Genomic DNA, 56,875 nt, shown 5'->3' on the forward strand with positions numbered 1-56,875 from the left:
ATGCTAGGGTGGTCGCCATCGTGCAGCGGCAGACCGAAGGCATGATTGCTCCGCAGCGGGTGGCATCTGGCAGCGTGGCCACATCATCGCCCGCCACAGCGCCCAGCCCAAGGCCACGCCGCGTGAGCGGGCTGTTGATGGCGGCGCAGATCATCGACATCTCCGGCTTCGATCCTGCCAAGGCACCAAAACCGATTTTTGAGCGTGCCAAGACCGCCACGCCGCTCCTGAAACTGCGCAGCGGGCGCAGCAGTCAGATCCTGAGCAAAGCAAAGCTCATCTCGCCAACCCCCGAGAACTGCGCCGCAGTTGAACGTATCGCCGATATTCTGGGGGGTGACGCCGGGAGTGCCGCTGCGTGAGAAGCCTTCTGAGCGGCCCACCACAACGCGTCTGCGGTGCGGTGGGCCGCGAAGCGGGCATCTGATCTACACGACATTCAGTCTATATTTCGCACGCAGTCATCCGTTGCAATTTGTCGGGATGGGGCGGCTTTTTCTGAATTGCTGTTCGGGGGGATCACGGTGGCCACATCAAGACGTCTATCGTCAGTGTTCAGGTGTCGTCATCCGGGTCGCGCACGATCACTACCGGCTCATCATGTATTTGGGATTCGTCCATGAATGTGACGCGCATCCCCCATCCTGCGAACGGCCGGATCAATTGCAGGAACGCCTCTGCATCCAGCTCCTTGTCGTCGATAAAAATGACAAGATTGCCGTCTTCGGTATTTGACACCTCACATTTAAGGACGTGGCCACGTGCTGACCATTGTTGAAAATCCTCCAGCCATTCAATTTGCGGCCGTCCTTTCGGGATTTCAATTGGACGATTCGCCGGGTCGGCAATGCTCGCCTCTTGTGCGGCAACGATATCATTGTACACGTCAAGGATTTCGTGATCCGTTAGAGTATTGATCTCGGGGCCCAGCGTCAGATTCACTGTACCATAGGCAGGATCTGCGAACTCGATGATCGCAACCTCCCCGTCTCGCGAAATGTGCACCTGATCGATCGAGGACTGTGGTGGACGTCGAAAGCGCAAGATGGGTCTCCAATCGAATGAGAGGTTATGTGGTCACGACTTTGGCGCAATCGTGTTCCATGTTCGCGCAGGTGGCTCCGACATCCGCATTCATAAGGTCAGCCTTGCACGAACATCCTCAAAATCAGGGTCTTCGGCATATAGACGCTCGAATTCGCGCCGTGCCTGCGCCTTGCGGCCAACCTGATCATAAAGCACCGCCCGGTCATAGCGAATCTGATGCAACAAGCCCTCAGGCCGGTCCTTCCGGCGACGGTTGGCAAGTGTGAACACGTCGATCGCAGCATCGGGCATTCCCAGCGCCGCAAGTGCGCGGCCGCGATAAAGCAGGATCGCTGTATCGACGGGTGTTTCGTTTTCGACATGCACAGTGGCACGCACCACGCGGTCCATCAGCGCGCGGTCATCCGGGCTGTCGAGCGCCAGCTCTGCGAAAGAGAGCAGTACCACCGGATCAGTCGCATCAATTTCCATCAGCCGCTCAATATGCGCCATCGCGTCGGCATGGCGGCCCTCAAGCTGCGCGATTTCCACCAGCGCCAGCCGAGTGCCGCGTTCACGCGGGAAGACATGGGCGAAGATGTCGGATGTGATCGGAAGGCTGGCCTGTGCGGCAATCTCATATTTGGCAAACAGCGTGCCGAGATCACCGAGACGGGCCAACGCGCGCTCGAAATGTGCTCTGGCAAGGTCCAATTCTTCTCGCCGCAGGCGGATCATCCCAGCCATCCAGGCGGCATCTGGCAGATCGCCTGCCTCTTCGAGTGCAGCCAGCGCGGCATCCTGATCACCGTCATTCAGCGCGCGGACGCCGTCGATAAAGCGCTTTTCCTCCGCCGGGGTCATCAGGCGCTGGAAGAACCCCAGCTTCAGCCGATCGCGCTGCGGCACCGATGGCGCAGGGGCCGCCCCACCGCGCCCGGCGCGCTTACGGTCATGGACGGTGTAGAACAGCCCCGTCCCCGGCAGACCCGCTGTCGCCCGATTGCCGCGCGGGCTGATCGTGTATTTCGCGCCACGTGGCCCGAAGGACAGCGACGCGTTCGATTTCGACAGGTTGAGTGTGACACCGGGGGCCAGACGAACGCGCCGCCAGAAACGAAAAGCCAATTACACCCCCCCTGATCGCTGGACGAGTTTCGCCTGAGTGGGGTCGTAGACGAAACCGGCAATGGTACCGTCCTTGATTTTCTCGACAGCATCGTTGATCGCGAAGAGCGGCACCAAAAACCATTCCGTTGGGGCCACAGGCCGCCCGAAACGGTCCATGATCTCGATATCGAGCCGTGCTGGTTCAAAGATGCGATGGATCAGGTTTTCCAGGCGGGTGCGGTTGATGTTGTAGAGCTCATAGGTCGCAACAATCTCGACATTGGCCATTAGATATGTCGCGTGCGTCGCGGCTCCGGATATACGCTTTTCTACGTTCATACCGGTAACACCAATCTTGTGAACGAGGTCTCGATTTGCCGAAACAAGGGGATGGTCTGACTTGCTTCGAAGCACATAGATTGTTCCACTCGCCTCATCACCATCAATGGTTTCATCCGAGAAAAGAGGGCCGGCATCAGGCTCGGTTATTCGACGTCCGGTCTCGTCCTTGGTCAAGGCCCGCTGAAGCGATCGCATCAGCATGTTGCTCTCGGTACCATTGTCAAAAATCACCCGCAGGCGCGCATCTCGATCCCCGTATTCCTGCGTGAACACTTCACCCACCGAAGCGATATATGCCTTCTGACCCCCAAGAATGAAGAATTTGCCTTTTTCGATTTCAGACTTGCGTTCAAAAGGTCGGGTCTCACGCAACCGGCTATTCAGCTCTTTCTGCACCTGTTCAAACAGGGGTTTGAATGTTGCGAAATCTTCACACCGATCGCGGCTCGCGATTTCATCAGCCGCCTTCTTTTCTGCCGTCGATCGGACATGCTTCAATTCTGTGATTGCAGGCGCTTCAACCTCGATCCCGAGCGCGTCCAGAAGCGCTTCGTCATCCATCTCCTCGGCATCACTGGCTTGCGTCATTGGCGTTCCAGTCAGCAGTCCCTGATGATCCATTGGCTCAATCAGGTCGCGGCATTCCTGTAACTCGCTGATCCGGTCAAGGCGGACTGCATACAGGCGCTCGAAGATGTCGCGATCCTCGCCATGCTGCGGACGGCGGCCGTGCTCATCGACAAAACGCTGAATTTCTTCAAAGCCTGCTATTATCCGCTCTTCGCGCGGGGTGCGGGAGACTTGCTTCTTCGTCTCGACCTCGACGCCCAGCTCGGCCAGTAATGCGTCATCTTCATCCGTGAAGCCGTTAGCCATTGGCGGCCTCCTGTTTCATGCGCACAAGATAGGCCACCCCTTCGGCCATTTTCTTCTCCCATGGGTCCGCCGATGTGATCGACGGCAATCGCCCGCGTTCCTGCTTGAATGCCGCCGCACGTTTGGCCAGCGCGCGCGCCTCCTCAGGTGTCAGCTGCACTTTCTTCGCAGTAATCACCGCAGCAACTTGCCTCAGGCTTTCCTCGCTCATCGTCTTCGCGAGGATCGCATAGGCTTCCCCGAATGGGTTGATCCGGTCGATCAGATCGATATCCAGCTCGCGCACATCCATGGCGAATTTGCGCACCCCGTCGATCAGCGCTGTGTTGGCCGATACTTCGCCATCCTCACCGCCTGTCAGCGCGATTTCCTTGGCCTTCTGGGTCAGGTTCAGCGCAGCCACGGCATGTTGGCGCACCGCCTCCTGATCCTCGGTATCCAGTTCGGGAAACCGCGCGGCGACGATCTTTCCCATGCGCACCTGCGTCAGCTCTTCAGGGACCAGTTCTTCATCAAACAGTCCCCGCTCGATCGTGGTCTTGTCCTGAACAAAAGCCGTGATCACCTCGTTCAGATCTTCCTGGCAGATGCGCTTGGCCTCTTTGCTCTTGGGTTCGACCAGCCCCTTGATCTCGATCTGGAACTGCCCGCTGGCCTCGTTGAAGCCGACGTTCTCCTTGCCCGGATCATAGCCGCCCTCGCCGTAATCGAACCCTTCGACAGGGCCGCTTTTCACAGTCTTGGGTGTAAAGTTGAAACGCGGGGCCAGCACCTGTTCCATCAGCAGGCTCGCTGCGATCGCTTTCAGCGTATCGTTCACAGCCTCGGTCACTGCTTCAGCTGCGGCGTCAGGCTCGGCGATCAGGTTGGTGAAGCGCGCGCGCGTCTTGCCCTCGGCATCGCGGGTGGCGCGGCCGATGATCTGCACGATCTCGGTCAGGCTGGCGCGGTAGCCGACCGTCAGGGCGTGTTCGCACCAGATCCAGTCGAACCCTTCCTTCGCCATGCCCAGAGCGATGATGATGTCGACATGATCGCGGTTGTTCTTCTGCGCGGGGTCCTTCAGCGCGGCGGAAACCTTGTCGCGCTTGGCCGGTTCATCATCCACCAGATCGGCGATGCGCAGCACACGCCCCTCGGGCGTCTTGACCAGCTGAAACCCGGTGGCGGGGTCGGTGCCCTGCCAGTCGCCGAGAGCATCAATGATGTGCTCGACCTCGCGGTGCTTGTCCTTCGTGCTCTCGCGCGAGTTGACGTTCGGGATGTGCAGGATCGTCTTCTCGGTCGGGTCCAGCACCTTGAGGATGTCATCCGCATAGGACCCGGAATAGAAGAAATAGCCGATATCGAGCGACTTGAGGTATCTGTAGCCGTTCAGCTGCTCGTAATAGGTGTAGGTGACCGTGTCGAACCGCGCCTCGTCCTCGGGCGACAGAACGGCTTCGGCATCGCCGCGGAAATAGGATCCGGTCATCGCCACCAGATGCACCTTGTCGCGTGCAACCAGCGCGCCCAGATGCGTTCCCAGCTTGTTGTCGGGGTTGGCCGAGACGTGGTGGAATTCGTCCACCGCGATCAGCCGGTCGTCAAAGGCCTCGATCCCGAACTTGTCGACGGCAAAGCGGAAAGTCGCGTGGGTGCAGACCAGGACCTTGTCGTCGCTCCCCAGGAACTTGCCAACAGCGCCGACCTTGCCATCATCCCCGCCCGGCGCGTTGCACAGGTTCCATTGCGGCTTCACCTCCCAATCTGCCCAGAAACCAAATTTGCTCAGCGGCTCGTCGTTGAAGCTGGACCCGATGGATTTCTCCGGCACCACGACGATGGCCTGACGCAGGCCCTGATTGTGCAGCTTGTCGAGCGCGATGAACATAAGCGCACGGCTCTTACCCGAGGCCGGGGGCGACTTGATCAGCAGGTATTGCTCGCCGCGCTTCTCATAAGCGCGCTCCTGCATCGCCCGCATGCCCAACTCGTTCGACTTGGTCGAGCTGCCATTGGCGGCGTATTTGACGGAGACGGAGGGAACACCTTTGGTCATATTGCGTTCTTTCTTTTGAGTGCGGAATCCTTCGCTTTGGGGCAGGAAATCAAAACCCGATCAAGTAGCGATACCACAACCTGTCTGTCGCAACAGTATGATTTATATGCATTTTCCAATTTATGCCCTCCAGCCCACATACGCACAATCAAAACCCGATCAAATGTTGTCCCTATCACGCCCACGACGGAACATAGCCAGCACGAGGGCGTTCAGCATCCGCAGGACGGATCAGACCAGAATCCAGCGTTGCGCGAATAACCCGTGACGCCTGTGCAGCGTTCTGGTCGTCGATGCCAAGCCGCTCCCGAAGTGTCGCGTTCGTCATCTTCTGACCGCCTACGTATTTGAGCGCGGCATGTTGGTAACACGCTCGCATGGCTTCTTCCGGTGTCATGTCCGCAAATCGGCGTGGTGCAAACAGAACCACGCGCACGGCGTCTCCCTCCATGCGGAAATCCGGTGGTGGCAACTGGTGTAGCTCAACTGCCGAGATCACCTTGTCGATGCCGGTGCCTTGTTCTTCGCAAAGCTTCATCCGCCGCATCAACGACGCAAGGGCTTCATTTCGGGAACGCGGGGGCGAGTCCAAAAACCGATCTGGACTGACAAGGGGGGCGCCTGGATTCGTGATCTCCATTCTGTCACTGAATAACTCGATTAGTGGCCCGGCGCCGGTAATTGTCATGTCCTGATGTATCAGCGCATTAGCAATCAACTCGCGGATCGCTATCGACGGGTAAAGTGGTCGCTCCTCGCGGAATGCTTTTCCGATCAGTTCGTTGCGAGGCAGAAGGCCGTCGATGTAATCCACCAGCCCTTGAAATCCCGCTGCATAGCCGCGCTGGCCATCTTGGCGGTGGTTCACAGCATCAGCTCGTCCGGTGCCAGCATAAGCTACGAACCGGACGCCTTTGCGTTCTACTGATGGACCGAAGTCCGCAAGCTTTTTTGCAAACAGGATCGCGCCTAGATTGGTGATGTTCCACCGGTCGCCGACATCCTTCTGAATCAGGCGGTCCGCGAACAACTTATCGAAGATTCCTTTCCGGTTATCTGGCAAAGGCTGTGCGGTAAGATCGAAGTAGTTGGCATAGTTCAAACACGCCAGAACGTCGTCGCCAGTCAGAAACTGCGCCGCCACCCCTGTCTCCCAGGCATAGGGTTGCAGCTTGGCCCAGAGGGCGCGCAGCCGTTCGGGATGGTCGGACAGGCGCGGCGTGGCGCTGCCGATGCGCAAATAGGCTGTGCGGTCGAACTCTACCGGGGCAGTCGCGGCGGCAGGGATGGTCAGCAGGATCAGGCGCCCCCCATCGTGATCGACCTCTTCGAAACGAAACTCGATGCTCGGCGACAGGTGGTTCGCAATCCACAATTCCAGCGGCTGCCCCTTTTCCTTCTTTACTGTCGGCTCAAAAATCGTGCCGACAGCCGCATGATCGCCGTCTCGCACCCCCCAGACCACATAGGCGAAATGCTGATCGGCGAGCCGTGCAGCGTTGGACAAGGCCGAGATCAACTTGCCGATCAATGGTCCGTCGGCATTGTTTTCCTTGAACTCGATCCAGGTGGTTTCCGCTGGTTTGGCGCGCAGATCGTCCACCAGTTTGCGGGTGCGTTCCGCGCTCATGACAGGGTCAAGGGTCATCGTATGTTCACTTTCTGACCCATCACACCCGACTGGCGCTTCGCGTACGCGCGTTCCTGCATCGCCCGCATGCCCAGCTCGTTCGCCCTGGTCGAGCTGCCATTGGCGGCGTATTTGACGGAGACGGAGGGGACTGGATCGGTAATGCTTTTGGTCATATTTTCCCTCTGACTTTCTCATTTTCTTTCGACAAAACAGCCTGCACATCAGATAGTGAGTTCGCTAGAACTTCAGACCCCGACATTACGCGGCGAGCCTCCTTTAGAAACTCTGCATCCAATAAAGAGAGTAGAAGCGGGATCGCTCCCACTTTTCTAGATTTCGCCAATTCTATATGTTCTGGGGAAATCACCCCCTCAACAAGGGATATTATGTGATCTGTGCGCCAGTCACGATAGCGGTGGTCATTGAGTGATTTGTTATTAATATAAACGAGTCGCGCATATACCCCGCCAACTACCGAAAAAATTTGGTACAGCTTATCCCCCGAATATAGTGCATATTTGTAATCTCTTAGTACATTTATACGATCAAACTTCGAGGACGTCACGCCCTCTTCAGAATATGCCTTAATCGGATCAAGAAATTTATTTCCTCTGTTTCCGCCTTCTATTGCATCTTTCATTTCTTGATCAGTAATTATTGAGTAGAATAGAATGATTTCTGAAAATTCAGATTTCATCTCGAGTATTGCATCCCACATTTTTTCAATCGACGAAATCGTCTTTGACCTCAACTCAGACTGACTGTGCGAAATATACTCAACTGAGCTCTTCAACGAAGAGTATTCAGCATTGAGAGATGCTTTGGTTTTCTCAAGATCTTTATTTATAAGGAATCTGATCCAGTTCTCCCCAAAAAACTTGAATAGAGCAAAGGCAACAACTGCTCCACCGCCACCTGCGGCGAGAAATTGAACAATCCACTCAGGTAGTTCCATCAGTACGCCTCCTTATTGGTGGACACCTTCGTCGTCATCTTCGTGTACATCTCGAACAGTTTTTCCAGCCGTTCGGTGTCGTTGCGGAAGCGGCGGCCGATGTAGATGCGTTCCAGCACCTCGTCGTTGTGGTCATGCGCGGCGCGTAGGTTGGCAGGCATTTTTTCGGGGTCGTAGAGGTCGGCGATGGTGGCGGGGAAATGCGCCTCGCGGGCCAGAAGGATGCCTTCGGCCGCCGCTGTCAGGTCGGCGCGGTTCTTTTCGGTCAGTTTGGGGACGGGGAATGTGTTCCAGCCCATGGTGTTGGAATAGCGGAAATCGGTTTTCATCTTGCCGCAGACCGTGGCGATCCAGACCAGATGCAGGCGCGAGGCGATCAGCGCCATGTTCCAGAGCGGGGCGTCGTAAAGCGCGAATGTTTCACTGGTCACTGTTGACCGCGCATCAATGATGCCGTTCGGCAAGTATGGGCGGTTTTCTGAAGATGTTCGAGGAACAGTAAGCGTCCAATAATTTCCGATGCGCATTTCGCGCATCTGATGGGCGCGACTTGCCATCTCATTCGCGCTTTTGTCGCGGCTGTTCAGTCGCATCTCGCGCACGCCTTCTATGCGTCGGCGAATTGTGTCGATGTTCATCGCTTCTTGCAGATGATCGTTCTCAATCCACAAGCAATAACGCTCCAGACCACGGATGAACTCCGCAGAACCATAAATCCGGCGGATGAATTTATCATGCTGTTCAGCGTTCAAACCAAGTGCCTGCACTTCGTCAGCGCTCAATAGCAAATGACCGCCGTCAACAGGCTTGTTCCCAAAGCTCATATTGGCGGTACCGTTCAACGGCCTGCTGGCTTTGTCTACGATCACATTCGGCGCAGCCACGAGATAGGCGTTGACGTTGTCCGCTTCTTTCAGAACTGAGCCACCATCATCACCCAATGAGAACAGCTTACGGTTAGGCCCCGCATGGTTTGAAATGGCTACAATCGCCACGGTCACGCCCGCGTTATGGCTGGCAAGGTTCGCCCATTTGAAACTGGTATGGGCAAAGGCAATCTCGTGCCCTGTCTTGAAGATCAGCGGCCAGAGGATCGGCACCTGCTGCCCCTGACAGATAGAGTTGGTGGACACGAAGGCCGACACGGTGGGCGTGTGCAGCCCATAATCGGCTGCCTTCATGAACCAGCCCGCGACATAGTCGAGCGACTTCCAGCTTTTCGTGCGCCCGTCGAAAATGCGCTGCAAATCCTCTTTCTGTTCCGTGCTTTGCCACGTTGATCCCAGATAAGGCGGGTTCCCGCAGATATAGGTCTCACCCCCCTCATTCGCGAAATCGATCTGCGCCTGATCCAGCGGCGACATAAACAGGTCATCGGCCTGAAACTTCACTCCCGTGCCCGTGGGCGGGCAGATGGACAGCCAGTCCAGCCGCAATGCGTTGCCGCAGGTGATCCAGTTCTGCGCGTCCAGCGGCAGGAACTCGGCCAGGGCCTCTTTCTGGCCGCGATAGGTCACGTCGCACTGGTATTCCGCGATGATCAGCGCCAGCCGCGCGATCTCGGCCGAGAAATCCCGCAGCTCGATCCCGCGATAGTTGGTCAGGGGAATCTCGGTGCGGCGTTGTGGTTCGCCCCGGCGCTTGTTGATCTCATATTCCAGCGCGCGCATTTCCTTGTAGGCGATGACAAGGAAGTTGCCCGACCCGCAGGCGGGATCGAAGACGCGGATCTTGGCCATGCGCGCGCGCAGATTGGCCAGCTTGCGCGCGTTATCGCCCGCCGCCTCCAGCTCTCCGCGCAGGTCATCGAGGAAGAGCGGGTTCAGCACCTTCAGGATGTTCGGCACCGAAGTGTAGTGCATGCCGAGGACCGAGCGTTCCTCTTCATCCGCGACGGCCTGGATCATCGAGCCGAAGATGTCTGGATTGATCTGCGTCCAGTCGAGGCTGCCGATATGGGACAGGTAGCGCTGCGCGATCTTGGAAAAGCGCGGCACCTCGGTACTGCCCGAGAATAGGCCGCCGTTGACATAGGGAAAGGCATCGGCCCAGCGGGGCAGCCTGGCCTCTGCCCGTTTCGGGATGGCCGTGTTCATGGCCCCGAAGATTTCGCCAATGACTTCGTGCGTGTTCGACCCGTCGCGGTTGGCCATCTGGTCGATGGTGGCGGTGAACAGGTTGTCGCTGACGAAGATGTCGGTGTCTTCGGCAAAGAAGCAGAAGATCAGCCTTGCCATGAAGTGGTTCATGTCATGGCGTTTTTCCGCGCTGCCCCAGTCGGGGTTGTCCTTGATCAGCTCGACATAGAGCCGGTTGAGACGGCTGGTCGCGCGGATGTCGAACGCGCTTTCGCGGATCTGTTTGACGGTGGAGATACCCGCGAGCGGCAGGAAGAACCCGAAATGGTCGGGGAAATCGGTGTAGCGGCAGGCGATGGTTTCGCCGGTGGTGATGTCCTCGGCCTCGAGATCGATGCCGTCGGTTGCCAGGATGAACTTCGCCTTGGTGCGTGTGGTGGTAGGGCTGTTGCGCAGTGCGCTGAGGGTTGCCGCGACGTCGCCCTGCGCGCAGGTTTTGAGGTGAATGTTGTTGGTCTGCAGAATACCGCCGATGTCGGATTTGTTCGACGCGCCGCTGCGCAGACGCTTGATCGTGGTGTCCTTATTGCCGAAGGCGATCAGGAAGGCATAGGGAAACTCGGCGGCGTCAAAAGGCTGCTCGGCAAGTTCGGAAACGGCTTGTTCGATTTCGACTGCGTTCAAGGTTCTACCCCGTTGTGTTTTTTTCTTGGGCCATCGGGGCGGCGCGCGGCCACATAAGCGCGCATGAACTCTCGTAGCACTTGCGCGGCAGGCTTATCTTCCGCTTGGCATGCCTTGAGAAACTGCTCTCGCAGGTCTCGGTCAATGCGTATGCGCAGGCCAGCGTCCTTCATTGTCGCTCAGTGTAGCCAACGGATACACATTTGTGTAGCATAATCTTGGCTTGTAAACATATCGACAAAGGGCATGCGTGCAGTATTTAAGTCTTTTGATCTGAATTAGAGTTCAAACGATTAAGCACATAGGACACTCCCGAGCGCGATCATCCCAAAGCTCACCGGCGTCAATTCCATACTCATCTCCCTGCCAACCGCGCTGATCGCGCCATGCGCGCATTGGCCCCAGCCGCGGCACTGCCACTGCTTGCAGGCGCCGGCCCCCGCGTTGCCCCACCCGCGCCGGGGCCCCCGGGCTGTACTGGCCCGGGCCGACCCATAAGTCCAGCCATGCGGGCGGCGGAGAGGGTGCCGAGGGCGGCCATCGGCCCGCTCATCGCAGAGGTCAGCTGAATATTGCCGGTGATCTGGCGCATGATCACGGGGATCAGGAATATCGCGAAGAATGCCATGATGATCATGGCAAAGAAGGGGATGGCCTGACCGAGGGTCGCGAGATCGCCGGAGTTCACATTGGTGGCCATCTGGTCGCTCATCGAGATGATGACCGAGAAGACGGCGGCGATCACGATGGGATAGAAGGCATAGCTGATGATCCCGGTCAGCCAGTTCTGGAAATAGTCCTTGGTGGCATTCAGGAGCGACATCGTGATCATGATCGGCGCGATGCTGACATAGAAGGTGATCATCAGCTTGGCGAAGACGATCATCAGACCGGCGGCAGCGCCCATGGCGGCAAGGATGATGAAGGCGATTGTCGCAAAAAACGCCCCGCCGACCCAGTTCATCGCGCTGCCGATATTGTTTGCTGTGTCGATCAGATTTGCGATGATACGGTCAAACTGCTCTGCAAAGTTGCTTGCGCTCCCGTCACCAGCACCACCCGCTGCCCCGACAATCACACCTGCAAGGTGTTCCGAGCCACCAACAATTGCGTTGGTTACCGAATTGAACTCTGCCCAGTTGCGGGCAAAAATTCCGACAAGTGCCAGCTTGACCCCCAGCATGACAGCTGTCCGCAGATCGATGGATTTGACCTGCAGCATTGCATTGAGTGCGACGAACACGACGGCCAGGGTTGCCATCGCCATGCCAATCGTGCCGACAGAGCCAAGCAAGGCCCCGAAGGCCGTCTCACCTGCAGTGGCGAGATAACCCTCAACAGAACCGACGATCCAGGAGACGATACCCATGCTCAGCGGTTGTGTTCGCGGCAGATAGCACGCGCTTTTGACACCTGTTGATGATGCTCTGCATGATAGGGTCGCACGGCTTCAAACAATTCTTGTCGGCCCAGCCCCGCATATCGCGCTTCAAAATCCGCGATGACATCGTCCCAATCGGGATAACGCAGCGCGCAGGCGCAATCTTCCTCAGTCACCACCGCCGTGGACCAACGGTGCTGATACATGGCGTTGACGAGGGCTCGCTCATTCGTCGTCGCGGGGTTCATCTCGACCAGCCAGTCGGGCCGACCGGGGACGATGCAGCCATTGACCTCGCGGTCGGGCTCGGCAGAGGTGTAGAACTCTGGCAGGGTCAAGTCTTGTGCCGCGCTGTCCGCAGGCGCGGGCGGCAGTTTATTCGGGTCGAGATCACGAAGATCCGGCACGGTCTGCGCGAGGGCGGGCATGGCAAAGGTCAGCGCAAGGCCGAGGAGGGCGTGTTTCATATCCGGGGGTCCTGTTCATCGGGAAGGGCGGGGAAATAGAATTGGGTGATGCCGCGCGCGCCGCTGGACCGGCCGGCCTGCACGATCACATCGATCGAATTGGCGATATAGGCGCACATATTGTCATAGGTGAGCGGCAGGTTGGATTTGAGCGCGGCGATGGCGAGGCGCGAGATGGCAAGCTGCGGGGTTTCGGCATGCAGCGTGGTAATCGAGCCGCCATGGCCGGTGTTGATGGCTTCCAGAAACGTCATGGCCTCGGCCCCGCGCACCTCGCCCACGATCAGCCGATCCGGGCGCATGCGCAGCGCGGATGTGAGCAGCGCATCGGTTGAGCGCAGGGGGTTTTCTCGTTCGGAGAGGAGGGTGACAGTGTTGGGCTGGGTGGGCAAAAGTTCTGCGGCTTCCTCGATGGTGATGATCCGCTCATGCGCGGGCACAAAGGAAATCAGCTTGCGCGCAAGCACGGTCTTGCCCGTCGAGGTGCCGCCCGCGACGATGAGGTTCAGCTTATGGGCAATGCAAAAGCGCGCGGCCGCATCGAGATCGCCTGTCGCGACCAGCGTCTTTAGCTCCCGCCCCAAAGCCGCGCGCTGCGCGCCGAGTGAGATTTCCTTGCCATGGAGGAATTTCAGCGCAATTGCCTCGAGCGGAATGCTGGAGAAAAACCGCATCGAGATCGAATGGCCGTGATCGACGACGGGCGGGGCCACGACCTGATAGCGCACCGCGCGCCCCTCATAGAGGACGGAGCCCGAAATAACGGGGCGGCTGCGCCCCAGCGTGCTGTTGCCGGTGGAGGCGATATTGCTCGCCAGATCCCCCATCTCAGTCTGTGTCAGGGTTTGCGCGCTCAGGCGCATGGCGCTGTCGCCTTGCAACTCGACCCAGACGCGGCCATCGGGGTTTACGCACAACTCCACGAGGCTCGGGTCCTTCACGATGGACCCCAGCCGTTCCATTTCCTGCGCGAAATAACTGTTATGCCCGTGGCCCGCCTGGGCCCCCATCAGCCCGTCCATCAGAATATCTCCAGATCGCGGTCGACCATCACTGTGACGCGCGCGCCCTGATCTATGGTGATGATGGGTGGCAGGCTGAGATACTCGCTGACCACAGAGCCAGTCGCATCGCGCAGATCGCCCGAGACGCGGGTGGCCCCATCGCGGGCCATGTCACTCTCCATCTCGCGTGCAGCCAGCGCCGGACCCGAGGAGAGAAGCGAGATCAGCGCGGCCGCGCCAAAACGCTCACCAAAGCGCCGGTTGACGCGGCCCGAGACGCCAGAGCGGCCGATCGCATCGCCGCCATAGGCCGAGATTGTGACAGTTTGATTGTCAGGCAGGATGATGCGCTCCCAGGCGACCATGGCGCGGTATTGCCCGATGCTGACATTGGCCGAATAGCGCCCGATCAAGCGGCTGCCGCGCGGAATCAGGATGCGCGTGCCGTCATAGGAATGCACATCCTGCGTCACCACTGCGCGAATGGGTCCCGGCAGGCTGGAATCTATCGCGGTCTCCAGCGAGGCCTGGATCACGCTGCCTTGGGTCACGGTATTGGCCGGATTGACGATGACGCTGGCGCGCTCGACGGGGGCAGGACGCCCGACGCTGCGCACGAACTCTTCATTGTCATCAAGACGGCTTGCGTCTTGCGCGCTCTCCGCTCCGCCTGATCCCCCGCGCCCGCCAATGGCGAGCATCGGCGAGTTGAGGCGCGCAAGGCGGGCTTCCTCGGCGGCCGCGCGGCGACGCTCCAGCTCTTCGCGCTCCAGATCGCGGGTATCGCCTGCGATCTGGGCGGGCGGTTGCGAGAGCCGTGCCATCTGCAACTCGCTTTCCAGCCGGGTGATTTCCCGGTTGCGTTCCAAGAGCTCGCGGTCGAGCCTGCGCGCGGCCTCTTGCGCCTCGCGCCCGGCCTGATCAGCAGCGGCCTGCATGTCGTGGATCTGGCGCTGCAGATCGGACAGCTCACTGGCGCGCCCGTCATCTGCTGGCGCGGGTGCGTCGCGCAGGGCGGCCAGTTCCGCCTGCATGGTCGCAAGTTGCTCCAGAAGCGCGGTCATCTCGCTTGGGGTCTCGGGCTCTGGCGCAGCGGCTGGTGCAGGCGCGGGTGGCGGGTCACGGCGCGCCATGTCCATATCGCCAAAGGCCGAACCGCCGATCTGGAAATCCTGCGCACTCTGGGTGGCCATGCGCGGGGTGGTCTCGGGACCGCTCAGGGCGAAGTAGACGCCAGCACCGACGACGGCGGCGGCACCAACTATCCCCAGAACAAGCAAAGGCGAATTGGGTTTTGCCGCCTTGGGCGCTGCAAAATCATCTTCGAGCGCCTTGAGGCGGGAGGAGAGGTCGGAGGGATCGCTCATTGCCGCGCTCCCAGATTGGCGATGGCGGTCTCGATCTGGCCCAGCCGCAAGACCCAATAGGGGCTGGTGCCGCTCACGCGGACCGTGCCATCGCGCTGGACCTGGCCGTTGGCGATGCGCTCCATCCCGTCCGAGATTGCGAAAATCGTGGGCATCTCGCGTGCGGTCGCAAAGCGGAAATAGGTGAAGGTGCCATCGTCCCAGACCTCTTCGGGCGTGATCGCGGTCATGGCATTGCCGCCATAGCGGGTGTTGATCACGCGTTGCTCGGGCACGCGCGCCCCGCGCTCGCGGGTCTGATCCGCAGGCACTGTGAAGCGCACGGAATAAAAGGCCGTGTTCCGGGATTCCTGGACCACGAAATAATAGGTCCGCCGGTTGGTGAAGACGGTGATGTTGGTGCGCGCGCCTGAGCGTTTGGGCTTGATGACAAAGGCGCGTCCCCCGGGGACCGCGTCGAAATCGAAGCTTTGTGTGTCACCGGCCACGACCGAGACGATCTCTTCGCCGCGCGGCAGCTCCACTGTGGTGACGCGCTCGAGCATAAGAACAAGGTTATAGACCTGCCCATCGACATAGATCGCATCGCGCACACGGGCATCATGCGGGCCAGCACGCGGGGTGATTTCGGCGGCCAGTGGTCCCATGAGGACCAAAAGGCCAAGGAATGTGCCGGCCGCGAGTTTTGTTGGCGCGCGCATCGGGGCGCCCAGTTTCCGGGGTGCAAATCTCATAGCAAAATCCTCACTCGAACCGGTCAGAGGTGATGGCGTATTCGCGGACCTTGAAGCCGAAGGGGTTGGCCCAGACATCGGCGATCTCGCGCAGTTCCGCAGGCTCGAACTCATAGGCCAGCGTGACGGTGAAATTCCCGATCTGGTCGCCCTCGTTTGAGCGCAGGCGTTTCCTGAGCCGGATCTGGGCGCGGTTGCCCGAGAGGGGGGCAATCGAGATGATCTCGACATCCATGCGGGCAGAGCCATAGCGGTTGGGCGGATAGTTCGGGTTGGCACTGCTCCAGAGGCTGCGCATGCTGGCCGCCGCATCGCCGCTGGAACGCTGCATGACCGAGCGCACGCGCAGATCATTGTCGAGCTGATTAAAAGTCTCGCGGTCGCGCACGTAAGAAAAAATCATGGAATCCGTGACCGCGCGCTCTTCATGCAACGAAATCGCGCGCACCTCCGCCCAGGGCACGGCGGCCCCGGTTGCCGTGTCAAAGGGTACCAGTTGGGGCGTGGGCATCTCATGCTTGAAGGCAACGACCATCATGCCAAGCCCCATCACGGCGCCAAAGCCTGTGGCGCTGAGCGCAATGATCTGCCAGAGCCGCTCGCGGCGCAGTGCGCCAAAGATCAGCTCTTCGGTGACGGTCTCGCCGATATCGGGGATTGCGGGCGCGCGGCGCGCAAACCCCCTCATGGCTGCACCCGCAAGGGCGGCATGGTCAGATCGGAAAACGCCTGTTCTTCGGCCTGCTGGGCGGCGGTTGAGACACCCGCCACGCCATCGGCCATGGTTTGTGCGGCCTGCAGCTCCAGCATCTGCAGCAGAATGATGCCAATCTCAGCCGTGACCAGCGTGTTGTGATCGACGGATTCCTTGATCCCTTGGGTATTGCCGATCTCGCCCACCATGATCTCGATACGCCGCACGCTTGTGTTCGAGCGCTCATGCGCGCTTTGCGCAGCCGCACTGGAAACGACCGCCGCAGAGGCTTGCTGGCCCAGCCGGCGCTCGCCCGTGACGTCGGATTGCGAGAGCTGCTGGACGATGGCGGGCGACAGACCCGTGTTGGTCAGCACACGCTCGACCGAGGCTGCCATATCCCCGCAGCCGCCCGAAAGCGCGCTCATCAGATCGCCTTGCGAGAGGCTGCTGACCACGCCGGTGAGGCTTTCAAAATTCTGCTGCAACAGGCAATCGAGATCGCCGCCCCTCAGGAGCGACATCGGGTTCTGGCTGGTCAGAATGCCGTAGATGTCCTGCATCTGGGTAAGCTGGTCGCCGAGCAGATTGACCTGTTCCAAAAGCGCGTCGAGCTGGTCGGTCTGAATGCCGAGATCATCGAGCATATGCTTGAGTTGCTGGACCTGGTTGGTCAGGCTTTGGGCATCGAATGTCGGCACGCCTTGGGCGAGAACAGCTGTGGGCGCGAGGGCTGTGAGGGGTGCAAGGGCAAGACCCAGTGCCGCTGCCAAAGCAAAACGGCTGGTTCGCACGCGTGCACTCACTCCGGATTTCGGACGGGCTGCGATCAGGGATGACATATACGCAGGGCGCATCTCAGAACTCCTCAAGGGTCAAATCGGCAAAACGTTTCTCATCGGCCATCTGGGCGATGACCATCAGCTGCTGCGCACTCAAAGGCTGGGCGCGCGCGGCCTGCATGCGCATCGACAAGACCAGGAGCCGCCCGATCTCGGCGCGGGCATAGGTGTTGAGCGCCTGGGCCTCGGCCCAATCCTCCCCCTGCCCCACTTGTGTGACGATCGCGGCCAGCCGTTCGGCCGCATGCCGGATATTGGCGTGACCGAGTTCCGCGTAGCCGATGGCGGCCATGCCGCGCAGACCTAGCTCTGCATTGGCCATATGCGCGGCCGAGATCGTGCCAAGCGCGTCTTCGCCACCGATGAGGCGCAGGTATTCGTTGTATTTGCGCGGGATCACCTGGACGTAATTCTGCGTCTCGGCAAAGGGCGGCACGCCACCATAGTGCTGCACGCGGCCCAGCCCTGCGTTATAGGCGGCCAGCGCCAGGATGATATCACCGCCCAGCTGATCGAGGCGGCGCGCGAGATAGCGCCCGCCGCCTTGCACCTGCACCAGCGGGTCCGTGCGGTAGGACGGGTTGATGCCCAGATCACTGGCCGTGCCGGGCATGATCTGGGTGAGCCCATATGCGCCCACATGGGATTCGGCGGCCGGATTGAAGCGGCTTTCCTGCCAGATCAGCGCTTGCAAGAGCGCGCGCCATTGCACGGGTGAGAGCCCCGCGCGGGAAACGCCTGGGTGGTGATAGGTGTCGCGCGCACCTTGAATGATGATTTCCTCGACGTTTTGGCGCGCATCACCAAAAAGCTGCCGCGCGGGCAGGCTGGTCTCAGTGTCGGGATAGACCTGGGCCGCGGCACTCTCTGTCCCCTGCCCGGCCTCAAGGCTCTGGATCGTAGCATTCATGCTTTGCGCTGCGATTGTGCCGCTCTCGATGATCGCATCAAGCTGCGCCAGTTGCTGGCGTTTGATCTCCTCGATGCTGGCGCGCTGATCCCCCTTTCCAATCTGCAGCGCCTCATCCTGCAGGCGCTCGGCGAATTGGCGGGCCTGTTCTGCCGCTTGGGCGGCATCAAAGATCGGCACACCTTGCGCATGCGCGGGTTGACCCGCCCCTGCACCCAAGCCCGCAATGAGGACAAGATGCGCGAGAGCTGCTGCGCGCGTGGGGGGCAGGTCACGCATCGCGCGCAGCCTCACGCGCCCAGAGCTCCGGGAGCGGCGTGAACGTGCACCGCGTCGTGCCATCCGCGCGGAAGCATTCCGAGCGCACGGGGGCGGCAGGTGTGGTGGCACAGCCTGCCACGACAGAGGTCAGGATCAGCAATAATACGGCAGGTCTCATGTCGCCCGTCTCCAAAATTCAGGGGTTTCGCGGTAATCCTTGCCGACCACGGCCTCGCCGGATTTGAGGCCGCCGAGCACGGCGAGATAGTCGCCCAGCGGGGCGAGGCCTGCGTCGATGATATGCGCACCCTGATCATCGCGTATGAGCGCGAGATGCGAGGCGGGGAGCGCGTTCATCATCACATCGAGCTCTTTGTCACTGAGCGCGAGAGGGCCGTAATCGCCGGGCTTGGCGCGCGAATTGGGCAGCAGAATTTGCGTCGGCAGGGCCTGAATGATCGTGCTGCCCACCCGCGACTTGTCGAGTTGCGAGGCAAACTGCGTCATCATCACGACGACCGTGTTCTGTTTGCGCGCGGTGACCAGCCAGTCTTCGAGCTTGTTTGCAAAGTAGCTGTTGTCAAACGCCTTCCAGGCCTCATCGATCAGCACGATGGTGGGGCGGCGATCCTCGATCTTGCGCTCGATGCGCCTAAAAATGTAGCTCAGCACCGCCATGCGGGCGGTCTCGTTATCCGCGTCCAGAAGCCCTGTCAGATCAAACCCCACCACATCGCCGTCCAAAGAGAATGTATCCTCAAGGGTTGTGCCAAAGACCCAGCCAAAGCGCCCCTGCGGGGTCCATTCCCGCACCCTCTCGGCCAGATCGCCACCATCATCGACCGAGCGGAACTGACCTGCGAATTCCGTCCAGTTGCGAAGGGAGGGATCGCTGGCCTCAGAATTGCGGCGCACGATGGCCTGGACCGCATGGGTCTGCTGGGGGGTGAGCTGCGCGCCGCGCGATTCCAGCAAGCTGATCAGCGCATCGGTCAGCCATTCGCGCCCTGCCGCATCAGTTTCCACCCAGAGCGGGTTCAGACCCGTGGCCTCGCCTGCCTTGATCGATTGATAACTGCCCCCGAGCGCGCGCAGGCCCATCTCGAGCCCGTAGCGATAATCGAACGCAAAGATGCGCGCGCCTGTGCGCCGGGCCTGCGCCATAAGAAACGTGGCCAGCACCGATTTGCCTGAGCCCGAACGGCCGAGAATGATCGTATGCCCGCTGGTAGGTTCAGAGGCGGGGCTGCCCTTCTCATGAAACGAGAAGCGATAAGCCGAGCGCTCGGGTGTGGGGAACATCGTGATCGGCGTGTCCCAAGGCGTGCGTGCGCGCGATTTACCCAACTGCGTGCGGTGGAGGGCCGCCATATCGGCGAAATTGAGATTGGTGATCGTGGCGCGGCGCGCGCGGTAGCTGGCATTGCCGGGGCTTTGGGCAAAATAGCTTGCGCGGGCCGAATATGTCTCCATCATCAACTTCACACCGACGGAGGCTGCGATATTGCGGATTTCGGCCGCGATACTGTCGAGTTTTTGCTCACTCTCGGCGAAGGTCGCGACACTCATATGGTGATCGCCAAAAATCAGGCGTTCAGAGGCCAGATCATCAGCGGCTTGCACCAGATCGTTTTGCAGTGAGATCGCAGCATCATCGCCTGCGCGCATCATCCGGATCTGGCGTTTGATCCGGTCGCCCATCACGCTTGAGTTCACCGGCGTGAAGCTATGGGTCACGACCATGTCGATGGGGAGCGCCAGATCGTCGAACATCGAGCACCAGGTCTGGCTGGGGTAGTTCTTGACGGTGAAAATCTGCCCGATGCGGTCCGCGCCCGAGCCGCCAGAGATCAAAAACTTGTCACTTTGAAACGTGACGCGCTTATTTGCCACGTCATCAGCGATGGTGGAGGGAAAGCCGCGCGGATAGGTCGGTACATCAAAGCCCGTGTTCAGCGATTCCAGAAATCCCAGCAACTCGCCCGAAGAGGCGGTCAAAAGCCGCGCTTCCATCTCGGTCAGGCTTTGGGTCAGAAACTCCACCACTTCTTTGAGCCGCGCGATCTGGCGGAGGCTCTGATCGCTCCCCTGCCCCGCACGCGCTTTGCGCAAGAGCGGCAGGCGCTCGAGCATTGTGGGGCGCTTGACCACGGTGATGGTGAGCGTGCGGTCGCGCAAGCCAGCCTCGCGCAGATGCGCTTGCCAGCGCGCATCCAGCGCCTCGGCAAAACCGCCCGCCTCCATCGGCTTCAGCTCCACCGGCACGCGGGCCGAGACCTTGTGGACGTAAAAGGAAAACCCCGCCCCGCTTTGCGCGATCACGGCCGCAATGATCGCGCGGGTCTTGTCGAGGCGGCCATCCGGGGCGGTGAAGCTGTTGGCCCCGCTGACCCGGATGCATTGCATATATTCCCCGCCACGCGTGAGGATCGTGTGATCATCGACAAGTTTGACGTATGGCAGATGATGCGCGAGGCGAGCCTCGTCTCCCGCCCAAGCTGGCAGGATGTGCGCGGCGGCCGCGCCTGCGCCGAGATCACGGGGCATAGGAATCTCCGTTCCAGATTTTGCGGTTCTTTGTGGGCCGCGTGTGTTCCGAGACCACGCGAATGACCTCGACAAAGGCCGGGTCCCATTGTGCGGCGAGCCAGAGCGCCGGATAGGCGGCAGCTGACAGGGCAAAAGCCCAGAGCGACTGCGACCAGATGAGTGCCAGCACTGACCCAAATATCCAGAGCACCGCATAGAGGATGGGCAGACCCAGCATTTGCGCAGGCCGCACGAGACCCAGAAACAAGGTGGAGCGTTCACACATCATCCGCGCCCGTCACGTCTGCCAGATGGCGCTGACGATGGTCGCGGCACTGGCCACGATGGCGATGGCGATCACCACGAACATCGCCTGGCGGAAATCGATGATCCCGAAAAACCACGACAGCCCAATGCCCACCACGGCCAATGTGGCGATCGCGATGCCCAGAGGGCCTGTGATCGTATCGATGATGCCCTGCAAGAGGCTTGTGACGGGGTTGAGGTCGATCGATTGCGCAAGCGCGGGGCTGGCTGCCAGCAACAGGGCGATAATGCCGACGCTTGCGGCAATGGCCCAGGGCCGGGTGGTCGGTGTCTTGGTCATAGTGTCTCTCCTTGGAGGCGGTCAAAAACAGCCATGACCTTGCGGACATGACCAATGGTCTCGGGGTAAGGGGGGATGCCGTCATGGCGGATCACGGCGCCAGCGCCGGCATTGTAGGCCGCGAGTGCCAGCTCAGGGCTGCCGAATTGCGCCAGTCGCATCAGCAGATAGCGCGCAGAGCCGTCGAGATTCTGCGCCATGTCATGGGGATCGACGCCGAGGCTGCGCGCCGTATCGGGCATCAGCTGCCCCAGCCCGATCGCGCCTGCATTTGAGAGCGCATTCGGGTTATAGGCGCTCTCGATCTCGATATTGGATTGAAACAGTGCCGCCCAGTCAGACGCACTGAGGCCTGTTGCGCGCAAGGCCTCGTGGCCTGCATACCGTGCTGCTGTCTCAGAAATCAGGGCGAGGATTTCGGGGCGGGCGCGCGGCGCGGCCCGTGCAGCTGTCCGATCAGAGTGCGGCCTCTCGGGCGTGTTCGGCACAAGTGCTGACTCGCGCAGGGGCGCGATCAGCTCGCCGCCGGAATAATGCTTGGCAAAGCTACGCGTGGTCTGGGTCGGGCCCAAGCTGCCATCGGCGCCAAAGCGCAGGATCAGCCCGTCGCCCGCCAGTGCCGGGGTGGCGAGGCTCAAGGTCAGAGACAACGCTGCCGACATGATCGCGCGCAAGACCACAGACGAAATCACGGGCCGGATCACAGTCGGGACCACTGCCCCGGGACAAGCATTTACGCGCACCAAAATTCACACTCCACAACCTGCAGATCGCAGGGGCAAAGCCGCGCGTGATCCTGATGCTGATCCAGACCCCTGCGCCGCGATCGGCACAGCCGCTCTCCTGCCGCGCAACAGGGATTGCGCGGCCTTGGATCGAGGGGTGTTTCGCGTGCCACGCACCCGAAATCACCCGCCCTCTGTCGACAGATTGTCTGAACAGCCCCTCAAGGATCGCGGGGGCTCATGGATTAAAAAAACACCCTGGGGTTGAGTTCCTCGAGGCGCAATTCGGGCAGCATGCAGACAGGCGAAGCCCGCGCTGTAACGGCAGCACTGCAGTCTGATTATCGATGTATTCTAATACCTTATACCCTCTTTTGCACTTGCAGAAAAATCGCTCCTCCGACATAGGCAGGCGGGCATTTGATGCACGCTATAGTCGATGAGGTGATTTCTTCAATCTTCTATTAGTTGTGTTGGCGCGCTGTTTAGACACCCAGTTCTTGAGGGGCAACCCAGAAAATACAACCATGAGACGATTTGTGTTTACCTTGTATTCTAGCCTGTTTCGCAGGGCTTCCGCACCAATGCAGCTGCAGCATTTCGCAGGCTTTGTGGGACGGTGGCGCGGCGCGGCTATGGCGCTTCTCAGGCGCGCTCCGCGCCGGTTTTGCGCCCGCGACTCACCCCCGAATCAGATCGCCCGTGGCGGTTTCGGGCGCGGGCGATTCGCGCCTCGCGTGTGGAGCTGGCCGAGGCGGTCGGCCATCCGGGCGAGTTTTGGACTGGTGATGCTGTGCGCGGCCGCCACTCCGCCCCAGGCCCAGAGTGATGCGGGATTCTGTCTCCCGCTGACCCCGCCGCTCTTGCCGAGCGACACTCGACTGATGCGGGAGTTCGCGGACCTCCTGCGCGACGAGTTCGAACAGTACCTCTCGGAAGTCACCCTGTATTTCCGCTGCCTTGATGAGGAACGCGCTCGCGCCTGGCGCGAGGCGGCCGAGGTCACAGCGCAATATGGCGCGTTTCTCGAGACCCTGCGCGCCGCACCGCCATGAGGACAGCCCGCAGATTCTTCGCGAAGTCAGGCCTCATGCGCCCGGCACCTTCGTCACACTCCCACTCAAGAACAGGAAAACTGATCATGTTCACACCGCGCGCGGCGGCCCTGCTGCTTGCACTCACGGCCACCGCACTTCCTGCGCCCAAGGCGCATTCCTATCCGATCGATTGCGCCATCCTTCTTTGCCTGGCGGGCGGGTTCCCTGCGAGTGCGGAATGCATGGCCGCGAAAGCCACGATGATCCGGCGCATCACGCCCTGGCCGGTCACACCGCCCTTGCAGCTCTGGAACTGCCCGCTTGGTTTGCCCGCTGGCTTTGTGCCCGCCCCTGGCAGTCCGGAAATCCGCCTTGGCCCGGACGGGCTGACCGATGAGGTGCGCGGCTACCGCGATGCGATCGAGATCTATCATATCCGCACATCACCGCCGATGAGCAGTGACGATCCGCCGAACTCCTGGCGCGATCACACGCAGCGCGGCGTCTATCTGGAAGATGGCAGCCACCGCTGGGTCAGTGCCAGTTTGCGTCATGGGCCGGAATGGTTGGCCGGGTCCGATCGCATCCGGCGCGTACCGATCCAGGTCTGCGCACGCGAGACCGATAATGGCTGCTGGGAGTGGCGCGTCTCGCATTATGAGAATTGGCCCGGTGGCGGGTTCTGGGGCGGATACGGGCGCGTGGTCGCCATCCGCTATGAGGACCATGAAGGTCGCAAGCATACCGAGTTCGTGAATTACTAATCCCTGCAGGCCTGCGCACGTCACCTACGCGGGTCCGACACGCCCCACCAAAAAAGGCACCATCTCACCACAAAAGTAAAACCCCCGCAGGAAACCTACGGGGGAGATACAGGCTCTACCAACTCCAAGGTGCCAGCCTTGGAAACCTCAACGAAAACCAGCGGTTGAGTAGCCTGACATCTCCCCAATCGCAAGTGGAAAAACGCATCTTGTGCGAATGATCCCGCGCGGCCGGTTTCTTGCTCTCATCAGAAGCAAGACCCATGACCAACACCCCAAAGCCGCTCAAACCTTCATCCGCAAGTTTCCGCACCTATCTCGAGGAGGTCGTGCGCCCGCTGCTCAAAGCCCATGTCAGCCGCGCGCAAGTCTCGGTCCTGATCGATCTTCTGGGGTTTCTCGAGCAGCAGCGCTATGATTTCTCGGCCGGGCGGGCGTTTCAGACGCGGCCCTTGGCGAATGCCGCACTGGCCGAGCGCTTCAGCGTCACTGTGCGCTCGATCCGGCGCTGGTTGGCTGATCTCGAAAGCCTCGGCCTCATCGCCCGCGAATACCGCAAGAACCCGCATCATCGATACAAGAACCTGCTCAACCGTGTACGGCTCAAAGGCTTCTGCGACTGGTTCAAGCGCAAGCTGCAAGCCACCCCGGACAGCCCCTGTCCGCCCAAGAAGAAAGATTTCCAAGATAAATCAATTACCCCTGACAATCATCAGGATCAGAAGAGCGCCCCGCCATTTCCGGCCTCTGGCGGCATCACCTATGACACCTTCTGGGCCGATCTGGCCCGCAACCACCTCCCCAGCGGGCGATCGCGGCCCTGCATGAACAGGATTGCCGAGAAATTCAGGGGCAATCTCGCCCGCTATGCCGTCAGTTTCGACCATCCATCAGTCAAAAGCCGGTGGGTGAATTTCTGCAAGGCCGCGCGGCCGGTAGCGTGAGAGGTATGGGCAAGTAACGCGGGGCGCCTCAGTTCGCGGTCGTGAATAGCGCGCACTTACGCAAGCTGGCCAGGAGCCGCATGGCGCTCGCACCCGCCTTCCTTCAGCGGAATGCTGGCTGTCGTGCAGCCCATCTCCGCGAGGAAGCTTACAAGGCCGACAATTGTCTTGAACTCGCGTGTCTTGAGAATACTGCGACTGGTCACAAGCCGCATGGCATGGCGGCCATCTTCAGTCACAGCGCGCGCCATCCAGACGCCATACCATGTGTTGTGGCGCTTCTCGGCGGTTTGGCTGCAGACCACCTCCAGCAAATACCCATTCGCCAAAACACCACGCAGCACTTCCTCGGTTACCACATTGGGCTGGTCATCGCGCGCCTCTATCATTTCGGATCCTTTCTTGACCGTGCAAAACCTATCGATGGCGGGGCATAGGGCATCTCGTGGGGCGTAACAACAAGAATGATAACAAAGCGCTTCGATAGTTTCATGCATATTGTATTGTGGGCCGGTCAGCCCGTGGACAAATCGGCATACCGAGCGGCACACTGAGGTCATGATGACGGCCAAGCGTTGCGGTCGCACGCAGCCATCGCGCCCGCGATCAAATGCCTGCGCGTCTGGCACCGTTGCGATCCCGCCGCTATGGTCGACATCGCGCGAGCGAGGGCTGTGATTTCTCGTGAAAACATTATTTGGAGAGAGAAAATGCGCATTTTGACGATCATCGCGGCCCTGTGCTGGGTATCGCTGGCCCAAGCCGAGCCGCTGCGGATCGCGAGCTGGAATATCGAGCATCTGGTCGCCAGCACTGACAGCGGCTGTCGGCCGCGCAGCGAGGCGGATTTTCAGCGGGTGCGTGATGTCATCACAGACGTCGATGCCGATATCTGGCTCTTGCAGGAAATCGAAGGGGAAGCCGCCCTTGCCCGGGTCTTTGACACAGATGACTGGGTTGTCCACCTCGAGGAGCGCCGCCCGGGCCGCTCCTATCCCGAATGCCGGCACACACCCGGTCAGCACCTGTCCATGCAGGCCACCGCAATTGCGCTGCGCGCAGGCATCGCGCATCGCCGCCTGCCCGATCTCAAAGCACTCGATGTCTCAGGGCGTGGATCCCTGCGTCACGGTGTGCTGATCGAGTTGACAGGTCCCCGCCCTCTCACCATTCTCAACACCCATCTGAAATCCGGCTGCTTTGAAGGCACGGGGCGTCAAGCCTGCGGTGACCTCTTCGCGCAACTGCCTGTGTTGCGCGACTGGTATGACGCGCAAAACGGGCCCGTCCTCATTGGCGGCGACCTGAACCGTCGCCTTGAAGTTCCAAATGATGCCTTCTGGGCCGTTCTCAACGAATACAACGATCTGCACATCGCCGGAGCCGGTATCCGGCCCAACTGCCTGCCCCAGTATCGGGAGTTCATAGATTTTCTGATTCTGAACGATGACGCGGTCGGTGCGAAGCTGCAGGGCTCGTTCGTCGAGACAACCTTCAGTGGGCCAATCGCCGACTATCCCTCAGATCACTGCCCGATCTCGGTCGATATCGACCTAGGAAAATTGTGATGGCATGAGCTTCGGTACTGATCAGGTAATCCCCCCGGAATTTAAGGGGCTGCAAAAGTAGAATTTTCTCGGCAAGATGAACGAGGAGAATTCGAATGAAGACAAGCAGATACACTGATGAAGAGGGGACCGTGGCCCCTGATGGGGCCGCGTAAGCCCCGATGAGCAGATCATTGCGATTCTGCGGCAAGCCGAAGGCGGTGTGCCAGTGGCGCAGCTGTGCCGTGAGCATGGCATGAGCGATGCCTCTTTCTACAAATGGCGGGCCAAGTATGGGGGCATGGATGCATCGATGGTCAGCCAGATGAAGGCGATCGAGGACGAGAACCGCCGCCTGAAGCGCATGTATGCCGACCTGAGCATGCAAAACGACCTGTTAAAGGAAGTCCTTGGAAAAAAGTGACAGGGCCACCCATGGAACCACAAGCGGGTTTACCGGATCTACTGCCAGCTGGAATTGAACCTGCGGATCAAGCCCCGCAAACGGCTGAAACGTGAGAAACCTGACGTTCTGGCCGTGCCCGACGCACCGAATGTGACCTGGTCCATGGATTTCGCTTCGCGGACCTTCGGTTCATGGCCGACCCATTGGGTGATGGCCGTGCGTTCCGGCTTCTGAACGTGCTGGATGATTTCAACCGTGAAGGTCTGGGGATCGAGGTTGATTTCTCGCTTCCTGCCGAACGGGTGACACGCAGCCTCGACCGGATCATCGAATGGCGGGGAAAGCCGGGCACGATCAGGGTCGACAACGTCCTATGCGCGGAATAACTGGCTGATTTGGCATCAGGTCATTGTCGTCTCGAGGCGTCTCGACACGTTAAAAGCATGGCTCAGTTCGGCGTTTTGGTCAACGACAGTCTCTCCCATAACAAACACAGAGTACGCCTTTGCGGCTCTCACCGTCCTTAAGACGAGATCATCGGGTCGCTAACACAGAAGGCCTGAACATTATCTACGAGGTCAGTTGCCTGCCTCCACGGCCCTTACAGAGAAAGGTCCTTCTGCGATCGATCACCCCTCAAAGAAGGGGCGATAGGGTTCGCCATTTTTGATGATCCCGTGAACAGTACGGGCCATTTTGGCGGCGATTGCGGTATATGCCTTTCGGCGCAAATGGGTGTTTTGTCTGTCCTTGGAAATGTAGCGCTCGAACTTATCCCGGAAGCTGTTGGTACGTTGAAGAATTGCAACCTGACCGGCCATCCACAGGGTACGGCGCAAGCCGGCGTTCCCGTATTTTGACAGCTTGGTTTGGCCACGGAATGTGCCGGACTGGATGGTTGCCAGGTCCAGACCGCAGAACTTCAGAAATTGCCGGTGGTGTCCAAAGCGGCGCAAGTCGCCAACTTCTGCGAGGATGGTCAGAGCGTTTATCGGGCCGATCCCAGGTATTGATGTCAGCAACTGATAATCAGGCAGATCTTTGAGAAGCGCGACGGCGCGAGCTTCGATTTGATTGCGTTGCGCAATGAGGCTGCGACCTTCTCCCAGAACCAAGCGGAACATACTGATAGCATCAGAATCTGGAGCAACCGGCAATCCTACAGAAGACTTGGCTGTCTCGTAAATATCTGCAAGTAAACGCTCTTTCGCAACCTTGCGCCCCACAACATCCCAAGCGTCAGTGGTGAATGCGTCCATACCCATGGCGGTGATAATGTGCGGCGATGGATAGCGTTCAAGGAATGCAAAGAACCAATCACTGCGCGAGCTGCGATGAAAGCGGTCAGCTTCGGGAAAGTACAACGGCAAATAATGTGTCAGCACGCGGTGCCAAAGCTCGGTCTTTGACTTGGAAACGATATCATGGGTTTTGGACAGCTCTTGAATGTCATTCGTGCCATGCACTAATGGATCATGATAAAACTGCTCGTTCCCGATCTCCATCATATGCAGGATGACCTGGGCGTCTTTGGGATCGTTCTTATCCCAGCTGTTATTGAGGGCTTCCCGCGTGCGCGCCAAAGCCACCGACGACACGAGCTTAACTTCAAAGCCTGCGGTTGCCAGATGATACGCCAGAGAACGATGATAATTGCCGGTGGCTTCAAAGGCGACACGAACTGGGCGACCGTATTCCTTCAACACGGTGATGAGGCGGTTGAAATCGGTGAGCTGGTTGAGGACGGTTAAACGGCGTCGGCGTTTCTTATCTGGAACAGCGATCAAAACTTCATGCCGGACCTTGGCGATGTCGATAGCCACTAAAACGGGCGCAGCTTGTGCAACAATAATCTCGGTCATGGTCGGTCTCCTTTACGGTGTGGTTTTTGCAAAACCACTGTAGGGACCTGAGACCCGGCTATGACCACCTGCTGCGCAATTTGAGGGCAGCGCAGGCGGTCATAGCCTCTCAACCAGCGTCGTTCCGAAGGTGTTATGGCCCCGAATACATCAGCGAAACGCTGAGAAAATGGGCTGAGAAACATGATGTTACGATCCAGCACATCCAACCCGAGCAGCCCCAGCAGAACGCCTACGTCGAGCGTTACAACCGGACGGTTCGGCATGAATGGCTGGACCAATACATCATCGAAAGCATCGAGGAGGCCCAGGATCAAGCCACGCAATGGCTATGGACTTACAACAACGACCGCCCCAACATGGGCATCGGCGGCATCATGCCCGCCATGAAACTGACAACGGCTGCGTAAATTCTACCGATGCACCCCGTTAAAAAGGGGCGATTACCCATGAGGTGCGGGCAGCTGCGGGGGCGCTGGGGGGGCAGTGTCTTCCTCAGATGCGATGGCAGGCGCCGTCCCAAAAACAGAGCCTCAAGAACAGAGGCCCGCGCTGTCGGGTTGGGCGAGAGGTAAAGCTGCGCAGTCTGCACCGGGTGCCGTAGCCTTAGAAGGGAGAGCATGGCCGAATTTTTTGGCCTTGGTCTCAAGATAGTGCAAATTGAAGGGGTTGGGCGGAATGACCAAGGGCTCTACGCTACTAACAGTGATGCCATGACGTTGCAGGCTTGAGGCCTTTTCCGGATTATTCGTTAACAGGCGTACTGTTCCGTGCCCCAACGCCCGCAGGATTTGCGCAGCATGTGCGAAATCACGTGCATCTGCTGGAAAACCAAGCGCATGGTTGGCCTCGATGGTATCCATGCCTTGATCCTGCAAGGCATAGGCAAGCATCTTGTTGGCGAGACCGATCCCCCGCCCTTCATGGCCGCGCATATAGATCAGAATACCGCCCAAAGACGCCCCAAGCTGACGCAGGCTTTCATCTAGCTGGGGGCCACAATCACAGCGCATTGATCCGAAGGCATCGCCCGTAAGGCACTCAGAGTGAATGCGTACCAGAGGTGCGCCGATAGACTCGCCATGGGATACCAATGCGAGATGCTCGATCCCGCCGAACTGGCTGCGATAGGAATGTACGCGAAACGGTCGATCTGAATGGGGGGTGGGCAGATCGGCCACCGCGACGAGGTCCAGTTCGGCTTCATTGCGGAGCCGATGCCTGTTCAGATCTTCGAAGGTAAGTGTCGGCAGGTTGTGGCGGACGGCGAACGCTAGGGCGTCTTGTGGTAAAAGCGATCGGAGTAAAACAGCGAGTGCCATTCCTGAATTGCGTGCGACTTCGGTGGCGATATCTGCAGGTTCGGTCAATTGCATCGGCCAAGCTTTAGTGGCGATCGATATCTCGAAGGAAGGAAGGTTCGGATTAGGAATCTCCCAGTTCTGCTCGACCGCTGTCGTGGCCAACTGAAATCCGCCCGTACCGTTGGCAACCATGAACGCTGCCGCCGTTGCGGTCACACACTCGGCTGCCAAGATTAGATAGCCCATATTGGCCTGATCGAGCAACAGGACGATTCCGCCGCGCCGGAACTCTTCCAAAGCTAAAGAGAAGGTTTGCATAGGCGCTCCACATATTTTGCCAGAACATCGTTCTCGACGTTGAGAAGATCGCCCACTTGTCGCGCGTGAAGATTGGTATGTGCCCAAGTGTGCGGGATGATCGTCAATCCGATCCTGCATTCATTCGAGGAAAGGTCTTTGACGCTGTTGAGCGTCAGGCTTATGCCGTCCAGTGTGATCGATCCTTTTTCGACGCAGTATCTGGCCAAGGCGGGCGGAAGCCGGATCTCGATCCGAAAGGCCCCTGCTTCCGGTACGATCGACTCAAGCAGGGCCAGACCATCCACATGGCCCTGGACGATATGGCCCGAAAGGCGGGTCGACATCGAAACTGCGCGCTCAAGGTTGGCCTGGTCTCCGATGCGAAGGGTGTCGAGGTTCGAGCGTCGCAAGGTTTCGGTACTAGCGTAGAATTGCGCGCGCCCCGCAGTGTCGAAGGTGACAACGGTCAGGCATACCCCGTTGACGGCAATGCTTTCCCCAAGGACCAGATCGGGAAAGCCGGTGGCAATGTCGAGTGTCATGCTGCCGTCCGACATTATCGCATCGTAGATCGTACCAAGGGTTTCGATGATGCCGGAAAACATGGATGGGTTCCTATTGGCCGTGCCGGTTGGCTGGTGGCCTTCGGCACGGAATCCAAAGGCCGTTCTTGGCGTCGCAGATATTGCTGTGGAGGGCTTCGACTGTCAGACCTTCAGGTCGGCGACCATCCGAACGGCTATCGCCGCTTCGGCGCCCTTCTTCAAGAAATGATCGAAGAAGAAGTTGTGATGGATTTCCGAGTCGTGGAAATGGTGCGGAGTCAGGCTTACCGAGAACGTCGGGACGCCTGTTGCCATTTGTGCATCCATAAGCCCAGTGACCACAGCGTGCGCAACAAAGTCGTGCCGGTAGATACCTCCATCCACGACGAGGGCTGCGGCTACGATGGCATCAAAGCGCCCCGTCTCGCCAAGCTTCTTTGCCAGCAAGGGCATCTCGAATGCGCCCGGCACGTCATAAATATCGATGGACACCTTTCGTCCTGCGGCGGTCATGTCTGCTTCGAACCCTTTCAGCGTCTGGTCTACGATGTCGGGGTGCCAGCGGGCTTTGATGAAGGCTACGTTCAGGGTATCGGTCATAGCGCGGATTCCTTGGATTGGTCCGGTTTTCATGGTGGTGGCAGGTTTGCCACCATATGTTCATGAAGACAGCTAAGGTCAGTGTGAGACGACGGTAAACTGTCTCTTGTGCGACAGTTCGCTGCGAGCGATGTGACACCGATTTTCCGCACTGAAACCGCTTTTTCTCATTGAGACGGCTTGTCCGCGTTTCATGTCTCTCTGTGAGACTATGCTTCTGTGCTCACAGAGGGTTGTTCGGCAACTATTTGAGTAGCGCTGTCCTAGCCGCAGACGAATAACGGAAGTGCAATGGCGGCAAATGCTCGTGCACATACTGGCGCTGCACTGATTTTTTAAACTCCGACCTCTTTGATCATGCCGCGAGCGATGATAAGTTGCTGAATTTGGGTCGTGCCTTCGTAAATCCGAAAAAGGCGTACGTCGCGGTAGAAGCGTTCAATTCCGTAATCAGAGATGTAGCCGGCGCCGCCGTGAATTTGTACCGCGCGATCTGCGACGCGGCCGACCATTTCGGACGCGTACATCTTGCAGCAGGCCGCCTCGGTCGAAACGTTCTGACCTGCATCTTTGCGGCGTGCGGTTTCCTCGATCATGCAGCGAGCAGCGAAGGCTTCGGTTCGGCTGTCGGCAAGCATCGCCTGGATCAGTTGTTTTTCGACGATGGGTTCGCTGAACTGCTTGCGCTCCATGGCGTAACGCAGGCTGTCTCGGATCAGCCTTTCTGCTGCGCCGGTGCAGACGGCCGAGATGTGCAGACGACCACGGTCGAGCACCTTCATCGCCGTCTTGAAACCAAGACCTTCGCGCGCGGGCCCCCCGATGATAGCACTTGCAGGAACGCGACAATCTTCGAGGATCACGTCGCAAGTATGCGACCCTTTTTGCCCCATCTTGCGGTCGATCGGGCCAAGGGAAAGTCCGGGGGTTCCGGCTTCAATAAGGAACGCTGTAACGCCAGAAGATGTCTTGGAGGCTGGGTCAGTGCGGGCGAATACCGTGAACAGCCCGGCACGCGGAGCATTGGTGATGTACCGCTTGGTGCCGTGCAAGATGTAATCATCTCCTTCACGACGCGCCGAGGTTCGCAGCGACCCCGCGTCCGATCCCGCCTCTGGCTCGGTCAGCGCAAAGGAGGCAATCAACTCGCCGGTTGCGAGACGGGGAAGATAAGCGGCTTTCTGTTCAGGCGTGCCGTCGATGATAATGCCCTGCGAGCCAATCCCATTGTTCGTACCCACGAGCGAACGGAAAGCTGGCGAGGTTTGTCCCAGAACGAAAGCTGCCTGAACCTCTTCGGTCATCGTCAAGCCGATGCCGCCGAATTCTTCGGGGATTGAGAGGCCGAAAAGCCCCATGTCGCGGATTTCCTGCACAAGCTCCGACGGGATGGCGTCGTCTTCCGCAATCTTTTCCTCGTTTGGGATCAGGCGCTCTTTGACGAAGCGGTCGAGGGTATCGAGAAATTGCGCCAGTGTTTCGGCATCAAGGCTCATGTCTTTTCATCCTCAGATTTAGGTGTGGTTTCGTTTAACAGCCCCCTGCTAATCCGCACATTGCACGATTGAGCCATGTCATCCGACTGTAGGCGTTGCAGAAGAGACAGTTGTCTGCAGCGAACCCTGCACCTCTATTTCCTCATATCGCAGTCTCCAATGCGCTGCGAATTTGAACATTAGGGAGGAGAAACCCAATGAAGGCTTTGCGCTTTCACGCTGCCAAGGACCTGCGGGTCGAAGACATCGCGCTGCCGACCGAGCCGGCCGACGACGAGGTCGTCATCAAGAACCGCTTCGCCGGCATCTGCGGGACGGACTTGCACGAGTACGCCTATGGCCCGATTTTCGTGCCCAAGGACGCTGAGGGCAAAACCGCCGCGCCGCAGGTTCTAGGGCATGAATACGGTGGGGTGGTCACCAAGGTCGGCAAGAACGTAACCCATGTGAAAGTGGGCGACCGAGTTTCTGTCCAGCCCTTCATCACGCCGCGGGGCGGGGATTACTATTCGGATCTCGGACATTTCAATCTGTCAGATCAGATGCAACTTGCCGGGCTGTCATGGATAGGCGGTGGAATGGCGACTGACAGTTTGCTAAAGAGTTATAACGTCTACAAGGTGCCGGAAAACATGTCAGACGAGGATGCAGCTTTGGTCGAACCTACGGCGGTTGCAGTTTACGGTGTCGAACGTGGCGGTGTGACAGCCGGCGATTCCGTGCTGGTGACTGGTGCTGGCCCTATTGGACTTTTGACCCTTTTGGCAGCCCGCGCTGCGGGTGCTGTTCAGCTGTTCGTGTCGGACCCTAACGCTACGCGTCTGGAGATTGCCAAGCAGATCATCCCCGACGTCACTACTATCAACCCCCGCGAGCAGAATGTCGGTGATGTGATCCGTGCGGCGACCGAAGGCAATGTCGGCTGCGATGTGGCGCTGGAATGCGTGGGCAATACGCTGGCGCTCCAGGCCTGCGTCGATGCGGTGCGCAAGCGCGGCTCGGTAGTGCAAATCGGCCTGCACGCGGGCGAAGCGCCGTTGAACTGGTTCAACGTGACCTACAAGGACATTGATATTCGCGGCTCCTGGGCCTATACGGCACAGATGTGGCCGCGCGTGATGCGTCTGATAGCGTCGGGCCAGATCCCTGCGCGCAAGGTTGTAACCAAGACCGTAACGCTGGACACCGCGATCAAGGATGGCTTCGATGCGCTGCTTGATCCGGCGGGCACCCAACTCAAGATCCTGATCGACCTAGGCCGCTGAGGGGCGGGCCGAAGCTCCCGTCGGCCTTTTCACAGCTGGTCAGTAAGCCAAGGCATTCCGGTGCCTTGGTCTCTCTCATTTCCGGACTTTGGGTATGAAAAAGCCCGCAGCCGGACGGGGCTGCGGGCTAAAAGGTTTGATGGTTCTTAGACCCGCTCTAACAACAAGGCCGCCCCTTGGCCCACACCCACACACATGGATACGACCGCGCGGCGGGCGCTGCCCAACGACAGTTCAAGCGCGGCGCTGCCGGTGATGCGCGCACCTGACATGCCCAAGGGATGGCCAAGTGCGATCGCGCCGCCATTCGGGTTCACCCGCGGATCGTCAGGCGCGATGCCTAGCCCCTCGAGGCAGGCCAAAACCTGCGCGGCAAAGGCTTCGTTCACCTCGAATAGGTCGATGTCTGCGTAGGTCAACCCGGCTTGAGCCAGCAGCTTCCTCACCGCTGGAACCGGTCCGTAGCCCATGATGCGCGGCGCGACACCTGCCGATGCACCACCGACGACGCGGGCGAGGGGGCGAAGGCCGTGCAGGGCGATTGCCGCCTCGGAAGCGAGCACCAGAGCGGCAGCCCCGTCATTAACCCCTGACGCATTGCCTGCGGTGACAGACCCGTCGGATCGGGTGATCGGACGCAAACGAGCAAGGTCGGAGAAAGTGGTATCTGGGCGAGGATGCTCGTCAGTGGCGACTTGAATTTCCTTGCCCTTTCCGGCCGACTCGGCAACGGTCAAGATTTCGCGGGTAAGCCTGCCGGAAGCGATTGCAGCCCCTGCTTTGTGTTGCGAACCCAATGCGAATGCATCCTGCGCATCGCGCGAGATCTTCATTTCATCGGCTAGATTCTGCGCGGTTTCAGGCATGGAGTCCGTGCCATACATCGCCTGCATCTTCGGATTTATGAAGCGCCACCCAATTGTGGTGTCTTCCATCGCTACTGTGCGGGAGAACGCGCTTTCGGATTTCAGCATCACAAAGGGGGCGCGGCTCATGCTTTCCACACCACCTGCGATGGCCAGCTCCATTTCTCCAGACTTGATTGCACGAAGGGCGGAAATCACCGCCTCCATCCCGGAGGCGCATAGCCGGTTGACGGTCACGCCGGGGATGGTTTCGGGATACCCCGCCAGAAGCGCCCCCATTCGCGCGACATTTCGGTTGTCTTCGCCAGACTGGTTGGCACATCCCATCCAAACCTCTTCGATCGCGGCGGGGTCCATTTTCGGGTTACGGCGGAGAAGTTCAGCCAAGGGAAACGCCGCAAGGTCGTCGGCGCGCAGTTTTGACAAACTCCCCCCATGACGACCAATTGGCGTGCGAATGTAGTCACAGATGTAGACGTGGGTCATGCGATGGCTCCATCACGGTTCAGACTGTCGAAGTTGCGACCCTCGCCCACCAGTTGGCGCAGCAAGGTGGGGACGGACCATGACAGTGGATCGGCTGCGGCCAAGGCCTCCAGTTTGGTAAGAACAACAGGAAGCCCTAGGTCATCTGCGAAGTGCATGAGACCGCCGCGCCAGCGCGGAAAGCCATAGCCATGCACCAGCACAAGGTCGATGTCCTGCGGGCGTGCAGCTATACCGTCTTCGAGAATGGCAACTGCTTCGACGATCATAGATAAGACCGCCCGTTCGGTGATATCGTCCTTGCTCAGCGTCACACGCTTGACCCCTGCGGAATCGCTGGCCTTGTAGATGGCATGCGTCACGGCGTCCGACTCCATCGCCTTGCCGGATGCATCATAGTCGTACCAGCCCGCCCCCGTCTTGCGGCCTAGGCGGCCAAGCACTTCGACCATGTGGTCGGCAATCGGGACATAGCGAACGCCCGGCTGCTCGCGCAACCTCTGCCGCTTGCGATTGGCATAGGCGATGTCGAGGCCGGACATATCCTGCGCTTCGTAGGGACCCATGGCCATGCCAAAGCCGCGCATGGCATCATCGACCCCTTTTGGACATGAGCCTTCAAGCAGCATCAGATCGGCGTTCTTTCTCAGTCGAGACAGGATGCGATTACCAATGAAACCGTCGCAGACGCCAGAGAGGACGGGTATTTTGCCCATGCGCCTCGCGAGAGCGAAGGCTTGCCCGAGGGTCGCGGTGGATGTTTTGTCGCCTCGCACGATTTCGAGCAGTTTCATCACATGCGCGGGCGCGAAAAAATGCAGACCGACAAAGCGGTCGGGATTTGCAAGTTCAGCCGCCATGGCGTTCACATCAAGATATGAGGTGTTGGTGGCGAGGATCGTGTCGGCTGGCAGGGCCATTTGCAGAGCCGCAAAGATCGTGCGTTTGACGTCCATGCTTTCGAATGCAGCCTCGATGGCCAGATCGACCGCAGGCAAGTTTTCGTAACCCGCGCCAAATGTCACGCGGTCCCGGAAATCCTGAAGATCGGAAATGGCGCGGCGCTCCATCCCTTGCGCAATCAACCGGTCTAGGTTGGCTTCGGCGCGCGCCTGACCGGCGGCATCGGTTTCCAGCACATGGACGCGCAATCCCGCAAAGGTCAGCGCATAAGCAATCCCGGCACCCATCATTCCGCCGCCGACAACGATTGCGGTCGAGATCGGGCGTTCCGGCGCGGGGTAGGATTTGCCCTGCGATTGCGCAGCGCGTTCGGCAAAGAACACATGGCGCAACGCGCGCGCCTGGGTGGACTGCCGCAGGCCAAGAAAGGCAGAGCGCTCGCGGACAAGCGTGGTGTCCAACGGATCGGTGGCCGAGGCCGCCACCAAATCGATCGCGATATGGGGTGCGTTCTGGCCCGGGGCCCTGCGGTCGGCAAGTTTGTGGGCTGCAGCAATCGCAGCTTCGTCCTGTCGGGGGGCGGGCCGATGGTCAGCCACGATAGCGCGGCGCAAGACATTGATGCCCATCGCAAGTGCGGCAGCAAGCGGATCATCCGCCAAGATATCGACAAGACCCAAGCGCACCGCTTCGTCTGCCGCTATCGTGCGGCCCTGACCAATCAAGTCGGCAGCTGCCGCGATGCCGATCAGGCGGGGAAGGCGTTGCGTGCCCCCTGCACCTGGAACTATGCCGAGCGTTACCTCCGGCAGACCGAGCGTCGCCTTCGGCGATGCGATTCGGAAGCGACAGGCCAAAGCGATTTCCAGCCCGCCTCCCAAAGCAGGCCCCGAAACGGCAGCGATTGTCGGGAAGGGCAGGTCCACTAGGTCGGCCAGAATATCGTTGAGGTGAGGTGACTGAGGTTCCCCGTCAAATTCCTTTGCGTCGGCCCCTGCAACAAAAGACCTGCCGGCCCCTGTGATAATCAACCGTTTTGGCCGATCATCTCGCGCCCGTGTAATGGCCGACTGCAGCCCAGCCCGCATCGCCTGTCCAAAGATGTTCAGAGGCGGATTGTCGCAAGTAATGATCGCTCCCTCGCTGTGATGTTCGTAGGTGACGGGCATGGCTTCTCCTCGACGTGACAGACAATGGCCCACATCGCACCTGGGACCAAATTAAAGGCAGGATTTCACCTCGCTTCTGTGTGTCGTCCGGCGAGCCTCGGTCGCAACTGTCAATTCTGAGACAGGCAGGACCAAGCCGACCAATTCATCTGGGCCAGTATGCAGCCGGCAACTAATTGAAAAATATGTCCCCATCGAAGCAGCTTCATCAGCTCGATTAACACGAGATTAATGCGGGGAGGGCCGTCAAAATGTCGGCGCAACAGTTAAACCGAAGTCCGATAGACGAGGCTTTCCGAGCCAGTATGAGGCTCGTCGCTTCGTCGGTTTCGTTGGTGACGGCGTGCGACGACGCAGGCGAATGGCACGGAATGGCTGTAACGAGCGCCGGATCGCTGTCGATGAGCCCGCCTTCTATGATGGTCGCAGTCAATCGGACGGCATCAATCCATCCGGTGATCATGCGTTCCGGCCGTTTCACGATCAACCTGATGGACGAGTCACATGCTGCGTTGCTAGAGCCGTTTGCCCGCAGCGACATGCGCGACCGACGCTTTGAGGTAGATGACTGGGTCGAAGCGGGATCCAGCGGGCCAGTGCTGAAGGGTGCTCTGTGCAGCCATGTCTGCAGTGTGTCGGAAACACACGATTTCGGAACGCACACAGTTTTCTTCGGCACGGTCGACGACGTGATCCTGCCTCAAGACATAGCGCGGTCGCCCGCGCCCATTCTTTGGCTGAACGGCAGGCGGGTATCCGTCGCCACGCCTCAAACCATCTGACATCGGGAACTACCGACGCCAGAACAAATGCCTCGTTTCGGGGCTAGCAAACTAGGGAGGACTACAATGGAAATCGGACTATTCCACATGCCACTGCACCCCACGCATCGGTCGCTGCTGGAGGTGCTTGCTGAAAACACCGAAAAGATCATCTACGCGGATCAACTGGGCTTTTCGGAAACTTGGATCGGCGAACATTATTCGGCTACGACCGAGCCAATAACCGCGCCGATGATGTTCATGGCATCGCTGATCAATCAGACCAAGAATATCCGGTTTGGTACGGGAGTGATCGCTCTACCCAATCATCATCCGGCGCAGGTGGCGGGTCAGGTTGCACAGTTCGACCACATGTCCAACGGTCGCTTCAACATGGGCATCGGGCCGGGTGGACTCGCCTCGGACATGGAATTGTTCGGCGTTCTCGATGGCAGTGTTCGTGCTGAAAAGTTCGCTGAATCAATCGGGATGATCAAGCAGATTTGGTCGCAAGACCCGCCCTATGACATCAAGGGCAAGCACTGGCACATCAAGATCACCGACAACATCATTCCGAAACTTGGCGTCGGATACATGCAAAAACCCTTGCAGCAGCCGCATCCCCCGATCTCGCTGTCGTCGATGTCGCCGGACGGCAACTCAGTTGCCCACGCGATCAAGATGGGCTGGAAGCCGATCACAGCAAACTTTGCCCCCGAGAGCACGGTTATCAACCACTGGAACAAGTATCTTGAGGGATGCGAGGCAGCGGGCGTCAAGCCAACTGGCAAGGAATGGTCGGTTGCCCGCAACATCCTGATTGCTGACAGCGATGAACAGGCCGAAGACTGGCTGCTAGATCCGCAAGGATCGGACTTCTACTACTTCGACTACCTTTGGGAAGTGCTTAAGGTGGCGAACTACACCGCGGTCATCAAACCGATTGTGACGATGGACGACAAGGATGTGACCGTCGAGTCGATCGTCAAAGCCTCGGTCATTTACGGATCGCGCAAGACCGTGATCGACAAGATCATGTCGCTGCGCGAACGTTCGGGCCCGTGGAACGTGCTTTTGAAAGCGGCAATGGATGGTTCTGGCAAGAATCGTGAACGCGAGCGCCTGACGATGCGTCGTCTGGCCGAGGATGTGTTGCCGGTCATCAACGCAGGGTGATTCTACCCGGCGCGGGGAAGCAATTCCCCGCGCCGCCGCTATTTCTGCGTGGTCACGTTCGATTGGTGGGTGATCGCTTAAGTCACCCCTATGTGCCTGTCTCAAATGAGACTCGAAGAGACAAATGAAGGTTGCACAATAGACGTAGCCGAGCGACGTTTAAGCCAATAGTTTGTCCGTAGCCTGAAAATATTGATCTGGTCCGCCACGGGAAGACCAAAATGCGCATCTCTTCCTTTCCTTGCTGTGACGGCGACCCGGAGTTTTCCGAGGTCTTGCGCACGGCATTGCGCGCCACGGCAGTCAACGTATCCATCTTGACGACACGAGATCGAGCCGGGTTGAATCACGGGCTTGCAGTCACCACAGCCGTTCCGTTTTCCACCTATCGACCAGCCATGATCGTAGCGGTTAAGCATAGCGCGTCTGCCTATCCGGCGATCCGCGATCGAAGCTATTTTTGCTTGAATCAGATCGCTGCAGATGAAATTGATTTACTTGAACAGTTCAGCCGTAGCGATCTTCGCTCATCGCGCTTCACAACAGGGCGCTGGTCGGTCGGTCCTGGTGATTTGCCTTATCTTGACAGCGCGTTGACCTGTTTCTTTTGTGACGTCCATGGCGCGCACGCTCATGCGGATCAGACGGTGTTTATCGGTCAGATCATTGGGGTTAGACTCGGCCAATACCGCAACGCGCAGCGCGATCCGCTGATGTGGATAAACGGGAGGGCCGCGAGGCTCGCTGGAAGAGAATATGTGTAGGTCTTGCGGCAAGTAAGACCTACACATCAACTGTCTTGGGAGGGGCACAGATGTGGGAGACAGAAGCGATCGAGGCGCGCGGATTCGCTGATCCGCTGTCGAGCGAGATTTCAAGCATACTTCGCGCGCGTGGAGCGCCCGACGCTCGGCTTCCGGATGTCATCGAGCAGTCGTGGAAGCGGTGTTTGGCGGATTACAAGCTATTGCCTGATGCTATGCCAAAAGCCTCTGTTCTGACGCATTCTGAATTGAAAATGCAGATGGAAGAACGCGAAGAGTTCATGCGCGTTGCAGAGCCCGAGATTGAGAGTTTGTTCCGGAAGTTGGTTGACAGCGAATATATCGTATCATTGGCATCTTCGCAGGGCGCGATGGTGTTGTTTCGCTGCGACTACCAGTATCTGAGCGATCTCGCTGTATCGGGGGTAATCCCAGGTTCGATCTGGACCGAAGAACAGCAGGGCACCAATGGCGTGGGGACGGGTTTGCGACTTGGCAAACCTTTGATTATCGCTGGTTCGGAGCATTACGGTACGGCAGTCCAGCGGCTGACCTGCCTGACCGCTCCGGTGCTTGGCCGACATGGGGCTATCGAAAGCATCGTCAACGTCACAACGCTCCGTCCTGCTGACGCGCGCATGAATCAGATGGTCCAGAAAATCGTGGAACGCTCGGCGCTGCGGATTGAAAACGCCTATTTCGGTTACATTAACCGACGCAGCCTTATGCTACGCATTCTGGACGGTGGTGAGGGCGCGGATATTGCGGAAGAGGGCCGTTTGGCCTTGGATGAGAACGGGCGGGTGATCGATGGATCTTCGTTCACGCAGAGTCTCCTGGGCCAAGACGTCGGAAAACTTTTGGGTCAGTCAGCTGAGGATTTATTCGAGCTAGATCGATCGATTTCCGAAATCCGCCCGAACGCGCCGATCACGCTCCACTATCAGGGCCGCAGCTTACTGGCCATGCTGAGCCTGCCGGACACGGCGTCCCGGTCTTCCATCAGCCTTGTTGCCGCACCTGCGAACACGCCCGCATTGCGGACTGTCGACCTAGCAGAAGAGGCCCTTCGGATCAATCCAATCCTTTCACAGGCGCTTGATCGGGCACGGCGCTTGCTAGCTGCTGGTCTGCCTCTGGCAATCACTGGTGAAACAGGGGTCGGCAAAACCGCCTTTGCGAAATCCGTGGCGCGGTTTTGTTTCGGAGAGGACAGCGAAATCGTCTTCATTGATTGTGCTTCGCTGCAAAGTCAGGGCGACCTGGGTCTGCTTTTACAAAATCGGCTTTCGGGAGGGAAATCCTGTCTGTTGGTAGACAGGATCGACGAGATGGACGAAGCCAGCCAGACTGCCCTGCTCGCTGTTCTGGAAAATGACCGGCAAGCCGGCGCAAACGGCATTGGCGTCATCGTGATCTCGACCCATGAACTCGACCATCTCGTCCGCGAAAACCGGATGCGAGTGGATCTCGCGCATAGGCTGAAGGGTGGACAGGTGGGACTTCCGCCGCTGCGCAGTGTGCCTGATCTGGAAGAAACGATTTTCGAACTTTTCCGCAATGAGCGAAACGCCCTCGGCAAACCTAACTTGGAACTCGAAAGCGATGCAAGGTTGGTCTTGTTGCATTACCACTGGCCCGGAAACCTGCGCGAACTGCGAAACACGTTGCGGCACGCGGTTGCCTTGGCAGATGGAAAGCAAATCGGGCTGGAGCATTTGCCTGACAACATCGTCGAAGAGCTTTCCCGCAAGGATTTGACAGCCCGCTCGCAGTCTGAGGCGTCGAAAATCGAAGCAGCGCTGCGCTATAACGGCGGAAACGTCTCCTTGACCGCTCGTTATCTGGGGGTTTCGCGGGCAACGCTTTACCGCAAGATCCAGATACAAAAAGCCCGCGGCGAGGCCTAGCATAGGCGCCCGGAGCCAAGGCTCCGGGCTTTCTTCTTCAGCCCAGCGAAAAACCGCCATCTACGGCAAGAGCTTGGCCAGTGACATGCGGCGCGCATGCAAGGTAGACAACCATCTGGCCCATATCTTCGGGGGTCTGGGCAACACCCTGCGGCAGGAAGATTTTCTGATGGCGCTCCCACGACGCTTCTTCGCTTTCGCCCGGCAGTGCCCACTTTCCTGAAAGCCCTGTCTCGCCACGCCACATGCCGGTTCCGACAATCCCAGGGCAAAGTGCATTCACGGTGATGCCTTCTTGCGCCACTTCCTTGGCGACAGCATTGGTGAAGCCGATGACTCCGAATTTAGTAGCGGAATAATGCGACAGTGCGGGGAAGCCGACTTTGCCCGCAATCGAGGCCGTGTTGATGATGCGGCCGAATTTTTGCTTCCGCATGACCGCAACTTCGGCCTGCGTGCAGAGGAATACTCCGCGCAGGTTGATGTTGATGCAATCATCCCACTGTTCGACGGTTAATTCACCGATCCCGCCGAGGCTTACAACGCCTGCGTTGTTCATAGCGATGTCGAGGCGGCCGAACTGTTTCACAGTGGCATCGATCATGGCTTTGACGCTGTCGGGCTTGCGCACATCGACCTGAAGCGCCGCACTGCGCCGCCCCAACTGGCTGACTGCATGGGCACCCGCTTCGGCCAGTTCCTTGGTATAATCCGCGATCACCACATCGGCACCCGCTTGCGCAAGGCTGGTTGCGATCCCCAACCCGATACCGCGCCCACCGCCGGTAACAAGTGCGATCCGGCCTTCCAGTGAAAATTGTGACATCCGTTCCTCCCGCTTAAGTTTGCGGCCCCTGTGGGGCCAAACACAAGCAACCACGCGGGTGTCTTTGGAACAATTGGATCAATCGCGGCAAGCTGGCGACCTGACACTGTCTCAGACGCACAATTGCTCGATGCGGACAGGTTTCTAGGATGATTGGGGGATGGAGGCCGCCAGCGCGGCCAAAGAGGAACACTATGAACATGCTTCCTATCAGATTGCGCGGTGTCGTGGCGCATGGCGACAAGCGCGGCAGAGTGCTCGGCTTTCCGACCGCGAACATCAATGGCGAACTTCCAGGGATGGAATACGGCGTCTACGCGTCAGAAACCCGGATCGAAAGTGAGGATAAGATCTGGCTCTCCGTCACGTCCTACGGAACAAGACCGACGTTCGAAGGGGCGGACCAACGGATAGAGACCCATATTCTCGATTTTAAGGAAGACATCTACGGGCGGGAAATCGAGGTCCTGCTAACCATATTCATCCGGCCAGAATTGCGCTTCACTTCGGTCGACGAGTTGGTGGCTACCATGTGCAATGATCTGACAAAGGTACGGGAGTTGTCTGCGCATTTGTCAAAGGAGCTGTGCAGTTCTGTACGTAGGATTGGTTTAGGCTGATCGAACTTTACTGGTGCGGAGATTTAAGTAGAACTCCGGCAAGGGGCTGTTGCGCAGTAACCCCACACACAGATTGGAAGGGTTCAGAATTTCGACCGCGGTTTCGGTCTGGACTCGCGATTTTAAGAAACGGGCAGCCTTGGCTCTGCTGCCCGTTGCAGTCTGTTCCTTTTCTAGACCATCGCCGAGACGAGCATTGGCGAGGTATAGGCTTCGATCCCCTCAATGCCACCTTCAGACCCAAAGCCACTGTCGAGGACTCCGCCGAAGGGCGTTTCGGGCAAGCCCATGGAAAAGTGGTTGATGCCCAGCATCCCCGCCCGAACCGAACGCGAGATCTTGGCGGCAGTGTGAACGTTCGAAGTGAAGGCATAGGACGCTAGGCCTACGGGCATTCGATTCGCTTCGGCCAAGCCTTCGTCGATCGAGTTGATGCGTGAGATAAGAGCCAGCGGGCCGAAAGGTTCGTCGTTCATCGCGATAAGGTCGGGATGAGCCTCGGCCACGACGGTCGCTGCGTGGAAATTACCTATGTTGCCGATGGCATCGCCTCCAGCCACGATGCGCGCTCCTTTGGCCCGCGCATCTGCGACCATGGCCGAGATCACGTTGCGTTGGCTGCGGGTGCAAAGCGGGCCCATTGTGATGCCTTCTTCAAGTCCGTGGCCGACCGAGACTTTCGTGGCGGCAGTCGCGAGACCATCCACAAATTCGTCATAGACAGCGTTTTCGACAAGAAAGCGCGTCGGTGACACACAGACTTGTCCCGCGTTTCGGAATTTCCATTGGGCAGCCATTGGGATCAGCTTCGACATATCGGCGTCGCGTGCGACGATCACGGGGGCATGGCCGCCGAGCTCCATCGTCACCTTTTTGAGATACTCACCGGCCATCGCAGCCACGATGCGGCCCACACGTGTTGAACCCGTCAGCGTGACCTTGCGAATTTCGGGCGCTTTGATCAGCGCTTCAGAAATCAGCGAAGAACTGCCCCAGATCACACTGATCGCCCGCGGCGGCAGGCCCGCTTCCAAAAGGCACATCGCGATGTGCCATGTGGTGACAGGCGTCGCCTCGGAGGGCTTTGCCACGACCGAGCAGCCGGAAGCGAGCGCAGGGGCGATCTTCTGCATCATGCCCCAAGCCGGGAAGTTCCATGGCGCCAATGCTGCCACTGGTCCGACGGGTTTTCGCAATACTCTCAGGTCGGAGTCAGCAACACGGCCCGCGATGACCCGGCCATAGATTCGGCGCCCTTCTTCGGCGAACCAATCGAGCAGATCGGCCGAGTTGGCCCATTCAAGCCGTGCTTGGGCGAGGGGTTTGCCCTGTTCCATTGTCAAGCAGCGCGCAGCTTCTTCGGCCCTTGCACGCATCAAGTCGGCCGCACGACGCAGGATTTTCGAGCGCTCATAAGGTGAAAACGCCGACCAATCCGCAAAGCCTTGCAGGGACGCAGCGGCAGACTCGGAAACCTCTGGCAAGCCCGCTTTCGGCAAACTTCCCAAAACGTCGTCTGTTGCTGGATCGGTAACTTCAAGTACTCCAGCGCTGCCCTTGGAACGGGTTTCGCCGCCAATGATCAATCCTGCTTGGGCATACATGCTAATTTCTTTCTTCTGGATCATTTGACTAGGCCAATCTTGGCGCGGTCAGTGGTCAGTGCCACGGCGATGAGAATAACGATGCCAAAAGCGACGTCCTGACTTTCCGGCGGCAGACCTGAAATCGTGACGCCGACGCGGATCAGAATGGCGATGAGGCCACCGATTAGGCTTGAAAGTACTCCTCCAACACCACCGGAAATAGCCGTGCCACCTACCACGACGCCTACGAGGGCGGGCAAAAGCAGGCTGTTTGCCATCGTCGGGCCGGCGAACATAGTTTGCGAGACCATCATGATCCCACCGAGCGCCGCACAACCAGCCGACGCAGCAAACGCGAAGCTGCGCACCAGATCGCGGCGGACACCCGAGATGTAGACCGCCACCTCATTTGCGCCAAAGGCGTAGATGTGGCGGCCGAGGTTCGTGAACTTCAGAACGGATGCAAAGACGCTGGCCATGACAAGGACCAGAATGAACGAGTTGGAGACGCCAAAACTGCGTCCACCTAGTAGGTCATAGACCACTACGCCCGGTGCTATACCGACCATGGTCGCACCGGTCAGATACATGGCGACGCCCTTGAATATTCCAAGTGCGCCGAGCGAGATGACGAAAGATGGCACTTGAAAGCGACCGATGAGCCAGCCTTGTAGCCCGCCGATGACCGAAGCCCCAGCAACGACCACCAGAACGCTTCCGGACCCAAGCACGGGCGAAAGAATCGCGGCAACAACCGCCGCAAGTGAGGCCATGGCGGCTATTGATAGATCGAGACAGCCGAGCAGAATAGGAAACGTTGCCCCGATGATCAAAATCAGCAAAGGCGCATTGTCCTGCAGCAGCGAGTTCATGGCGCGCCAGCGCAGAAGGCCGGGCGCTGCGGTCGATACTGCGATCAATATAAATGCCAATACCAGCAGCGCTCCGTAACGTCGCAGTACGTTCAAAAGATAGTCTTTGTTCATGGCTTTCCCCTAGACCATTGCCTTGACGAGTTCTTCTTCAGATGGTGGTGATGCCTGCACGCTTTCGATCCGGGCGCTAATTTGGCCGTCCTTCATCACGATGATCGAATCTGACAAGGTCAGAACTTCGTCCAGCGTGTCGCCAACGAGCAGGATCGCCAGACCCTGATCGGCAAGTTCGCGGATCACTGAAAACAGGTCCGACCGTGCGCCGGGATCGAGCCCGCGGGTAGGATGGTCGAGCATCAGGACTTTCAACGTCTTCCCGAATAGCCATTTTGACAAAACAGCCTTTTGCTGGTTGCCACCTGACAGGTTGTCGATCCGGTGCCCTATGGATGGCGTCTTGATGCCAAGTTTGGAAACCCAGCTTTCGATCATTCCGCGTTCCCGTGCCCTTGAAATCACTCCTGCGCCGGGACCATGTTGCCAGCCATAAGTGATTGCAACGTTTTCGGAGACCGAGGTGTTGCGGATCATCCCTTCGGTCTTACGCTCTGCGGGCAAATAGCCGATGCCTTTGTCAACTGCCTCGGATGGGCTGTCGATTTTCAGCGGTCGGCCGAAGTAGTCGATCTGGCCGCTCCAATTGTCAGCCATACCGAACACGGTGCGCAGAATGGTTTCTGCGCCCGAACCCTGCACTCCGATCAATCCGAGGATTTCACCTGGAGCAAGTGTCAGACTGATGTTCTCGATCGCGCCTGGAACTGTAACATCTCTTAGGGTCAGGGCCGGTTCGGCACTGATTTTTGCCACTCTAGGCTTTCTGTCCGCGCGGTTAACCCGCTGCTTGCCCACCATTAACTCGTAAAGCTCGTCGACATTGACATGGGCCTTATCGCGGTCGGCGACGTTGCGACCGTCGCTCATCACATAGACCCTATCCGAAATGTCGAGGATCTCGTCCATCCGGTGTGAAACGAAGACCACCGATGATCGATGCTTGATCCTACGGATTTGGCTGAACAAGGACTGTATCTCGGGCGGGTTCAAAACTGCGGTCGGTTCGTCGAATAGGATGACAAGATGGCCTTGGACCAGTTCTTCCAGCGAGAGAACCTTGGCCAGTTCGACCATCTGCCTTTGTCCGAAGCTCAACTCTGACACGGGCGTAAAAGGGTCTATATCCAGTTCGACCTTGTCGAGTTGCTGCTTGGCGCGGTCGCGTAGGTTGTCCCAGCGATAGATACCCAGCCGAGACGAGGCTGCCGATTTGTCGAGAAACAGGTTCTCCGCTACCGTAAGCGAGGTGATAAGCGACTGTTCTTGATGCACAAGGCCGATGCCCGCCCGTGCCGCTTCGAGCGGAGAGCGGAGTTGGACGACCTTGCCACCGACGTGGATCGTGCCGGTGTCGGGACGGTGCAAACCGGCCATCACTTTCATAATTGTCGATTTGCCCGATCCATTTTGCCCGATCAGGCCAAGTACCTCGCCTTCGTTCAGCGAGAGGCTGACATTGTCTAGTGCGGTCACTTCGCCAAAGCGTTTGCTGATGCCTTTCAAAGAGAATGCGGCGGTCATTTGATCACCCTGATCTTGCGGCGCAGATGCCAGGTCGATCCGGCGACGGCGACAATGATGACAGCGCCTTCCAGCGCACTTTGCAGAAGCGGGTCGACGCCGATCTGGATCAATCCGTTGCGAAGCGTCACTAGGATCAGCACACCGATCATCGATTGCCTGATGCCGCCATGACCGCCGGATAAAAGAGTGCCGCCCAGAACGCAGGCCGCGATAGAAGGGAACAAGAGCCCGACACCGGAGATTGGATTGCCCACGCCGAGCCGTGCGGCCAACAGGATGCCCGCCAGCGCGTAGCAGGCGCCAGCCAGGGCGAAGGCGCCGATCTTGTGCCGATTCACCTTGATGCCAGACATGATCAGAACGGCCTCGTTTTCGCCGATGGCGCGGGAAAGACGACCGAAGCGGGTGTGTTTTTCCACAAGGATGGAGAAAAAAATCAAGACGAGCGCGATATAGACGATCCAGCTCAGACCCCATTGCTTGTCTAGGGCCACGACAGTGATCCGCGTATCCAGAATTTGCGGCAACTGACCCGGAAAGGCCAACGCGGCGAGACCAACCGTGGTCAGCCACATGCCCAAGGTCACGATCAACGACGGCATCCGCACATAGATGGAAATAATCGAACTTGTGGTACCAATCAGGATACCGGTGCCAATCACAAAAGGAATGGCCCAGAGACCGAGATCGGTCGTCGTGACGGAATTGGCGATCGTGATCGACAGAAGGACGTTCGCAAATGATGCGACACCCTCAACAGACAAATCAATCGACGCCTGTAGCAAAACGAACGTCAATCCGATTGCTACGATGGCAGGAATGGCTGCAGCCTCTAGAATGGCTGCCAGATTGGGAAGAGATGCGAAGTTCTCGGAGAAGATCGAGAACAGAAGGACCAGAACCAGAAGTGCGAGCAGGGGTCCTTGGGTTTGAACAAGTTTCGACATCGGGGATGTCCACCTCATCTGAGCTAACGGCTGGTAAAGACGGGCTCCCCACTTACGGGGGAGCCCACTGACGCGCAGGCAGTGTGGCCATGCCGCTGCCTGCCTCGCCTCTGATTTCAGTTCACACCGGGCGGGATTTGCCCTGCGGATTTTGCCCAGATATCAGCCGTGATCGCTTCGTAGGTAAATTCGGCCGGGTCAGGACGGCGCGCGAGGAACTCGGTGGCGTTTTCCTTGGTGATCAGAATTTGCTGTACGTTGAAGTCACGCTGTGCTTCGCTAAGGTCCGCCAGTTGGATGTCGCCGACCCGCACGCCGTAAGCCATCGCAGCCGCAATCGCGCCCTGATATTCGTTCAGGCCGCTCATCGTTGAAAGTGCTTCGCCGGTTTCGATCAACTTCACAAGGTCGGTTGTCCCATCACTGCCGGTAACGAACACTTTGCCGCTGAGGCCAGCCTCACGTAGTGCTGCCACAGCACCGAGGGCCATCGCATCATTCTGGCCAAAAACGCCTTTGATACGGTCGCCGTATTTGGTCAGCCAGGTGCGCATAATGTCCTGAGCCGGAGCCTGCTGCCAGCTGGCGACCTGCATATCGAGAATGGTCATGCCAGGGCATTCAGCGACTGCCTTCTCAAGACCCATCGTCCGCTGCTTGGCCGGAGCATTGTCGAGAACACCTTGCAGAACAACGATCTCGCCTTCGCCATTCAAAGCTCTGCAGAGAGCCATGCCATTCTGGTAACCTGCATCCACGCCATCGAACGAGATGTTGGCAACCCATGCCTCGGGGGCGGTATCCCAAGGGTGGATTTCCTCGGCACGGTTCCACAATGTGGTGATGACACCGCCGGCGTCGGCGATCCTTTCAACGAAGACCTTGGTGAAGGCGGGCGAATCCGGGAACCATGTAAAGATGCAACCCTCGCAGCCCGCCGCAGTGATTGCGCCGATGTTCTGCAGCGATTTCTGCGGGTCGAAGTCGTTGCTGATGACTTGGACTGTGCCGCCGACAGACTCCATGACCTGTGTCGCGCCCCAGATCATCTGGGTCCAGTACTCGGCGCTGGTGTTGCCGACGCCAAGGTGGAGTTTCTTCGAAGTGTCGACCTGGGCAAAGGCTGCCGTGGACGCTACGGCGACGAACGCTGCCGTCAGACCAAGTGTCGAAAGTTTGTTCAAGATCATTTCAGTACCTCCCTGATGTGATTGTCTCTGGAGCGCCCCTTTCGGAACACACGTCTCCGCAATGCGCACGAAACACGAAAGTCGTATCGCGAAGGCTCATTCCCGCCGGGTGTCAGCGCCTTTCCTCCTAGAAGAATGGCAAACGATCCAGCAGTACGTGTGCCTCCTCCCTTAGTCATCGGCTCTCCCGCCTTGAATGCTGCGTGAATCAGTACCATTTGCCCACTGACCCATGAGCGGCACGGCCAGCGGCAGCCCTTGTCTCAGACGCGACAGTCCCCCATCTCTGAGGCCGAGGGAGTTGTGGCGCAAAGTTGGTAGCCTTCAGACATCTGGGACGTTGTCTCGGACCAGTCCGTGAAACACTGCCCAGCGTGGTCTTGTGCGTATAATGCAAAACGATCCGCTACCGTGGTTGGCAGCGGACCGATGCAGTTTCACTTTGTTAGCTTAGCGGGCGACAGCAGCGCCTTGATCAACGAGCACCGCTGTTTCATGCGCGGTGAAGCCCAACTCTTCTAGGATTGCGCGCGTATCCCAGCCGCGCGGTGCAGACGGGCTGCGCGTTGGCAAATAACCGTCATCCGCACGGATCGAGCTTCGCAAGACGGCTGTCCGGCCTTCAGTCGGGTGTTCTTCGTGCGAAATAAGGTTGACCGCCGTCAGATGAGGATCCTCGCTCAGGCTTTCGATCGAATGGATTGGCATCGCGGCCAGATCGGCTGCGCGAAAGACTGCCAGCCATTCGGTGCTTGTTCGCTGCAAGAGAGGCGCGCCACGAATTTCAAACCATTCAGCCACATGGACTGCTCTTGCCGACACACTTGAAAAGCGCGGATCGGATGCAAGTTCGCCCCGATCTGTTGCAATCAGAAAGGCGCGTACCTGAGCGTCAGTATTGATCGTGACAGCAAGAAAACCGTCTTTCGTCTTGATCGGCTGATTGTGCGGGCTGAGCAGGCGCTGATCGCCATACGGTCCAACGGGCGGGTCGAAGCTTTGTGCTGCGAGGTGCTCCTGCAGGACCATCGCTGCCATTGTCTCGAACATTGGGACTTCCAGCGTCACGCCTTGGCCTTTGCGTTGTTGGTTGACCACGGCGGCAAGAATTGCACCCGCGGCGATTTCACCGACAACGTGGTCGCAAATCAATAACGGCACATATTTCGGCGCCCCGTCTCGCGCCATCGTCAGCCCAGGAAGACCAACGGCCCCTTGGACTACGCTGTCATAAGTGGGAAACCCACCATATGGCCCGTCGGACCCATAGCCGGTGAGTAGGCAGTAAACCTTTTCAGGATGCTGCGCGCGAACAGTTGCAGGATCGAGACCCAGTCGTACCAGCGCCTTGGGACGCATGTTCGCCACGATCACATCGGCCCACGCAATCAGCCGTTGCATTACCTCTGCCGAACCCTCGGCCTTTAGATCTAGGCAGATGTTCCGCTTGCCGCGATTGAGATGGAGATATGCCCCCGCATGTTGTCCGGTCGGGGAAAGCCCGCCAAGGCCGCGCATCAGATCACCCTCGGGGTTTTCAACCTTTATGATCTCGGCTCCGTATTGGCCCAGTCGCCAGGTCGCCGCAGGGCCGACAACAACGGCTGTTAGATCAAGGACGCGGATACCGCTCAGGGGTTCATAATTCATCAGAATAGACTGCCAATTGTGCCGCGACGGATCCATCGCATTTTTCTAGGACTCATCCGCGCGGCATGTCGCCGGCTACGGAACGAATGTGATCGAGTGGCGCTTGCCGTAAAATTGCAAGAGAGGCTTGCTACATAGGTTTGCGCATCCCTCTGTATGGTCAGAGGGTTCATTGAACCTTTCAACCGTTCCAAGCGGCGCGACCGGTGCCGCGGGCAATGTCGCACACGCGACAATGCTTACAGGTTCTGTTCAGAAGTTAGGCAAACCAGAGCCAAGCGGCATCGGATGTGGCGTTTCGTGATATTGGCATATTTCCTCAGTAAATCAGTATGCTGATCTGGATTTGAACCCTAATGGGGCTTTCAGCATGGCACCTATGGAGCGGTGTACCCACCTGTTGCAGGTCAGCAGGAAATCACGCGATGCAGCTAGACTCACCACCTATGTCGCAGAAGGACAGTTGTTTCACCACGCGCAAGCGACGACTTGTTAGTTTGATGAAACAATGCGCGGGTATACATCGATGAAAGTATTGGTGCCTGTCAAACGGGTGATTGACTATAACGTGAAGGTCCGCGTCAGGGCGGACGGATCGGGCGTCGATCTGGCAAACGTGAAGATGTCGATGAACCCTTTTGACGAAATCGCCGTCGAAGAGGCGATCCGTCTGAAGGAACAGGGCATCGCGACGGAAGTGGTCGTCGTATCGATAGGCGTCAAGCAGGCGCAGGAAACCCTGCGCACCGCGCTGGCCATGGGGGCGGATCGCGCCATCCTGATCGAAGCCGCCGCCGATGTGCACACCGACATCGAACCCCTGTCCGTCGCCAAACTGCTGGCAGGCGTGGTCAAGGACGAAGGCCCCCGTCTGGTTCTGGCTGGCAAACAAGCCATCGACAATGACATGAACGCCACAGGTCAGATGCTGTCTGCGCTGCTCGGCTGGTCGCAGGCCACCTTTGCCAGCGAACTGGTGGTCGAAGGCGATTATGCCGTGATCACCCGCGAAGTGGACGGTGGGTTGCAGACCATTAAGGTCAAGATGCCGACGATCGTCACCGTGGACCTCCGCCTGAACGACCCACGCTATGCATCGCTGCCGAACATCATGAAAGCAAAGGCCAAGCCTTTGGTGATCAAGACGCCCGCCGATTACGGCGTGGATGTCACGCCGCGCCTGTCGGTTCTAAAAACCGTGGAACCCGCAGGCCGCAAGGCTGGCGTCAAGGTCGGTTCGGTTGTCGAACTGATCGCGAAACTCAAAGACGAAGCAGGGGTGATCTGATGGCCGTTCTTCTTCTTGCCGATGTGAATAACGGGCTTTTGGCGACTGATGCCATGTCCAAGGCGATGGCTGCCGTGGCATCGCTGGGCGATGTGCATGTGCTGGTGGCCGGAACTTCTGCCGCCGCGGCGACAGAGGCAGCCAAATTGGACGGCGTCGCCAAAGTGCTGCACGCTCATCACGCTGCTTATGACCACGGCATGGCAGAAACCACCGCCGCCCTGATTACAGGTCTAGCGGGCGGCTACAGCCACATCGCCGCCGCCGCGAACGCATTTTCCAAGAACGTATTGCCTCGCGTGGCCGCCCTTCTGGACGTCATGGTGATTTCGGACGTGACCAACGTGATCGACGCCCACACGTTCGAGCGCCCGATCTATGCCGGCAACGCCATCCAGACGGTGAAATCGTCGGATGCGAAAAAGGTCTTTACCGTTCGCACGGCGTCCTATGCTGCTGTTGGTGCCAACGGTACCGCCGTGGTCGAGGCTGTGTCGGCATCGGTTGACGCCTCGCTTTCGGCTTGGGTCGAAGACAAGGTCGCCGCATCGGATCGTCCGGAACTCACCAGCGCGGGCATTGTCGTCTCGGGTGGGCGTGGCGTCGGGTCGCAATCCGACTTTGCCCTGATCGAACAACTGGCTGACAAGCTAGGTGCCGCTGTCGGTGCGTCGCGTGCGGCGGTGGACAGCGGCTATGCCCCTAACGACTGGCAAGTCGGGCAGACCGGCAAGGTGGTTGCGCCCACACTGTATATCGCAATTGGGATTTCCGGCGCGATCCAGCACCTTGCAGGAATGAAGGACAGCAAGGTCATCGTCGCCATAAACAAGGACGAGGAAGCGCCGATCTTTCAAGTGGCGGACTACGGGTTGGTCGGCGATCTATTAACCATCGTGCCAGAGATCATAGATTCGCTTTGAATAGCAAATCACTGAATGGTCGTTATAAATCTCTTGTGGACTGTTTGTGGGTGGCTTGTTCTGCGGCATCAAGTGACCGGCGCCGAAATCTCTTCATGGTACTACAGTCAACCAATCCCATTGAGACTGACATTATCATCCGCAGGGCCGTTGTTGCGTAACTGACGCTTGTGGCGTGACTTCCCCTTTCCCCTTGGGTTCAGTCTACGTGCACGATCGCGGCCGTGCCGAGGGCCAAGAAGCGGTTCATGAGTGCGGTGCAGATTTGGATTTCGGCGGTCTGGCGGTCAGGGTCTCTTGCCGCGATACGCTCGCCAAAGGCTTTGAGGCAGCGCATCTTCGCCTCGATCCGGCTTCGGGGCGTGGTATCCGGTCCATCATTTCCAGAATGCCCGTCCATAGTGCCGGGTTGCGCGCAGGGTTTCGTTGCGGGCGCATGCTGCCGGACAGTCCTCTTTCCATGGTCGCCCGTTTTTGCGGATCGGGAAGATCGCTGTCGCTTTTCTGTCTATAATGGCTGTGTGACTGCGGCGCGTGTCATAGGCGCCATCGGCGGTCACTGTGCCAATCTCTCCACCCTCGGGAATCTGATCGATCAACTCCGGCAAGATAGGACTATCGCCAGCGCTGCTGGGCGTGAATTCCACAGCGCGGATGTCCGAAGTGGCCGTATCCATAGCTAGTACTACAGTTGCATATAGTATGGATATCTGATTCGTTCCCGCCTGTGCGATTGGAGAGGATTGATGATGTCCGTATCGGACTGGGCTGGAGCGGTTTCGGATTGGCGCGCAGCGCTCGATGGAATGAAGGCGCGGATTGCATCTGCCTTCATCAGGTCTGAACAGCGTGCGTCTGCTGGGGCCTTTATCGATGGCCTCTTGTCTGGGGCAGAACGCAAGACAGGTTGGATGCTGGCTGAGGAAGCTGGCCTGGGGCGGCCTTACAAGATCCAGTCGCTGCTGGGCCGATCAAGCTGGTCTGCAGATGCTTTGTGTCAGCGAGTTCGCGACTACGCGCTTGAAGCCCTCGCTGATCCTGATGGGGTTCTTGTGATTGATGAAACAGCTTTCCTCAAGAAAGGCGCTCATTCGGTTGGCGGCGCGCAACAGTATTCCGGCACGGCGGGACGGATTGAGAACAGGCAGATCGGTGTATTTGCGAGCTATGCAAGCCGCTGGGGGCACGCCCTGATCGACAGAAAGCTGTATCTGCCGAAATCCTGGACCAATGATCCGGAGCGGCGCGCAGAGGCCCACTTGCCTGAAGATATTGCCTTCACCACCAAGCCAGCCATGGCGTGTGAGATGGTCACGCGCCTGCTCGACGAAGGTATTCCATGCGCGTTTGTTCTCGCCGATGCCGTCTACGGTGCGGATTATCGGTTCCGGCATATGCTGGAGGAGCGCCAGCAGTCATACGTGCTGGCGGTGCGCAGCAATCAGACATTGCGGCTCATGGAGGAATGGACGCTGATCCAGACTGACCCGGTCACGATGATTGCCGCGCTGCCCGATGACGCCTGGATACCGTTGAGCGCAGGTGAAGGTGCAAAGGGACCCAGATTGTATGATTGGGCCCGTGTCCAGTTCAAATATCAGGCTCCGAACGGGTTTGCCCGCTGGCTTCTGGAAAGGCGCAGCCTGCGCGATCCGGGCGCAATTGCATATTATTTTGCCTATGCTCGCTCGGAAACAACACTGGCAGAACTCGCCGCCGCCGCTGGATTGCTTTGGACGATCAAGGAGTACTTCCTGCGCGCCAAGGACGATCTCGGCCTCGACCATTGCGAAGCCCGATCATGGCATGGCTGGCATCGCCACATCAGCCTTGTCATGGCCGCCGCTGCCTTCCTTGCGCGCCTTGGCGCTGATCACCGCCGTTCGGATTTGCCCAAGCCGAACAAAACGAGTCCGGACGATCCCGTTGCGGCGATCTGGACCCAAGACGGGCCCATGCGCTCACCACGGCAGAAATCCGATACCTTTTGGCCCGTTTGTTACCGCGTCCCGTCCCCACCGCAAGATTCATCTGGGCTTGGTCTCTATGGCGACGACGCCACCAAGGCGCAGCCTCCACAGCCCATCGGAAAATACGATATCATATGCAACTGTAGTACTAAGCAGTTATGTTGACGCGCACTGTAGTTTGTAATAATCTTCTGGCTTTCAATATATCCCGCACTACTCAGCTATGTGAACAATAGGATAGGCTTAATGGCACATTATCCACTCGATATAATTCCTCAAGGAAGCGTCAAGAATAAAATTATCGCAGTTCAAGCTAAATTAGATGGTCGAAATACGTTAAGGATTTCGCTTGACGAAGATAGCCGCTTGGGAAAGTTTGGTGTAGATTTTGTGGATAAACCCAGCTTTTTGTTACTTCCATATGTGCTGGAAGATGGTGTGATAGAGATTGATCTTTGTGCGCGCCTTTTGCCAGACGCACCAGAGTACGCACGAGGGTTTATAGGGATAGCCTACAGGGTACAGAGTGATCTTTCAGCATATGAATCCATTTATATTCGTCCTGCGAATGGTATCTGCTACTCTCCAGCTCCACCGCGAAACCAGCGCGGCATTCAGTACTACTCATTTCCAGATTGGCCTTTTGACACACTCCGTGAGGAAGACCCTGGTCGTTATGAAGCCGCCGCAGACATTGCATTAAATCGATGGCATAATCTGAAAATTGAGCTTCGAGGGCGAAACTTTAAGGCAATGATTGATGGAGCACTCACAATGGAGGGAGAAGGAAAAGTCTCGCCTGCTGCTGGTCAAATTGGGCTTTGGGTTGACATTGGGACCGATGGTTTTTTCGAAAACCTCAGGATCGATAATGTAACTTCTTAAGTTAAAGAATGAATATTCTCTGTAGCCGCAAATAAAATTCAACATGGTCATCAGTATAGAATTCGATATAATTTCAATCCCTAAGAAATTCGCAGATCAGGAC

General features: G+C 58.5%; 50 protein-coding genes and 4 pseudogenes. 17 read left to right on the forward strand and 37 right to left on the reverse strand.

Features of this window, described 5'->3' with window-relative positions; translation table 11 throughout:
* The first annotated feature begins 137 nt into the window (after positions 1 to 137).
* The gene (locus tag ACTZWY_RS12955) at positions 138 to 362 is read left to right on the forward strand and encodes a hypothetical protein (protein ID WP_444791135.1); all 225 of its coding nucleotides are present in this window, start codon (positions 138 to 140) and stop codon (positions 360 to 362) included.
* 193 nt (positions 363 to 555) lie between these two features.
* Here ACTZWY_RS12955 and ACTZWY_RS12960 read toward each other — a convergent pair whose 3' ends face one another.
* From ACTZWY_RS12960 to ACTZWY_RS13060, 21 genes are all read right to left on the reverse strand, one after another.
* On the reverse strand, positions 556 to 1,044 hold the full coding sequence (locus tag ACTZWY_RS12960; RefSeq protein ID WP_444791136.1) for a DUF7713 domain-containing protein: 489 nt from the start codon (positions 1,042 to 1,044) through the stop codon (positions 556 to 558).
* A gap of 90 nt (positions 1,045 to 1,134) precedes the next feature.
* The gene (locus ACTZWY_RS12965; RefSeq protein WP_444791137.1) at positions 1,135 to 2,154 is read right to left on the reverse strand and encodes a DUF4236 domain-containing protein; all 1,020 of its coding nucleotides are present in this window, start codon (positions 2,152 to 2,154) and stop codon (positions 1,135 to 1,137) included.
* Positions 2,155 to 3,354: a GIY-YIG nuclease family protein gene (locus ACTZWY_RS12970; protein ID WP_444791138.1), complete on the reverse strand. Its 1,200-nt coding sequence runs from the start codon at positions 3,352 to 3,354 to the stop codon at positions 2,155 to 2,157. It abuts the gene before it with no gap.
* The gene (locus ACTZWY_RS12975; RefSeq protein WP_444791139.1) at positions 3,347 to 5,395 is read right to left on the reverse strand and encodes a DEAD/DEAH box helicase; all 2,049 of its coding nucleotides are present in this window, start codon (positions 5,393 to 5,395) and stop codon (positions 3,347 to 3,349) included. Before ACTZWY_RS12975 ends, ACTZWY_RS12970 begins: the two co-directional genes overlap by 8 nt.
* 175 nt (positions 5,396 to 5,570) lie before the next feature.
* On the reverse strand, positions 5,571 to 7,043 hold the full coding sequence (locus ACTZWY_RS12980) for an ATP-binding protein (protein WP_444791140.1): 1,473 nt from the start codon (positions 7,041 to 7,043) through the stop codon (positions 5,571 to 5,573).
* Entirely contained in the window at positions 7,040 to 7,201 is a 162-nt protein-coding gene (locus ACTZWY_RS12985; protein ID WP_444791141.1) for a hypothetical protein, read from the reverse strand. Before ACTZWY_RS12985 ends, ACTZWY_RS12980 begins: the two co-directional genes overlap by 4 nt.
* Positions 7,198 to 7,983, reverse strand: coding sequence for a hypothetical protein (locus tag ACTZWY_RS12990; RefSeq protein ID WP_444791142.1), 786 nt, complete (start codon positions 7,981 to 7,983; stop codon positions 7,198 to 7,200). The genes ACTZWY_RS12985 and ACTZWY_RS12990 overlap by 4 nt, the downstream gene beginning before the upstream one ends.
* Complete coding sequence (locus tag ACTZWY_RS12995; protein ID WP_444791143.1) at positions 7,983 to 10,745, reverse strand: class I SAM-dependent DNA methyltransferase; 2,763 nt, start codon at positions 10,743 to 10,745, stop codon at positions 7,983 to 7,985. Before ACTZWY_RS12995 ends, ACTZWY_RS12990 begins: the two co-directional genes overlap by 1 nt.
* 355 nt (positions 10,746 to 11,100) lie before the next feature.
* The gene (locus ACTZWY_RS13000; RefSeq protein WP_444791144.1) at positions 11,101 to 12,114 is read right to left on the reverse strand and encodes a type IV secretion system protein; all 1,014 of its coding nucleotides are present in this window, start codon (positions 12,112 to 12,114) and stop codon (positions 11,101 to 11,103) included.
* A 2-nt stretch (positions 12,115 to 12,116) separates the two neighbouring features.
* A complete protein-coding gene (locus ACTZWY_RS13005; RefSeq protein WP_444791145.1) occupies positions 12,117 to 12,593 on the reverse strand; it encodes a hypothetical protein in 477 nt (158 codons plus the stop codon).
* Positions 12,590 to 13,615 carry an ATPase, T2SS/T4P/T4SS family gene (locus ACTZWY_RS13010; RefSeq protein ID WP_444791146.1) on the reverse strand — a complete coding sequence of 342 codons (1,026 nt, stop codon included), beginning with the start codon at positions 13,613 to 13,615 and terminating at the stop codon, positions 12,590 to 12,592. Before ACTZWY_RS13010 ends, ACTZWY_RS13005 begins: the two co-directional genes overlap by 4 nt.
* A complete protein-coding gene (locus tag ACTZWY_RS13015; RefSeq protein ID WP_444791147.1) occupies positions 13,615 to 14,964 on the reverse strand; it encodes a TrbI/VirB10 family protein in 1,350 nt (449 codons plus the stop codon). The genes ACTZWY_RS13010 and ACTZWY_RS13015 overlap by 1 nt, the downstream gene beginning before the upstream one ends.
* Positions 14,961 to 15,698, reverse strand: a complete 738-nt coding sequence (locus ACTZWY_RS13020) for a TrbG/VirB9 family P-type conjugative transfer protein (RefSeq protein WP_444791148.1) — start codon at positions 15,696 to 15,698, stop codon at positions 14,961 to 14,963. The genes ACTZWY_RS13015 and ACTZWY_RS13020 overlap by 4 nt, the downstream gene beginning before the upstream one ends.
* Positions 15,699 to 15,708: 10 nt before the next feature.
* On the reverse strand, positions 15,709 to 16,386 hold the full coding sequence (locus ACTZWY_RS13025) for a virB8 family protein (protein ID WP_444791149.1): 678 nt from the start codon (positions 16,384 to 16,386) through the stop codon (positions 15,709 to 15,711).
* A complete protein-coding gene (locus tag ACTZWY_RS13030) occupies positions 16,383 to 17,249 on the reverse strand; it encodes a type IV secretion system protein (RefSeq protein ID WP_444791150.1) in 867 nt (288 codons plus the stop codon). Before ACTZWY_RS13030 ends, ACTZWY_RS13025 begins: the two co-directional genes overlap by 4 nt.
* Before the next feature lies 1 nt (position 17,250).
* Positions 17,251 to 18,423 carry a lytic transglycosylase domain-containing protein gene (locus ACTZWY_RS13035; RefSeq protein ID WP_444791151.1) on the reverse strand — a complete coding sequence of 391 codons (1,173 nt, stop codon included), beginning with the start codon at positions 18,421 to 18,423 and terminating at the stop codon, positions 17,251 to 17,253.
* Entirely contained in the window at positions 18,416 to 18,583 is a 168-nt protein-coding gene (locus ACTZWY_RS13040; RefSeq protein WP_444791152.1) for a hypothetical protein, read from the reverse strand. Before ACTZWY_RS13040 ends, ACTZWY_RS13035 begins: the two co-directional genes overlap by 8 nt.
* On the reverse strand, positions 18,580 to 20,952 hold the full coding sequence (locus ACTZWY_RS13045) for a VirB4 family type IV secretion/conjugal transfer ATPase (protein ID WP_444791153.1): 2,373 nt from the start codon (positions 20,950 to 20,952) through the stop codon (positions 18,580 to 18,582). The genes ACTZWY_RS13040 and ACTZWY_RS13045 overlap by 4 nt, the downstream gene beginning before the upstream one ends.
* Positions 20,942 to 21,220 carry a type IV secretion system protein VirB3 gene (locus ACTZWY_RS13050; protein ID WP_444791154.1) on the reverse strand — a complete coding sequence of 93 codons (279 nt, stop codon included), beginning with the start codon at positions 21,218 to 21,220 and terminating at the stop codon, positions 20,942 to 20,944. Before ACTZWY_RS13050 ends, ACTZWY_RS13045 begins: the two co-directional genes overlap by 11 nt.
* Before the next feature lie 12 nt (positions 21,221 to 21,232).
* Positions 21,233 to 21,541 (reverse strand): TrbC/VirB2 family protein, encoded by a 309-nt coding sequence (locus ACTZWY_RS13055; protein ID WP_444791155.1) that lies wholly within the window; start codon positions 21,539 to 21,541, stop codon positions 21,233 to 21,235.
* Complete coding sequence (locus tag ACTZWY_RS13060) at positions 21,538 to 22,143, reverse strand: lytic transglycosylase domain-containing protein (protein WP_444791196.1); 606 nt, start codon at positions 22,141 to 22,143, stop codon at positions 21,538 to 21,540. Before ACTZWY_RS13060 ends, ACTZWY_RS13055 begins: the two co-directional genes overlap by 4 nt.
* 911 nt (positions 22,144 to 23,054) lie before the next feature.
* On the opposite strand from ACTZWY_RS13060, the gene ACTZWY_RS13065 reads away from it, so the two are divergent.
* From ACTZWY_RS13065 to ACTZWY_RS13075, 3 genes are all read left to right on the forward strand, one after another.
* Positions 23,055 to 23,321, forward strand: coding sequence for a hypothetical protein (locus ACTZWY_RS13065; RefSeq protein ID WP_444791156.1), 267 nt, complete (start codon positions 23,055 to 23,057; stop codon positions 23,319 to 23,321).
* Positions 23,322 to 23,407: 86 nt separating this feature from the next.
* Positions 23,408 to 24,067 carry a hypothetical protein gene (locus ACTZWY_RS13070; RefSeq protein WP_444791157.1) on the forward strand — a complete coding sequence of 220 codons (660 nt, stop codon included), beginning with the start codon at positions 23,408 to 23,410 and terminating at the stop codon, positions 24,065 to 24,067.
* A gap of 263 nt (positions 24,068 to 24,330) precedes the next feature.
* Complete coding sequence (locus tag ACTZWY_RS13075; RefSeq protein ID WP_444791158.1) at positions 24,331 to 25,011, forward strand: hypothetical protein; 681 nt, start codon at positions 24,331 to 24,333, stop codon at positions 25,009 to 25,011.
* Between the two features lie 56 nt (positions 25,012 to 25,067).
* Here ACTZWY_RS13075 and ACTZWY_RS13080 read toward each other — a convergent pair whose 3' ends face one another.
* Positions 25,068 to 25,400, reverse strand: a complete 333-nt coding sequence (locus ACTZWY_RS13080) for a hypothetical protein (protein ID WP_444791159.1) — start codon at positions 25,398 to 25,400, stop codon at positions 25,068 to 25,070.
* A 321-nt stretch (positions 25,401 to 25,721) separates the two neighbouring features.
* Between ACTZWY_RS13080 and ACTZWY_RS13085 the strand changes: the two genes are divergently transcribed.
* Positions 25,722 to 26,579, forward strand: coding sequence for an endonuclease/exonuclease/phosphatase family protein (locus ACTZWY_RS13085; RefSeq protein ID WP_444791160.1), 858 nt, complete (start codon positions 25,722 to 25,724; stop codon positions 26,577 to 26,579).
* A gap of 169 nt (positions 26,580 to 26,748) precedes the next feature.
* A pseudogene (locus ACTZWY_RS13090) lies at positions 26,749 to 27,332 on the forward strand (transposase); the annotation flags it as partial.
* 261 nt (positions 27,333 to 27,593) lie between these two features.
* Here the strand turns inward: ACTZWY_RS13090 and ACTZWY_RS13095 are convergent.
* Complete coding sequence (locus tag ACTZWY_RS13095) at positions 27,594 to 28,826, reverse strand: IS110 family RNA-guided transposase (protein ID WP_444791161.1); 1,233 nt, start codon at positions 28,824 to 28,826, stop codon at positions 27,594 to 27,596.
* 131 nt (positions 28,827 to 28,957) lie between these two features.
* On the opposite strand from ACTZWY_RS13095, the pseudogene ACTZWY_RS13100 reads away from it, so the two are divergent.
* Positions 28,958 to 29,236, forward strand: a pseudogene (locus ACTZWY_RS13100) (integrase core domain-containing protein); the annotation flags it as partial.
* A 123-nt stretch (positions 29,237 to 29,359) separates the two neighbouring features.
* On the opposite strand, the gene ribA reads toward ACTZWY_RS13100, so the two are convergent.
* From ribA to ACTZWY_RS13120, 4 genes are all read right to left on the reverse strand, one after another.
* Positions 29,360 to 30,448 (reverse strand): GTP cyclohydrolase II, encoded by a 1,089-nt coding sequence (gene ribA, locus ACTZWY_RS13105; protein WP_444791162.1) that lies wholly within the window; start codon positions 30,446 to 30,448, stop codon positions 29,360 to 29,362.
* A complete protein-coding gene (locus ACTZWY_RS13110) occupies positions 30,430 to 31,035 on the reverse strand; it encodes a riboflavin synthase (protein ID WP_444791163.1) in 606 nt (201 codons plus the stop codon). The genes ribA and ACTZWY_RS13110 overlap by 19 nt, the downstream gene beginning before the upstream one ends.
* Positions 31,036 to 31,137: 102 nt before the next feature.
* Entirely contained in the window at positions 31,138 to 31,575 is a 438-nt protein-coding gene (locus tag ACTZWY_RS13115; protein ID WP_444791164.1) for a 6,7-dimethyl-8-ribityllumazine synthase, read from the reverse strand.
* A gap of 335 nt (positions 31,576 to 31,910) precedes the next feature.
* Positions 31,911 to 33,071, reverse strand: coding sequence for an acyl-CoA dehydrogenase family protein (locus ACTZWY_RS13120; RefSeq protein WP_444791165.1), 1,161 nt, complete (start codon positions 33,069 to 33,071; stop codon positions 31,911 to 31,913).
* A gap of 197 nt (positions 33,072 to 33,268) precedes the next feature.
* Here ACTZWY_RS13120 and ACTZWY_RS13125 point away from each other — a divergent pair, with 197 nt between their 5' ends.
* Entirely contained in the window at positions 33,269 to 34,336 is a 1,068-nt protein-coding gene (locus tag ACTZWY_RS13125) for a 2,3-butanediol dehydrogenase (protein ID WP_444791166.1), read from the forward strand.
* A gap of 146 nt (positions 34,337 to 34,482) precedes the next feature.
* On the opposite strand, the gene pcaF is transcribed toward ACTZWY_RS13125, so the two are convergent.
* Both pcaF and ACTZWY_RS13135 read right to left on the reverse strand, forming a co-directional pair.
* Positions 34,483 to 35,688, reverse strand: a complete 1,206-nt coding sequence (gene pcaF, locus ACTZWY_RS13130) for a 3-oxoadipyl-CoA thiolase (protein WP_444791167.1) — start codon at positions 35,686 to 35,688, stop codon at positions 34,483 to 34,485.
* Positions 35,685 to 37,760 (reverse strand): 3-hydroxyacyl-CoA dehydrogenase NAD-binding domain-containing protein, encoded by a 2,076-nt coding sequence (locus ACTZWY_RS13135; protein WP_444791168.1) that lies wholly within the window; start codon positions 37,758 to 37,760, stop codon positions 35,685 to 35,687. The genes pcaF and ACTZWY_RS13135 overlap by 4 nt, the downstream gene beginning before the upstream one ends.
* 305 nt (positions 37,761 to 38,065) lie before the next feature.
* Here ACTZWY_RS13135 and ACTZWY_RS13140 point away from each other — a divergent pair, with 305 nt between their 5' ends.
* The 4 genes from ACTZWY_RS13140 to ACTZWY_RS13155 all read left to right on the forward strand — a co-directional run bounded on the left by ACTZWY_RS13140 (position 38,066) and on the right by ACTZWY_RS13155 (position 42,371).
* Positions 38,066 to 38,542, forward strand: coding sequence for a flavin reductase family protein (locus tag ACTZWY_RS13140; RefSeq protein WP_444791197.1), 477 nt, complete (start codon positions 38,066 to 38,068; stop codon positions 38,540 to 38,542).
* A 66-nt stretch (positions 38,543 to 38,608) separates the two neighbouring features.
* Positions 38,609 to 39,697 (forward strand): LLM class flavin-dependent oxidoreductase, encoded by a 1,089-nt coding sequence (locus tag ACTZWY_RS13145; RefSeq protein ID WP_444791169.1) that lies wholly within the window; start codon positions 38,609 to 38,611, stop codon positions 39,695 to 39,697.
* Positions 39,698 to 39,918: 221 nt separating this feature from the next.
* Positions 39,919 to 40,461, forward strand: a complete 543-nt coding sequence (locus ACTZWY_RS13150) for a flavin reductase family protein (RefSeq protein WP_444791170.1) — start codon at positions 39,919 to 39,921, stop codon at positions 40,459 to 40,461.
* Positions 40,462 to 40,511: 50 nt separating this feature from the next.
* Positions 40,512 to 42,371 (forward strand): sigma-54-dependent Fis family transcriptional regulator, encoded by a 1,860-nt coding sequence (locus ACTZWY_RS13155; protein WP_444791171.1) that lies wholly within the window; start codon positions 40,512 to 40,514, stop codon positions 42,369 to 42,371.
* Positions 42,372 to 42,408: 37 nt separating this feature from the next.
* On the opposite strand, the gene ACTZWY_RS13160 is transcribed toward ACTZWY_RS13155, so the two are convergent.
* A complete protein-coding gene (locus tag ACTZWY_RS13160; protein WP_444791172.1) occupies positions 42,409 to 43,197 on the reverse strand; it encodes an SDR family NAD(P)-dependent oxidoreductase in 789 nt (262 codons plus the stop codon).
* A gap of 194 nt (positions 43,198 to 43,391) precedes the next feature.
* Here ACTZWY_RS13160 and ACTZWY_RS13165 point away from each other — a divergent pair, with 194 nt between their 5' ends.
* A complete protein-coding gene (locus ACTZWY_RS13165) occupies positions 43,392 to 43,817 on the forward strand; it encodes a riboflavin kinase (RefSeq protein WP_444791173.1) in 426 nt (141 codons plus the stop codon).
* A gap of 173 nt (positions 43,818 to 43,990) precedes the next feature.
* On the opposite strand, the gene ACTZWY_RS13170 is transcribed toward ACTZWY_RS13165, so the two are convergent.
* The 6 genes from ACTZWY_RS13170 to ACTZWY_RS13195 all read right to left on the reverse strand — a co-directional run bounded on the left by ACTZWY_RS13170 (position 43,991) and on the right by ACTZWY_RS13195 (position 51,706).
* Positions 43,991 to 45,445, reverse strand: a complete 1,455-nt coding sequence (locus ACTZWY_RS13170; protein WP_444791174.1) for an NAD-dependent succinate-semialdehyde dehydrogenase — start codon at positions 45,443 to 45,445, stop codon at positions 43,991 to 43,993.
* The gene (locus tag ACTZWY_RS13175; RefSeq protein WP_444791175.1) at positions 45,442 to 46,389 is read right to left on the reverse strand and encodes an ABC transporter permease; all 948 of its coding nucleotides are present in this window, start codon (positions 46,387 to 46,389) and stop codon (positions 45,442 to 45,444) included. Before ACTZWY_RS13175 ends, ACTZWY_RS13170 begins: the two co-directional genes overlap by 4 nt.
* Positions 46,390 to 46,398: 9 nt before the next feature.
* A complete protein-coding gene (locus ACTZWY_RS13180; protein WP_444791176.1) occupies positions 46,399 to 47,916 on the reverse strand; it encodes a sugar ABC transporter ATP-binding protein in 1,518 nt (505 codons plus the stop codon).
* A complete protein-coding gene (locus tag ACTZWY_RS13185) occupies positions 47,913 to 48,866 on the reverse strand; it encodes an ABC transporter permease (protein WP_444791177.1) in 954 nt (317 codons plus the stop codon). Before ACTZWY_RS13185 ends, ACTZWY_RS13180 begins: the two co-directional genes overlap by 4 nt.
* Positions 48,867 to 48,982: 116 nt before the next feature.
* Positions 48,983 to 50,056: a sugar ABC transporter substrate-binding protein gene (locus ACTZWY_RS13190; RefSeq protein ID WP_444791178.1), complete on the reverse strand. Its 1,074-nt coding sequence runs from the start codon at positions 50,054 to 50,056 to the stop codon at positions 48,983 to 48,985.
* 450 nt (positions 50,057 to 50,506) lie between these two features.
* A complete protein-coding gene (locus ACTZWY_RS13195) occupies positions 50,507 to 51,706 on the reverse strand; it encodes a CaiB/BaiF CoA transferase family protein (RefSeq protein WP_444791179.1) in 1,200 nt (399 codons plus the stop codon).
* A 526-nt stretch (positions 51,707 to 52,232) separates the two neighbouring features.
* Between ACTZWY_RS13195 and ACTZWY_RS13200 the strand changes: the two genes are divergently transcribed.
* On the forward strand, positions 52,233 to 52,994 hold the full coding sequence (locus ACTZWY_RS13200) for an electron transfer flavoprotein subunit beta/FixA family protein (protein WP_444791180.1): 762 nt from the start codon (positions 52,233 to 52,235) through the stop codon (positions 52,992 to 52,994).
* Positions 52,994 to 53,917, forward strand: a complete 924-nt coding sequence (locus ACTZWY_RS13205; RefSeq protein ID WP_444791181.1) for an electron transfer flavoprotein subunit alpha/FixB family protein — start codon at positions 52,994 to 52,996, stop codon at positions 53,915 to 53,917. The genes ACTZWY_RS13200 and ACTZWY_RS13205 overlap by 1 nt, the downstream gene beginning before the upstream one ends.
* Positions 53,918 to 54,116: 199 nt before the next feature.
* Here ACTZWY_RS13205 and ACTZWY_RS13210 read toward each other — a convergent pair.
* A pseudogene (locus ACTZWY_RS13210) lies at positions 54,117 to 54,651 on the reverse strand (IS5 family transposase).
* 15 nt (positions 54,652 to 54,666) lie between these two features.
* On the opposite strand from ACTZWY_RS13210, the pseudogene ACTZWY_RS13215 reads away from it, so the two are divergent.
* Both ACTZWY_RS13215 and ACTZWY_RS13220 read left to right on the forward strand, forming a co-directional pair.
* Positions 54,667 to 55,833: pseudogene (locus ACTZWY_RS13215) on the forward strand (IS701 family transposase); the annotation flags it as partial.
* Between the two features lie 300 nt (positions 55,834 to 56,133).
* Positions 56,134 to 56,772, forward strand: coding sequence for a hypothetical protein (locus ACTZWY_RS13220; protein ID WP_444791182.1), 639 nt, complete (start codon positions 56,134 to 56,136; stop codon positions 56,770 to 56,772).
* Positions 56,773 to 56,875 lie beyond the last annotated feature (103 nt).

The organism is Roseinatronobacter sp. NSM (assembly GCF_052379845.1).
GTDB lineage: Bacteria > Pseudomonadota > Alphaproteobacteria > Rhodobacterales > Rhodobacteraceae > Roseinatronobacter.

Bases quoted from the DNA above. Each gene is read 5' to 3' on its own strand.
- ACTZWY_RS12955 (WP_444791135.1), top strand. From the start codon at position 138: ATGGCGGCGCAGATCATCGACATCTCCGGCTTCGATCCTGCCAAGGCA.
- ACTZWY_RS12970 (WP_444791138.1), bottom strand. From the start codon at position 3,354: ATGGCTAACGGCTTCACGGATGAAGATGACGCATTACTGGCCGAGCTG.
- ACTZWY_RS12975 (WP_444791139.1), bottom strand. From the start codon at position 5,395: ATGACCAAAGGTGTTCCCTCCGTCTCCGTCAAATACGCCGCCAATGGC.
- ACTZWY_RS12980 (WP_444791140.1), bottom strand. From the start codon at position 7,043: ATGACCCTTGACCCTGTCATGAGCGCGGAACGCACCCGCAAACTGGTG.
- ACTZWY_RS12985 (WP_444791141.1), bottom strand. From the start codon at position 7,201: ATGACCAAAAGCATTACCGATCCAGTCCCCTCCGTCTCCGTCAAATAC.
- ACTZWY_RS12990 (WP_444791142.1), bottom strand. From the start codon at position 7,983: ATGGAACTACCTGAGTGGATTGTTCAATTTCTCGCCGCAGGTGGCGGT.
- ACTZWY_RS13000 (WP_444791144.1), bottom strand. From the start codon at position 12,114: ATGGGTATCGTCTCCTGGATCGTCGGTTCTGTTGAGGGTTATCTCGCC.
- ACTZWY_RS13005 (WP_444791145.1), bottom strand. From the start codon at position 12,593: ATGAAACACGCCCTCCTCGGCCTTGCGCTGACCTTTGCCATGCCCGCC.
- ACTZWY_RS13010 (WP_444791146.1), bottom strand. From the start codon at position 13,615: ATGGACGGGCTGATGGGGGCCCAGGCGGGCCACGGGCATAACAGTTAT.
- ACTZWY_RS13015 (WP_444791147.1), bottom strand. From the start codon at position 14,964: ATGAGCGATCCCTCCGACCTCTCCTCCCGCCTCAAGGCGCTCGAAGAT.
- ACTZWY_RS13020 (WP_444791148.1), bottom strand. From the start codon at position 15,698: ATGAGATTTGCACCCCGGAAACTGGGCGCCCCGATGCGCGCGCCAACA.
- ACTZWY_RS13025 (WP_444791149.1), bottom strand. From the start codon at position 16,386: ATGAGGGGGTTTGCGCGCCGCGCGCCCGCAATCCCCGATATCGGCGAG.
- ACTZWY_RS13030 (WP_444791150.1), bottom strand. From the start codon at position 17,249: ATGCGCCCTGCGTATATGTCATCCCTGATCGCAGCCCGTCCGAAATCC.
- ACTZWY_RS13035 (WP_444791151.1), bottom strand. From the start codon at position 18,423: ATGCGTGACCTGCCCCCCACGCGCGCAGCAGCTCTCGCGCATCTTGTC.
- ACTZWY_RS13040 (WP_444791152.1), bottom strand. From the start codon at position 18,583: ATGAGACCTGCCGTATTATTGCTGATCCTGACCTCTGTCGTGGCAGGC.
- ACTZWY_RS13045 (WP_444791153.1), bottom strand. From the start codon at position 20,952: ATGCCCCGTGATCTCGGCGCAGGCGCGGCCGCCGCGCACATCCTGCCA.
- ACTZWY_RS13050 (WP_444791154.1), bottom strand. From the start codon at position 21,220: ATGTGTGAACGCTCCACCTTGTTTCTGGGTCTCGTGCGGCCTGCGCAA.
- ACTZWY_RS13055 (WP_444791155.1), bottom strand. From the start codon at position 21,541: ATGACCAAGACACCGACCACCCGGCCCTGGGCCATTGCCGCAAGCGTC.
- ACTZWY_RS13065 (WP_444791156.1), top strand. From the start codon at position 23,055: ATGCTGTGCGCGGCCGCCACTCCGCCCCAGGCCCAGAGTGATGCGGGA.
- ACTZWY_RS13070 (WP_444791157.1), top strand. From the start codon at position 23,408: ATGTTCACACCGCGCGCGGCGGCCCTGCTGCTTGCACTCACGGCCACC.
- ACTZWY_RS13075 (WP_444791158.1), top strand. From the start codon at position 24,331: ATGACCAACACCCCAAAGCCGCTCAAACCTTCATCCGCAAGTTTCCGC.
- ACTZWY_RS13080 (WP_444791159.1), bottom strand. From the start codon at position 25,400: ATGATAGAGGCGCGCGATGACCAGCCCAATGTGGTAACCGAGGAAGTG.
- ACTZWY_RS13085 (WP_444791160.1), top strand. From the start codon at position 25,722: ATGCGCATTTTGACGATCATCGCGGCCCTGTGCTGGGTATCGCTGGCC.
- ACTZWY_RS13095 (WP_444791161.1), bottom strand. From the start codon at position 28,826: ATGACCGAGATTATTGTTGCACAAGCTGCGCCCGTTTTAGTGGCTATC.
- ribA (WP_444791162.1), bottom strand. From the start codon at position 30,448: ATGCAAACCTTCTCTTTAGCTTTGGAAGAGTTCCGGCGCGGCGGAATC.
- ACTZWY_RS13110 (WP_444791163.1), bottom strand. From the start codon at position 31,035: ATGTTTTCCGGCATCATCGAAACCCTTGGTACGATCTACGATGCGATA.
- ACTZWY_RS13115 (WP_444791164.1), bottom strand. From the start codon at position 31,575: ATGACCGATACCCTGAACGTAGCCTTCATCAAAGCCCGCTGGCACCCC.
- ACTZWY_RS13120 (WP_444791165.1), bottom strand. From the start codon at position 33,071: ATGAGCCTTGATGCCGAAACACTGGCGCAATTTCTCGATACCCTCGAC.
- ACTZWY_RS13125 (WP_444791166.1), top strand. From the start codon at position 33,269: ATGAAGGCTTTGCGCTTTCACGCTGCCAAGGACCTGCGGGTCGAAGAC.
- pcaF (WP_444791167.1), bottom strand. From the start codon at position 35,688: ATGACCCACGTCTACATCTGTGACTACATTCGCACGCCAATTGGTCGT.
- ACTZWY_RS13135 (WP_444791168.1), bottom strand. From the start codon at position 37,760: ATGCCCGTCACCTACGAACATCACAGCGAGGGAGCGATCATTACTTGC.
- ACTZWY_RS13140 (WP_444791197.1), top strand. From the start codon at position 38,066: ATGAGGCTCGTCGCTTCGTCGGTTTCGTTGGTGACGGCGTGCGACGAC.
- ACTZWY_RS13145 (WP_444791169.1), top strand. From the start codon at position 38,609: ATGGAAATCGGACTATTCCACATGCCACTGCACCCCACGCATCGGTCG.
- ACTZWY_RS13150 (WP_444791170.1), top strand. From the start codon at position 39,919: ATGCGCATCTCTTCCTTTCCTTGCTGTGACGGCGACCCGGAGTTTTCC.
- ACTZWY_RS13155 (WP_444791171.1), top strand. From the start codon at position 40,512: ATGTGGGAGACAGAAGCGATCGAGGCGCGCGGATTCGCTGATCCGCTG.
- ACTZWY_RS13160 (WP_444791172.1), bottom strand. From the start codon at position 43,197: ATGTCACAATTTTCACTGGAAGGCCGGATCGCACTTGTTACCGGCGGT.
- ACTZWY_RS13165 (WP_444791173.1), top strand. From the start codon at position 43,392: ATGAACATGCTTCCTATCAGATTGCGCGGTGTCGTGGCGCATGGCGAC.
- ACTZWY_RS13170 (WP_444791174.1), bottom strand. From the start codon at position 45,445: ATGATCCAGAAGAAAGAAATTAGCATGTATGCCCAAGCAGGATTGATC.
- ACTZWY_RS13175 (WP_444791175.1), bottom strand. From the start codon at position 46,389: ATGAACAAAGACTATCTTTTGAACGTACTGCGACGTTACGGAGCGCTG.
- ACTZWY_RS13180 (WP_444791176.1), bottom strand. From the start codon at position 47,916: ATGACCGCCGCATTCTCTTTGAAAGGCATCAGCAAACGCTTTGGCGAA.
- ACTZWY_RS13185 (WP_444791177.1), bottom strand. From the start codon at position 48,866: ATGTCGAAACTTGTTCAAACCCAAGGACCCCTGCTCGCACTTCTGGTT.
- ACTZWY_RS13190 (WP_444791178.1), bottom strand. From the start codon at position 50,056: ATGATCTTGAACAAACTTTCGACACTTGGTCTGACGGCAGCGTTCGTC.
- ACTZWY_RS13195 (WP_444791179.1), bottom strand. From the start codon at position 51,706: ATGAATTATGAACCCCTGAGCGGTATCCGCGTCCTTGATCTAACAGCC.
- ACTZWY_RS13200 (WP_444791180.1), top strand. From the start codon at position 52,233: ATGAAAGTATTGGTGCCTGTCAAACGGGTGATTGACTATAACGTGAAG.
- ACTZWY_RS13205 (WP_444791181.1), top strand. From the start codon at position 52,994: ATGGCCGTTCTTCTTCTTGCCGATGTGAATAACGGGCTTTTGGCGACT.
- ACTZWY_RS13220 (WP_444791182.1), top strand. From the start codon at position 56,134: ATGGCACATTATCCACTCGATATAATTCCTCAAGGAAGCGTCAAGAAT.